The following is a 57671-nucleotide window of genomic DNA, read 5'->3' as shown; positions in this document are numbered from 1 at the left end:
CACGCATTACCATGCCACTTGTTGCCGGTGTTTTACGGTTAAAGAGACGAAATCAGTATAGCCGATTACGGTGATTTTGTGTGAAATTTGACCAATCAGCCCACGAGCCAACAAATCTTCTTTCAGTGCGTAAACAGAGATGGGGGCGCGCAACACGGAGTCAAGGGCCGTACTGCCATTGACTCCCGCCAGAACCCCATCCTGCATGAGCAGGAGATCGTCCCCTTCACCAATCAATCGAAGCAAAGCAGACAAATCACAATGGTAAGGTGATGTTGCAAGGGTATAAAGCATTGGGCTATCCAGATTAAAATGTCATAACGGCATCATAGCCAGCCAGACATTGGCGAAGCTCGTCAGGATCCAATCTCTCTACAGGCAGAACCCAGTCATTGAGATGACCAAGCCCACGTGCCAACAACGAGGCATTGCAGATATAGCATCGCTCGACATCATAAAGCTGCAGTACGCCAAACGTAGCGATATAATTCCTTGCCAGGATTGCATCAGGTTGCTGGCCCGGTAGCAGTTGAAAAACGCCGTCACCAATAAAAAACACCCCAATGTCCTCCGTCAGTGCAGAAGTTGCAAGAAGAGCATCCAACCCCTCCCGTCCGGAGGATGAGCCGTGTGGTGGTGTCGTAAACAGGAAAGCAACACGCTTCATTGAACACCCCATCAGAACTGAACCATCCGATCGCAACTCAGTGAGGCCTGCGCCAGTTCACCTAGGCCGCTCAATGTAAACCCGGATTGAAGATTCGCCGACCCCAGCGCCAATTGGTCAGCCTCACGCTCATCGGTTACACCACGCCGCAAGGCGGCCGCGACGCACACGTTCAGCACCACGCCCTTTTCAAGCGCCAGGCGCTGCCACGCACGCACCAGATCGAACTCATCACTGGCCGGTGCGGTTAACTGATTGGCATTCAAAACGCCTTCACGGTAGAAAAAAACCGAATCAAGCTGCTGGCCTGATTCTATCAGTGCCAATGCAAACTGATAGGCGGCACTGGCTTGCTGAGTGCCGTATGCCGGCCCCGTCACCAGTAAAGAATAACGCAGCATATTACCGGTCAGTTCCCACAAGATCGCCGCTTTTGAATTGACGGATATACAGATAGACGGTGTGTTTGGATATATTCAACCGCTCAGCAACCTGATTGATCGCATCTTTAATATCGAAGATGCCTTTTTCATAAAGATTCAACACAACCTGACGATTCTTGGCGTTATTGGAGACATTGCGATCGGCATTCACCTCTTCAATAGTGAATTCCAACGTTTGTGCAACGAGGTCATCCACGGAGGAGGCAAAGTTGACAGACGGCGCCACTTCTTGCGTTTCAGGAGGCATAAAAGTCTGAATGATTTGCGAGAAAGGCACATCCAGGTTCATGTTGATGCATAAAAGCCCAATGACACGCTGATCGCGATTGCGAATGGCGATAGTCACAGACTTCATCAGCACACCGCTCTTGGCACGGGTAAAATAGGCGCGGGATACGCTGCTGTCAGCCCCGTTCATATCATGCAACATGCGCAGCGCCAAATCCGTAATTGGCGATCCTATTTTCCTGCCAGTATGTTCACCATTGGCGATACGCACTGCAGAGCACTTCAAATCTTCCAGGGAGTGCAAAACGATTTCACAATGCTCGCCAATTAGCATGGCCAGCCCATCCACAACGACTTCATAAGATTTCAGAATCTCATGATCCGTTTGGCTGAAAGGACGTTGATCCAGTAAATCAAGTTCACCGGGTTCGCTGGTTAAAAGCGAATTAGACATCGAAGATACCACCCTCTGCATAGATAGAGCCTGTCTGTATATCTATGGCCAGACTCGTCGCTCAATATCTTAAGGCCGCCAGTCTGGCAAAACCACCAGAATAACGTCCTTGCAATAACACATGTTACTGACGTTATGCCCAGCGGAGACTAGCGTCAAGTTTTCAAAATGAGTAGTCGGATAATTTCAGCCATTATTATGGGAATGGACCGATAAAAAAACCGCCGCGCAGAGTGCGGCGGCGGTCATATTTAATTCAGAACAAACCGTCAGCTTAGTTGGCTTTAGCTTTGGTATCCGCTGCTGCCGGATCTGCAGCAGCGGCTGGATTCGCTTCTGCATCTGCAGGTTTTTCAGCATTGGCGTCAGCTTTTGGTGCCGCTTTCACATCCAACAGTTCTACATCAAATACCAGCGTGGAGTTAGCTGGGATCCCTGGGACGCCAGTTTTGCCATAAGCCAGTTCTGGTGGGATGACCAACTTGATTTTCCCGCCTTTCTTGATGTGTTTCAACCCTTCGGTCCAACCTGGGATCACACCGTCCAGACGGAAAGAGAGCGGCTCACCACGGGTGTAAGAGTTATCAAACTCTGTACCGTCAGCCAGAGTGCCTTTGTAGTTAACTACAACGGTATCACTGTCTTTCGGTGCTTCACCGGTACCGACTTTCTCTACCTGATACAGCAAACCTGATTCCGTCTTCTTCACGCCTTTTTCTTTGGCGAAGGTATCACGGAATTGCTGGCCTTTCTCGGCATTGGCTTTGGCATCCTGCTCCATTTTCGCCTGGGCAGAGGCTTTCACACGGGCTTCAAAACCTTGCAGCGTTTTTTCGATCTCTTCGTCAGACAATTTGCTCTTGTTAGCAAATGCATCCTGAACACCAGAAATCAGTTGATCCTTATCCAGCGAGATCCCCAGTTTCTCTTGTTCTTTCAGAGAGTTCTCCATGTAACGGCCTAAAGACGCACCCAGCGCATACGCAGCCTGCTGGTCGTCATTCTTGAACTTGCTAGCAGTAGCTGCAGGGGCAGCAGTTGGTGCGGCAGCAGCATCCGTCGCTGGTGCAGCATCGGCAGCCATTGCCTGGGACGCATTCAGGGTCAGTGCCATCGTCGTTGCTAACAGTGTTACTTTAAAAAGTGATTTCATCCATTTCTCCCAAGGCTTAGGGCCTCTCACCCCAAACAACGATTATGTAAGTTCGCCGGGTACTATAACTGTCTGCGCGAAGACAAAACAATCTCTATACTAACCAAATCAGTTATATTCCGACCTTTTTTACGACAAGAAGTTTCGCATTGCCTGCAATCTGTTTCTCAATGATAGTTAATAAAGGGAAGTAACGGCTGGCTAAACGAAGTAATTGCACCATTTTACAGGTAGAATCGCGCAATTGACCGTGAATTCCTGGCAAAGATGGCGTTTTTAATCCGCAAAAGTTGAACGTCTTATCCTGACGCCGGGAAAGAAATCAAGAGGAATTGACCATGAACCAGAGCACACTCGAACAGAGGCTTGAGATGCTGGAAAGCCGTTTGGCTTTTCAGGAAGTGACGATCGATGAACTGAATTTGATTGTCACGGAACATCAGCTTGAAATGAGTAAGCTACGCGAGCACTTGCACTTGTTGACGGATAAATTGCGCGCCTCGCAGACCTCGATCATTGCCTCACAGGCTGAAGAGACCCCACCGCCCCACTACTGATATTTCCTTCAGTGAGTGCAACTACAGACACAAAAAAGGCGGCCAGGCCGCCTTTTTTGTCGTCAATGAATTGTGGTGAAACAATCACTGAGTCGGTGCGATTAGTGACAACCGCAACCACCGCCATTACCACAACCGCCTTTACCGTGCTCGTGATCGCCGTGACCATGACCACCACAGCAACCGTCGCCATGTTCGTGATCGTGGTGATGATCGTGCTCACCGTGAACGTGGCCATGAGCCAGTTCTTCTTCGGTTGCTTCACGAATTGCGACCACTTCAACGTTGAAATTCAGGCTCTGACCAGCCAGCATGTGGTTACCATCAACCACAACATGGTCGTCTTCAACTTCGGTGATTTCAACAGGTACCGGCCCCTGATCGGTGTCAGCCAGGAAACGCATACCTACCTGCAATTCATCAACGCCCATGAATACATCTTTGGGGACGCGTTGAACCAGGTTTTCGTCATAATCGCCGTAAGCTTCATTCGCGCCAACATGCACATCAAAACGGTCGCCCGCTTCGTGGCCTTCCAGCGCGTTTTCCAGACCTGCGATCAGAGAACCATGTCCATGCAGATAGTCCATCGGTGCACTCACCGGAGACTCATCAACCAAAACACCGTCTTCTGTACGTACTTGGTAGGCCAGGCTGACCACCGAGTCTTTTGCTACTTTCATGATATCTCCTACCGTTGGAAAGTAAATTGGCGCAGATTGTAGCGGAAATCTTTGCCGCTGTACCCTTCAGGATAAAAAATCGCGACGCATTACGCTACTCTGGATGGAAAATACCAATAACTTGCTCTTGCGGGCGGACATGCTGACTCACCTGTTCGTCGGTCTGGCGCTGATGGTGCCCACACTTGACGCACTCCACGACTTCGACCTGATCTTCACGCCATAATGCCAGCGTATCCAGTGCCTTACATTTAGGACATACGGCACCGGCGATGAAACGTTTTCGCGTTGCAGACATTGATATCACTCTCCAAAAAGAACCGCTCTGCCGGCATTTTTTTAACGTTAAAATGATCTGCCCGCACGATGAAGGTTACATTCTGTCACGCTCTTTCCAGTGAAGGAAGCGGGTCGCAACGTTGTACGGACGGTTCCGGATGAGACGTGACGACAGGCAACTCGTGTACTGGGGACAAAGGATGAGCCTCAACCTGAACGGGAGTGAATGCGTAAGCACGGATCCATTCACTATAACCTTTGACTAAAAACCCCTGACTGCGTAACTGATATTGCTCACGCTCCGCAAGGTACACCCTCCGCAAACCATACCAGGGAACACCGGGCAAATCGTGGTGAACCAAATGGTAGTTCAGATTCAAGAATAGCAGACGCCACGCCCAACCGGCTTCATTGATTGTTGAGCGCGCCTGCGGGGACTCCTCCGCCCGATGCTCGAAAAAAGAACGGACTTTGGTCAGACTCAATGAAGGATAACCAATCGCCAGCACGAAATAGAGGGGTGAAAGCCCAAAATTGACCATCCAATGTAATAGCAGCGCCAGCAGGATGATATGCGTGCCCCACATCAACATCACCCTGACTTTACGCTGCCATACTGCGCGCAGTGCATCTGCCAACGTACCCAGGATATCGAGCACGGGGCCAAGGGTCAGGCGGCCAATGAAGGTATTACGCAATCGGATAACGCGTTTCATCAGCGGAGGAAAACGTTGCCACTGCTGGGGAGTAAAATAGTAGCCTTCAGGATCTTCGCCCGGTACGGTCAGATGTTCATTGCGATGATGCTGAAGATGGCTGTCGCGGTAGAGTCCGTAGGGGTACCACACCGCCAGCGGTAACAGTCCAAAAAGCTGATTGACTCGTCGCCAGCGGGTGGGATGCCCATGAATCAGCTCGTGTTGCAGTGACATATACCAGGTAGTAAAAAGAATCAGCAAAGGCGTACCCAACCACAGTCCCAAATTATGCCAATTCATCACGACACCAAACCACCCGCTGTAAACGGTGGCTATCAACAGCCACGTAGGAAGTTCAAGGCGCCATCGCCACGAACGACGTAATTGCGCAATCCAGGCGCGTTGAGCGGGATGCAAATAGAATGAGGATGTTGTGTGAGAAGTCGGAGGCGTCATGGTTCATGATTCACACCATATAGTCGTTCTCCAGTATGTTTCAGCCCCTGCCACCCGCCAAATAACTAAAATCGCAATCGATTGATGCCAAATAGATAATGCCGCCCCTGACTGATGAGGAAGTCGCGGGCAGCACCGTGATTATTCGTATTCGTCCCAACCATCAAACTGACGGCGTTCATTGTGCATCTCGCGTTCAAAAATATCTTCCAATTCACGCCGCGCCTCTTTAACACGGGAAATCTGCGCTACGTCACCTTGATGTTGTGGCATCAATTCACGCAGCATACGCATATCCAACCGGCGAAAATGTTGCTGCGCACGGAACGCCTGATGCGGATGCATCCCCAATGATGTGAGCGCCTTACGCCCTAACTCCAACGCACTGGAGAACGTTTCACGCGAAAACTGGGTCACTCCCGCCTGCAATAATTCATGTGCCTCGACACGCCCACGTGCCCGCGCCAGAATCTGTAGGTTAGGGAAATGCTGCTGACAAAGATGCACCACTTTCAGGGTATCTTCCGGCTCGTTACAGGTAATGACGATGGATTTTGCTTTTTCGGCCCCGGCAGCACGCAATAACTCCAACTCCGTTGCATCGCCGTAATACACTTTGTGACCATATGCCCGCATCAGGCTCACTGCGCTGATATCACGTTCGAGAATAGTAATGCGCATTTTATTGGCAATCAGCAAACGGCCAATAACCTGGCCAAAACGACCGAAACCCACCACGATCACCTGCGGATCATCATCTTCCACATAGGGCTTTTCGTCATTTTCGTCGGATGCGTTATAACGTCGAGTGAGAATCTTATCGACGCCCTGCATCAGCAATGGCGTTGTCATCATCGACAGGGTCACCACCACCAGCAGCAGTGCCAACTGATCGCCAGAGATCACTTTCTGTGCCGCAGCTGCCGAGAAAAGCACAAACGCAAACTCACCGCCCTGACTGAGCACACCGGAAAATTGCAGTCGCATCGAACGACGCAACCCAAAGATTCGCGCCAACCCGTAAAGCACCGAACCCTTAACCGCCACCAGCACAATCACCCCAATCAGCACTCCGAGCACATGCGTATATAGCACGCCAAGGTTTAGCGCCATCCCCACTGAAATGAAGAACAGCCCTAGCAGCAGCCCTTTGAACGGTTCAATGGCAATTTCAAGTTCATGCTGATATTCACTTTCTGCCAGCAGAACGCCTGCGATAAAGGTACCCAGCGCCATGGAGAAACCCAGGGCATCCATAAACAGTGCTGCACCGAGAACCACCAACAATGCCGCCGCGGTGAATACTTCGCGTACACCAGATGTGACAATCATGCGAAACAGGGGCCGCAGCAAAAACCGTCCGCCAATCAACATGCCCGCGAAGGCAGCAATTTTCAGCGCGATTCTCTCCCAATCATTCCCGCCCTCACCGCCACCGGCGAGCAAAGGAATAATGGCTAACGCCGGGATAACCGCCATATCCTGAAATAGCAGGACTGAAAAACCGAGCTGACCGCCTTCATTGCGGATCATTCCCTTGTCTCTCATCAGTTGCAGCGCCATCGCGGTTGAAGACATTGCCAACCCAATTCCACCGATCACAGCCGCCTGCCAGGAAAAGTGCGACAAATACAATAAAGCGCAAAGCACCAGCGCGGTGATGGTCACCTGACCCGCACCCACGCCAAATATCGAACGCCGCAGTTGCCACAACTTGCCGGGATTCAGTTCCAGCCCGATGATGAACATCAGGAAAACCACGCCCAGCTCGGAGAAATGCAGTATTTCGTCCACATCCCGGATAAAACCCAGCCCCCACGGGCCAATGGCGATACCGGCCAGCAAATAGCCCAGAACAGCGCCAATACCCAAACGTTGGGCAATAGGGACAGCCACTACGGCGGCAAACAGGAACAGCAGAATCGCTGTTAACAACCCTGAACTCTCCATAATCAGCGCCCTCCACTTGGCAACGGTGACTGCAACCACTCGCCATACGCCTGCGCATGGCTTCTGAGAACATCAGGTTTTTGGCGGCGCGCCCAATAAATCACGAACGGCGACATCCAGTGCATATGGCACATACCCGCCGTCAGCTCGAAGGGACGCAGAATCTCGCTCATTGCATAGCGGTTATAGCCATTGGTACCGTAAGCCGCTTCCGGTTCGCCAGTGGTCACTACGGAGCGCCAATACTTGCCAGTAAGCGCATTACCGCCCACACCGCTGGCAAAACCGCGTGAGAGCACGCGATCGAGCCATTCCTTTAGCAGCGCCGGACAACTGTAGGTGTAAAGCGGGTGTTGAAACACGATAACTTTATGCTCACGCAACAGTTGCTGTTCGTAATGAATGTCGATGAAGAAATCCGGGTAGTGCGCGTAGAGATCGTGCACGGTGACATGCTCAAGCTGATGAGCCGGCTGAAGCAAAACCCGGTTCGCAACCGAATCTTGTGATTCCGGATGGGCATACAGCAGCAAAACCTTGGGTGGCTGCGACATCATTCCCTCCAAAGCGTCGTCAGGGTGCGGTTTTTCCGTTACCATGCTCCGCAAAGATTAAAAATAGGACGCTTTGCGTCTTGTAAACTTAATTTCAAATCAATTTAACATACTCTGAACATACGGCGCTTTATGATTGTTTTCTCCTCGCTACAAATTCGACGCGGTACTCGTGTCTTGCTGGATAACGCTTCAGCGACGGTTAATCCAGGGCAAAAAGTCGGTCTGGTAGGTAAAAATGGCTGTGGCAAATCTACCCTGCTGTCATTACTGAAAAATGAAATAAGCGCGGATGCTGGCAGCGTAACATTTCCCGGCAATTGGTCACTCGCCTGGGTAAACCAGGAGACCCCTGCGCTGGATATTCCAGCGATTGAGTATGTTATCGACGGCGATCGCGAATTCCGCCAGCTTGAATCCGAATTATCGGTCGCCAATGAAAAAAATGACGGCCATGCCATCGCGACTGTGCACGGTAAACTGGACGCAATCCAGGCGTGGACGATACGTTCCCGCGCCTCCAGTCTGCTGCATGGGCTTGGATTTTCGCAGAGTCAGTTGGGACAACCGGTGAAGGATTTTTCCGGGGGTTGGCGTATGCGTCTCAACCTCGCGCAGGCATTGGTCTGTCGCTCCGATCTTTTGCTGCTTGATGAACCCACCAACCACCTCGATCTGGACGCAGTAATCTGGCTTGAGCGATGGCTGAAGAGTTATCCGGGCACGTTGATCCTGATCTCGCACGATCGTGATTTTCTCGATCCGATCATTGATAAGATCCTGCATATCGAACAAATGACGTTAAACGAATACACGGGCAACTACTCGTCATTCGAACGTCAGCGTGCCACCAAACTGGCGCAGCAGCAGTCGCTCTATCAAAGCCAGCAGGAAAAAGTGTCACACCTGCAAAGTTACATTGACCGTTTCCGCGCCAAGGCCAGCAAGGCCAAGCAGGCACAGAGCCGGATAAAAATGCTGGAGCGCATGGAGCTGATTGCCCCTGCGCACGTGGATAATCCGTTCCATTTCAGCTTCCGGGAACCTGAAAGCCTGCCGACCCCTCTGTTGCAAATGGAAAAGGTCAGCGCGGGTTATGCTGACCGCATCATTCTGGACTCCATCAAACTGAATCTGGTTCCTGGATCGCGTATCGGCCTGCTGGGTCGTAACGGGGCGGGCAAGTCCACGCTAATCAAGTTATTGGCGGGAACGCTGGATCCCCTGAGCGGTAAAATTGGTCTGGCGAAAGGCATCAAACTGGGATATTTCGCCCAGCATCAGTTGGAATTTCTGCGGGCCGACGAATCCCCGTTGCAACACCTCAGTCGCATTGCGCCAAAAGAGTTGGAACAACAGTTACGTGACTATCTCGGCGGCTTCGGCTTCCGGGGCGATAAAGTCACTGAGGTGACGGAACGTTTTTCCGGCGGTGAGAAAGCGCGTTTGGTGTTGGCGCTGGTCGTTTGGCAACGGCCAAACCTGCTGTTGCTCGATGAACCGACCAACCACCTCGATCTGGATATGCGTCAGGCACTGACTGAAGCGCTGATCGATTTTGAAGGCGCATTGGTTGTGGTTTCGCACGATCGTCATCTGTTGCGTTCAACCACCGACGATCTCTATCTGGTGCACGATGGCAAAGTCGAGCCGTTCGATGGCGATCTGGAAGATTATCAACAGTGGATGGTCGATCTGCAACGGCAAGAAAGTCAGCAGGATGCCCCGCAGAAAGAGTTGACCGGGAATAGCGCGCAGGCGCGTAAAGACCAGAAGCGTCGCGAGGCGGAATTCCGCACGCAAACGCAGCCCCTGCGTAAGCAGATCGCCAAGTACGAACTGCAGATGGAAAAGGCGAGCGCCGAGTTGGCCGACGTTGAAAAACGATTGTCCGATTCTGATCTGTACGACATCAGCCGCAAGGCGGAGCTGAACGACTGCCTGCAACGGCAAACCAAAGCCAAAAATGCCCTGGAAGAGAGCGAAATGCACTGGCTTGAGGCGCACGAACAGTTGGAACAACTCACGCTGGCATTTAACGCTGACGAATAAAGAAACGGAGGCGCTGATTCAGCGCCTCCGCTTTCTATAAAAATCCCGCCTTCCCTAACAAAAATATTACTCCCGATAAAAAGGCGCATCACCCAGAATGGTGGCGCGATGCATAATGCGTCGTTGCGGCAAATAATCCGCATTGGCGTAGTGTTGCGTTACCCGGTTATCCCAGATCGCCACATCATTCTCCTGCCAGCGCCAGCGCACCTGAAACTCGGGTTTTGTGATATGGCTGAACAAGAACGACAGCAGCGCCGCACTCTCCTTCTCGGTCACATCCACGATCCGCGTAGTAAAACCTTCATTTACAAACAACGCCTGACGACCGCTTACCGGATGCGTTCGCACCACCGGATGGAGCAACGGCGGATTTTTCTCTTTCGCCAACAGCCAACGCTGATGATCTTCCGGCGTTTGACGATGCTTATACTCCTGGAATGACTTGGTGAAATCATGCTCCGCCTGCAAACCGCTCAGCAGATGGCGAAAAGGTTCTGACAGCGCCTCATAAGCAGCAATACCGCTGGCCCACAGTGTATCTCCGCCGGTAGCAGGCAGTTTTTTTGCAGCCAAAATGGCACCCAGCGGCGGCGTCTGAATGAACGTCACATCCGTATGCCAGTTATCATTGTCCGGCGGATTATTGTCATGGGTATCCAGAACGATAATTTCTTTACATTCAGCCGCATGCGGATAAACCGGATGAATATGCAAGTCACCGAAGCGACCGGCCAAATCACGCTGTTGCAACGGAGTGATGGGCTGATCGCGGAAAAACAGTACCTGATGCTTCAGCAATGCGTGATAAAGCTGTTCGAACTGGCTATCGCCCAATGGACGCGCCAGAGAAACATTCTCGACCTGAGCACCGATATGCGGCCCCAACGGGGTCACCTTCAAACGTTCGTTCATTGTTGTACTCCATGCCAAGGGGTTAGCCGGCGTTGCAGCGCGCGCAGACCCAACTCAAGACCAAAAGCGATTATCGCTATCACGCTGATCCCCGCGATGACCACGTCAGTGGCGAGAAACTCACCCGCCGATTGCACCATGAATCCCAAACCCTGGGTGGCAGCGATCAGCTCAGCCGCCACCAGCGTCGACCAGCCAACACCCAATCCAATGCGGATACCAGTCAGGATTTCGGGCAGCGCGCTGGGCAAAACCACATAACGCAATACCTGCCAGCGACTGGCACCCAATGCCCGCGCAGCACGAACCCGCACCTGTGCGACACTGCGTACACCTGCCACCGCCGATAACGTAACCGGCGCAAAAATCGCCAGATAGATCAGTAATATTTTTGACGTTTCCCCAATGCCAAACCAGATCACCATCAGGGGCAGATAGGCTAACGGCGGCACCGGGCGATAAATTTCAATCAACGGATCGAGAATGCCGCGCACGGTATCGTTCAGCCCCATCGCAATGCCGACCGGAATACCGATGATCACCGCCGCCAGCAGCGCAATCACAATCCGCGCCAGACTGGCGGTCAGATGCTGCCACAGCGTGGCATCCATAAAACCTTGTGGACTGGCGATGACCAGCAGTTGGTGCAAAACCTGCTGTGGTGCGGGGAGGAACAGCGGCGCAATCAGTTTCAGTTCCGTCACGCCCCACCAGATAAACAGCAGCGTCAGCAAGGTTGTGACGCTGAGCCAAACATTGCGCGGCAGGCGGAGGTTATTTTTTTTGCTGACATCAGGCGGTGACAGCGTGGCCGTTTTTATCGTCGAATGCAGGCTCATGTCAGCGCCTCACGTTGTTGGAAGACTTTGCTCAGAACATATTCGCGCTGGGCGATAAATTCCGGATCGGATTTGATTGCGCGACAGGGTTCTCCGTTGGCATAACGTTGACCAAAATTAAGCGACAGCCGCTCCACAATCTCACCCGGCCCCGGCGACAGCAGCAACAATTCACTGGCGAGAAATACGGCCTCCTCAATATCGTGAGTGATGAGCAAAATCTGTTTGCCCGTGTCACGCCAGATATTCAGCAACAGCTCCTGCATCTGTTCACGGGTAAAAGCATCAAGCGCACCGAAAGGCTCATCGAGCAGTAGCAGCCGCGGATCGGCAGCCAACGCGCGGGCGATACCGACACGCTGTCGCATACCCCCCGAAAGTTGCCAAATGAAATGCTGATCGTAGCCTTCCAGCCCCACGCGTTTCAGCATGCGCAGGGCCGTATTTCTGCGGGACTCCCGCGCCACGCCAGCCAGTTGCAGACCAAACTCAACGTTACTCACCACATCGCGCCACGGCAGCAAACCCTCATGCTGGAAAACGACCCCGCGATCGGCACCCGGTCCTTTCACAGGCTGGTCATCGAGCGTAATACTCCCCGACGACGGCTCGACAAATCCGGCAATCAGATTAAGCAGCGTCGTTTTACCGCAGCCTGACGGACCCAGAACGACCATCAGTTGTCCGGCAGCGATCTGTAACGAGATATCCTTCAACGCCGTTTTGCCGTCATATTGGGCAGTGAGATGAGAAACCTTGAGCATCAGCGATCTCCTCAGGACTGGGGTTCAGCCTGAACCTGTTTAACGAACTTGTCGGTCACGTAGTCGCTATAATCGCTGTCGACCTGGGGGATTTTGCCCTGCTGTTTCAGGAACTGGGCAGTATCCTGAATGGCTTGGTTAACGGGCTGACCCAACTGGGTAATCTGTTCAGCTACCGGGAGATAGCGGTTTCCCTTGACCAGTACGGGTACCTGCTCTGTCGGGACGCCGCTCAGTCGGGACAACGTACTCAGATTGCCGTTATCAGCCAGCCATTGCTCAGGCTGTTGCAGATATTTGCCTTGAGCCTGCAACGCGCTGCGGGCAAATGCGGTGACAACTTCAGGATGGGCCTGGGCAAAATCTTTTCTCACGACCCACACATCCAGCGTCGGTGCGCCCCATTTCCCTACCTGCTCCGAGTCGGTCAATACCTTGCCTTGTTTTTCCAGCTCATTTACAACAGGAGCCCAGACATAGGCGCCGTCAATGTCACCACGTTGCCAGGCCGCTGCAATGGCCGGTGGCTGCAAGTTAAGGATAGTGACCTGATCGGGACGGATACCCCAATGCTTGAGTGACGCCAGAAGACTGTAGTGCGTTGTGGAAATGAAAGGGACTGCGATGCGTTTCCCGATCAGATCTTTCGGGGAATTGATCTCTTTTTTCACCACCAGCGCTTCGGAACTGCCAAGCTCAGAGGCGATAAGAAAGACTTCGATAGGGAGTTTTTGACTGGCCGCCACCGCCAATGGGCTGGAGCCGATATTTCCGATTTGCACATCACCAGATGCCAGTGCACGCAAGACGCTGGAGCCACTGTCGAATTTTCGCCAGTCAACCTTCGCACCTGACGACTGTGCGAAGGTATTTTCAGCCTGTGCCACTTTTGCTGGCTCAGCAGAGGTCTGATACGCCACGATTACATCCACCGCGTGCGCACTCAGCGCGGTTACCGACAGCACCAATAATGCCAAACCGCGTATAGAGAAAGATTTGCTCGCCATAGTGTGCTCCAGAATAAAATTGTTTTTGTCAGGGGACGCGATTCGTCCTGATCACAGTTTTATCTGAGCAAAGCCACGGCAAGAAGTAATTAAAAATTATTCTTTATTCCATTTGGAAGTAAAGAGGCTATTTTCTTTCTACATTGCAGCACAAATGTTGCTAAATTGTTGATTCGCCTAAGCTGCACTAAAATCGACCCACTTTCCATCCGCCATACTGCTGTGCCGAACGGCATCAATAAATTTCATTCCGGCGACGCCATCGTCAATGCCGGGCAAAAGAGAACCGCTAAAAGGCTGACCGTCTATCGCTGCCCAAATTTGATCGGCGGCCTCGCGATAGATTTGTCCAAAGCCTTCCAGATAACCTTCGGGATGTCCGGCAGGAACACGCCCCATCGTCCGCACTTCGTCGCTTAACACCCCGCTGCCACGCGTCAGGCAATAAGCGGGCGCATTTCTCGGCCTGATCCACAGTTGATTCGGATTCTCTTGCTGAAACTCAAGGCTGGCCTCACTGCCATAGATCCGCAGCCGCAAACTGTTCTCGTGGCCGCTGGCGACCTGACTTGCCCAAAGACGGCCACGCGCACCGTTGGCGTAGCGCAGGGTCACACGGACATCGTCATCCAACGCTCTGCCTGCAACAACGGTTGCGAGTTCTGCGCTGAGGCTCTGCGGCAGCATGCCACTGACAAACGACGCCAATTGCCACGCATGAGTACCCACATCCCCAATGCAGCCCGCCCCCGCTTTCGCCGGTTCCCCGCGCCAGCTTGCCTGCTTATTGTCGGTCTGCTCAACCAATTCACTCATCCAGTCTTGCAGATACTCCACCTCGACAAAGCGAATCTCCCCAAGCTCACCGCTCAATACGCGTTGACGTGCTTCCCTAATGAGCGGATAGGCACTGTAATTATGGGTCAGGATAAACTGGCACTGGCTTTGTTTGACCACCGCCGCCAACTGGCTCGCCTGTTGCGCGTTTAGGCACAGCGGTTTATCGCAGATAACGTGGATACCCGCCTGTAAAAATGCCGTCGCCACGGGCGCATGCAAAAAGTTTGGCGTCACAATTGCCACAACATCAATGCCATCCGCCTCTTGTGCCGCCATCTTTTGGTAACTGGCGTAACAGCGGGCAGGATCGAGCCACAACGCTGCGCCAGTACGCTGGCAATTCTCCAGCGAAGAGGAAAAAGCCCCCGCGACCAATTCATAGCGGTCATCCATTCGGGCTGCCAGCCGATGTACAGCACCAATGAATGCGCCTTCACCTCCGCCAACCATGCCGAGGCGTAAACGCCGTTGTGGTTTCATTATTCCCTCTCCAATCCAAGCATGCGCCGGGCGTGTTGCAGGCCGTCAGCGGTAACGGCGAAATCATCAAAAGCGCGATCTGCCACCGGAATAATATGCTGTGTGATAAATGCAGCGCCTTCACGCGCACCTGTTTCACCGTCTTTCAGGCAGCATTCCCATTCCAGCGTTGCCCAGCCGGGAAAGTCATATTGCGCCAATTTGCTGAAAATAGCCGAAAAGTCGATTTGCCCATCCCCAGGAGAACGAAAACGCCCGGCACGATCCTGCCATGATTGATAACCGCCGTAGACGCCGCTGCGCCCTGACAATCGATACTCCGCATCTTTCACATGAAACGCCCGGATGCGGGAATGGTAGTGGTCGATAAACGCCAGGTAGTCCATCTGCTGTAAATGCAGATGGCTCGGATCGAAGAGAATATGGCAGCGAGGATGGTTATCCACCCCGGCAAGAAAACGTTCAAAGGTCACGCCATCATGCAGATCTTCGCCAGGATGCAACTCATAGCAAAGATCGACACCCGCCTCATCAAAGGCATCAAGAATCGGCCGCCAGCGGAGAGCCAACTCAGCGAAAGCCTCATCCAGCATAATGGCATTGCGCGGCGGCCAGGGGTAAAAATAGGGCCAGGCCAGTGAACCAGAAAACGTGGCATGTGCCGTCAATCCCAGTCTCTGCGAGGCCTGCGCCGCATTCTTGAGTTCGGAGACTGCCCAGGAATAGCGCCCTGCGGGATTCCCGCGCAGCGCTGGTGGGGCAAATCCATCGAAAGCCAAATCATACGCTGGGTGTACGGCGATCAACTGCCCTTGCAGATGGGTTGAAAGCTCGGAAATACACACGCCATGACCCGCTAGAATACCCTGAATATCATCACAATAGGTTTGGCTACTGGCTGCGAGTGTCAAATCAAAAATAGCGGGATTGCCCGTCGGCAGTTGTATCGCCTTGAATCCCAATCCGGCGGCCCACCCCGCCAGCCCGTCCAGCGTATTGAACGGTGCATCTTCTCCAATAAACTGAGCCAGAAAAATCGATGGCCCCTTGAGGGTTCTCATTGGTGTCTCCCGAATTATCTTATTGATTAAATCAAAAATTAACCGTCCGTTGGCTCTGAATCGACTCTTCGGCAGCCAACACAATGCGCAAACTATTTATCGCGTCTGTCAGATGTTGGCTGAGATCCTGACGGCTGCGGATAGCGGCAATAAAGAAAACCTGTTCACGCAGACACAGCTCCAGATGATCGGGTTCATCCTGACAGTCTATCCAGCGATCCTCGTGGATGAATTGCTGGTCAGCATCCAACTCTGCCAGATGCAGCCGCAACGACTCGGTTCGCGTATGGGAATCCACATTCGCCGACTGACCGCTCCCCGCCGCCTGCCGGGCGACAATGGATACCGCGCCTTTCGGCCCAATCACATCTTTGACGAAAAACGCCGTCTCACTGATCATCGGCCCCCAACCGGCCTCATACCAGCCGACGGAACCATCATCAAAACGTACCTGCAGTTGACCATAGTTCATTCTGCCCGTCGGTAACACTTCGGTGAGACGCGCGCCGATGGCACTGACACTCACCGGATTGGCTTGCGTCATCTGACACATCACATCCAGATAATGCACACCGCAATCAACGATCGGGGAAAGGGAATCCATCAAATGCCGGTGCACAGTCCACATGTCCCCCACGCTCTGCTGGTTGAGATTCATGCGCATTACCAAGGGCTTACCCAGCCCTTGTGCCAGTGCTATAAACTGTTGCCAGGAGGGATGATGTCGAAGGATGTAACCGACCACAACTTGCCGTCCGGCCTGTTTTGCAGCCTCCACTACCCGCTCTGCGCCAGCAACGCTGGTGGCAAGCGGCTTCTCCAAAAAGACGTGGCACCCTGCCGCCAACGCGGCTAACGCATACGCCTCATGCGTGTCGGGCCACGTCGACAGGCAAACCGCATCCGGTTGGGTGATACACAGCGCCTGCTCGAAATCATCGAATAACGGATACTCGCTTTCCAATAGTGCGTTGAGCTGCTGCTTTGAATCGCCGCGCGCCACCAGCCCACAAATTTCACAATCGGGCATCTGCTGATACGCCTGCGCATGGCTGCGGCCCATATTGCCGCAGCCCACGATCAACACCCGCAGCCTCGCTTCAGCGACCATTCTCTTTGGCCTCCTCTGGCGATTCGCGGTAGTTAAAGGTGAAGAAGAACAGCGTGGCAATCAGTAACGCGGCAATCGCCGGATACCACCAGAAGCTCTGCCACTGTGGTAATGCAGCTTCGCCTTGCGCCGTGACCATGCGGTTGAACAGCGCGCCACTGATCTGCGAACCGACCAGCATACCGATGCCGTAGGTGAACAGAACCAACAGACTTTGTGCCTGACCTTTCACCCGGCTGTCCGCCACTTTATCCGTATAGATGAAACCAATAACAAAGAAGAAGTCATAACATATGCCGTGTAACAGGATGCCTATGTAAACCATCCAACGCAGTTCTTCGTTGATACCAAAAGCAAACATCACATAGCGCAGGAACCAGGCCAGCATACCGATCAACAGCATATACTTGATGCCCAGATGACGGAAAAAGAACGGAATCAACAGCATGAAAAGCAGCTCTGACATCTGTCCCAACGCCATCACACCACCGACGTTTTCAAATCCAACCGCTGCAACGTATGGCGCGGCATAGGCGTAGTAGGCGGCCAGTGGAATAGAAATCAGCGTGGCGCAGATGATGAAAATCAGGAAATGGCGCTGTTTCAGCAAGGCAAAGGCATCGGCGCAGAATAGATCGCGTATCGCCATCGGTTTGCCTTTTTCTGGGGCAGGCGTGTTGGGAAGGGTAAAGCTATAAATCCCCAGCACCACTGACGCCACCGCAGCCAGCGTGAAAATACTGGTACTGTCCGACAGGCCGGTGGTGCCAACAATCAGTCCGGCAACAATCCAGCCGATGGTGCCAAACGCGCGGACGATCGGAAAACTTTTCTCGCTGCTTTTCAGGCTAAAAAAGGCAACATTATTGCTGAGCGCGATCGTCGGCATGTAGCACAGCATATAACCGAAAATCATCCACAAAAGCGCACCGGAATTGGCCGTGAACATCCCCGGTAGAATCCATAACAACACGGCGCCCACCAAATGCATAATGCCGAGCACTTTTTGCGATGCGAAGAAGCGATCGACCACCATACCGAGGAAGAATGGCGACAAAATGGAGGCGATAGGCCCGATGGAATAGGCATCACCGATGATCGCCGACAAACCATATTTCCCCATCACCACGCCCAGAGTGACATACCAGGCACCCCACACAAAAAACTGTAGAAACATCATGAGCGCGAGACGTGGAACTACCCATTTATGCTGGATTTTACTGGCCGACTGAACCACTGTTTGTGATGACATAACTCCCCCGAAGGTTTGTGACAAAGTGGAGAAATTCCATGAACATAGACAACATTGCGGTTTGTAATCGATTTCATTTCTGCTATATCTGAATGTAATCGATTTCTTTTTTTCGGCCACACGGCTACTGTATTAATTAATTATATGTGCTGGTTTTGTAACCAATCTCACACTTCATACAACTCCCAGACAAAAATGGAATCTTATGTCTATCGATGAAGTTGCGAAAAAAGCGGGTGTATCGACGGCTACCGTATCGCGGGTATTGAATGCGCATGCGGGTGTCAGACCAACTACCCGTGAACGGGTATTGGTCGCGATCCGTGAATGCGACTATCAACCAAATCTACTGGCCCGCCAACTACGCACCGCAAGAAGCCGCATGCTGCTGGTACTGGTGTCGAACATCACCAACCCCTTCTGCTCGTTAGTGGTTCGCGGGATCGAAGAAGAAGCTGAAAAGCAGGGTTATCACATCTTGCTGTGTAATTCGGAATCCAAACTGACGCGCGAATCGGCCTACCTTGGGCTGCTGAGTGGTAAGGTCGTGGATGGGGTGATCACCATGGATGCGATCAGTTGTCTGCCGGGTTTAACAACAATGATTGGTGACTTCCCGTGGGTGCAATGCGGTGAAGGCGATCCGGGTATCGATGCATCTTCGGTGACGATTGATAACGCCGAGGCTGCGCGGGCCGGTGTCACGTTCCTGGCGAAAAAAGGCAGAAGCCGCATTGCGCTAATCAACAGTGATATGCGTTATCTCTATGCGGAACAACGGGAACACGGGTATCGGCAGGCGCTGGCTGAATGGGGGCTCGATTACTGTCAGATCGAATACGTGGATAATCTGGATTACAGGGAAGGCGCAAAAGCCATGCGTAATCTGCTGGCACTGCCGCAACCGCCGGATGCGGTTTTCGCTGTATCAGACGTCATTGCCGGTGGCGCGCTTAGCGTAGCGCATCAACTGGGCCTGGCTGTCCCGCAGGATCTGGCGCTGCTCGGCTTTGACGGTGTACCGTTTGGTAACGTGACGTCGCCGCCACTGTCAACCATTCAGCAGCCGATGCATCTTCTCGGCGTACGCAGCGTTCAGTTATTGATTGCCAAAATTAAAGACCACCGACAGCCAGTGGTCAATGAAGTGCTGGGCTGGCAATTAATCGAGCGGGGTTCCGCTTGAGCCCCTAAATCAGAATCTCGCCGCGCAAAAACAGCCGGGCGTAGCCGCCAATCAGCGTCCGCTCACCCTGTTGCTGGCAAAACAATTCCCCGCCACGTGCCGAGATCTGATGGGCTACCGCTGAATCGCGCCCCAGGCGGGACTGCCAATAGGGCATCAACGTGCAGTGTGCCGAGCCGGTAACCGGGTCTTCACTGCGATCCAGACTGAAATAGCGCGAGACAAAATCCACCCTGTCGCCCGGTGCCGTAACGATGACGCCTTGCCCAACATGGTCGATCAACGTCGCAATGGCGGGCTGCAACTCACGTACCTGCCGTTCATTCTCCAGAACGGCCATCAGTGCCTTGGCTTGCCAGACTTCCTGCGGTTTTATTCCCAGCAGCGCAGAGAAACCGGCGGGCGAATCGATGCAAACCGCAGGACGTGACGGGAAATCCAGCCACAACTTATCGCGATCGCTGTCTTGTCGCGTCACCCGCAGAACCCCACTCGCGGACCGGAAACACAACTCATTCCGCTCCGGGCTAACCTCACTGAAAATCACCCTCGCCGCGGCCAGCGTCGCATGCCCACAGAGATCCACTTCCCTGCCCGGCGTAAACCAGCGCAACGCCAACATTTCCCCGTCTTCCCAGACAAAGCAGGTTTCCGGCAGATTGAGTTCTGCGGCGATGCCCTGCAATTGTCGAGTTTCCAGCGGTTTTTCCAGCAAGCACACGCCAGCCGGATTACCGGCCAACCCCTCACCAACAAACGCTGCAACTTGAAAATAACGCATAGTTATCGCCTTGTGTCCTTGGTTCGGTGAAACGCTGTCCTTAAATTCAGTGAAATCCTGCCATCAGTGCCAAATCAGCAGAACGCAGGCTGCGGTCAGAATACCCATGGAAATATTGAAGGTGAACCATGCCCGGCGACTACGCAGCAATTGGCCAATTACCGTTCCAAACCCCAGCCAGATAATCCCGGAAACCAGATTCACCAACATGAGACCGATACTTATCGCCACGACAGAATGATGATATTCCGCCCCCGCCAGGCTAAAACTGGCAACAGCGCCCAACGCCATCAACCAGGCTTTTGGATTTAGAAACTGTAATAACCACCCCTGATAAAAACGAATCGGTCTTGCGGGCGCAGTTCCGGTTTCCAGCTTCTCATAGGCTGAGGTCGCAATTTTCCAGGCCAGCCATAAAAGGTACAAGCTCCCGAGAATTTTGAGAATAAGATGCAGGGAAGGATAAAGCAGAATCAGGCTACCCACGCCGAAAGCGACCAGCAGCAAAATACTCTGCATTCCTAGCATAATACCGATCATCAACCACAATGAACGGACAAAGCCAAAATTGGCACCAGATGTCGTGAGTAGCATGTTGTTGGGTCCGGGAGTAATTGCCGCGACCCAAAGAAATCCTAACATTGAAAGAAAAAGACTCAGTTCCATGAAACGGGTGCTCCTCACCCCAGGGTGTGCGATACCATTGAAACTAACAGTGTGATATTGATCGCACAAGACTCTACCTATAAGAATTTTATTCACATTATGTATGAATCCTTTCACCCGATGCGGGGTGCCACCAATCCGCATCTGCAAACTCTTCTGCCGCGACTCTTTCGCAGGAAGATATTCCTCACCCCCCATTGGCAACGCCTGGAATTGCCAGATGGCGATTTTGTCGATCTGGCCTGGAGTGAGGATCCGCAGAATGCGCGGCATAAACCCCGGGTGATTCTGTTTCACGGCCTGGAAGGTAATTTCAATAGCCCGTATGCCCATGGCTTGCTTACTGCCTGGCAACAGCGCGGTTGGTTGGGCGTGGTGATGCATTTCCGTGGTTGCAGCGGAACACCAAACCGCATGCAGCGCATCTATCATTCAGGTGAAACCGAAGATGCTCGCTATTTTATCAACTGGCTGAATGAGAATTACGGTACAGTGGCAACTGCAGCGGTCGGAGTGTCATTGGGTGGGAATATGCTGGCCTGCTACCTCGGGCAAGAGGGTGAAAAATCCCCCCTTGTGCGCGGCGGTCGTGGTTTCGGCACCTTTGATGCTGGAACCGTGTGCTTACCGGTTGGAAAAGGGATTTTCACGCCTTTATCAGCATTACCTTCTCGGGCAGCTAAAACAGAACGCCTCCCGAAAACTGACGGCTTACCCGGATACGCTGCCAATCAAATTGCCACAGTTGAAAACGATGAGGCGCATCCGCGATTTTGACGATGCCATTACGGCAAAAGCGCACGGTTTCAGCGATGCGATCGACTATTACCGCCGTTGCAGCGCGATGCCGTTGCTGCCGCAGATCAGTACGCCTTTGCTGATTATCCATGCCAAAGACGACCCGTTCATGACAGCGGACGTGATCCCCAATCCCGCCCACTTACCCATCAATGTGGAGTATCAACTCACTCAGCATGGTGGACACGTGGGTTTCGTTGGTGGCACCTTGCAACATCCACAAATGTGGCTGGAACAGCGAATTCCGGCCTGGCTTTCTCAACATCTGGACACCACATTGTGATCATTCCATGGCAGGACATAGAAAGTGAAACGCTGAACAATTTGATTGAGGCGTTTGTATTACGCGAAGGCACCGATTACGGTGAACACGAGCGCAGTCTGGCGCAAAAAGTTGACGATGTACGCCGTCAATTGCAAAGCGGTGACGTGGTTTTGGTGTGGTCTGAACTGCATGAAAGCATTAACTTTATGCCCCGTGGGCAATTCCGTGCAGACGCAGAGGAACAGGAATAGGTCCTGAAAAATCCGCTCGCACACCGCTATACCATGGAGAATAGTTATGGTAACAATATAACTAATTATGCTCTTGGTACCTGAGCAGGTGTCATCAAATCGGAGTGAAAATATTCTATGTCAGCCAAACATCCAGTCATTGCCGTCACCGGATCCAGCGGCGCAGGGACTACTACCACCAGTCTGGCATTTCGTAAAATTTTCCACGAGTTGAACCTGCGTGCCGCTGAACTTGAGGGTGACAGCTTCCATCGTTTTACCCGTCCTGAGATGGATGCCGCGATTCGCAAGGCGCGCGATCTTGGCCGCCACATCAGCTATTTTGGCCCAGAGGCCAATGACTTCAGCCTGCTGGAAAAGAGCTTTATCGAATACGGTAAAAACGGCACAGGACGCTCGCGCAAATATCTGCATACTTACGATGAAGCGGTTCCCTATAATCAAGTGCCGGGGACCTTTACGCCCTGGCATCCGATACCGGACTCTACCGATATCCTCTTCTACGAAGGCCTGCACGGCGGCGTCGTGACCGATCATCATGACGTGGCAAAATATGTCGATCTGCTGGTGGGTGTAGTGCCCATAGTCAATTTGGAATGGATTCAAAAACTGGTGCGCGATACCGGTGAACGCGGTCACTCCCGCGAAGCCGTGATGGACTCGGTTGTCCGCTCGATGGACGACTACATCAACTACATTACTCCGCAGTTTTCACGTACCCATATCAACTTCCAACGTGTTCCTACGGTAGACACCTCGAACCCCTTTGCGGCGAAAGCCATTCCTTCGCTTGATGAAAGCTTCGTGGTAATCCACTTCCGTGGTCTGGATCATATCGATTTCCCCTATCTGCTGGCGATGCTGCAGGGATCGTTTATCTCGCACATTAATACATTGGTGGTACCGGGTGGGAAAATGGGACTGGCGATGGAGCTGATTATGGCACCGCTGGTGGAGAGATTGATGGCAGGCAAAAAAATAGAGTGACTCTTCGGGGCACCCAGCGGGCACCCCGGCCTAACGCTTACTCAACTGCAACAATTTCAAAGCTGTGCGTTACGGACGCCGCCTTGCCAATCATCAGCGACACCGAGCAATATTTCTCAGCCGAAAGATCAACGGCGCGTTCAACCACTTTGTCGGTCAGACCCTTCCCTGTCACAATGAAATGCAGGTGGATATGGGTAAACGTACGTGGTGTCTCCTCACGACGCTCAGACGTCAGGCGCACTTCGCAGTCACGTACATCACTGCGCCCTTTTTGCAGGATCGAGACGACATCGATCGCACTGCAACCACCTACTGACATTAATACCATTTCCATTGGGCTCGGTGCTTTATCACCGGCATTTCCGTCCATCAATACCTGATGTCCCGACGCCGATTCACCTAAAAATGTCAGCCCTTCTACCCACTTCACTCGTGCCTGCATGCGTATAACTCCCGGTTGTTTGCTGGAAACAGACTACCCTTTCATACCAAAACAGGCAACGGAACCCGATCCTCATCATGCTGAAGCGAGACAACAGAAGACACCCGCCTCATCCTGTGCTACAACAAAGCCGAATAAAACTTTCTGGGTATGATGCAAGCGCAGATTTCAGAGAAATGGGCAATGTTCTTTGCTATGCTCAATCTGGCTCACCTCGCGGCATGTTCAGTGAGTTAATATCCTAGAACGACGCGTGTTCATATTAAACGCCGTACAGGGAACTCTGAGCCCTGTGATTTAGGGCAGCGATAACAACAGAGGATAACAGCGAATGGTTCTCGGCAAACCGCAAACAGACCCTACTCTCGAATGGTTCCTGTCTCATTGTCATATACACAAGTACCCATCAAAAAGTACGCTGATTCACCAGGGTGAAAAAGCCGAAACGCTTTACTACATCGTGAAAGGTGCTGTTGCAGTGCTGATCAAAGATGAAGAAGGCAAAGAAATGATCCTCTCCTACCTTAACCAGGGAGATTTCATCGGGGAACTCGGGTTATTTGAAGAAGGTCAGGAACGCAGTGCCTGGGTAAGGGCCAAAACCGCGTGTGAAGTCGCTGAAATTTCTTATAAGAAATTCCGTCAACTGATCCAGGTAAATCCCGATATTTTGATGCGTCTCTCTTCTCAAATGGCGCGTCGCTTGCAAGTAACGTCAGAAAAAGTAGGCAACCTTGCCTTCCTTGATGTGACGGGACGCATTGCTCAAACACTGCTGAACTTAGCAAAACAACCCGATGCCATGACTCATCCTGATGGTATGCAGATCAAAATTACCCGTCAGGAAATTGGCCAGATCGTAGGATGCTCTCGCGAAACGGTTGGCCGAATCCTGAAAATGCTCGAAGATCAAAGTCTGATCTCCGCGCATGGTAAAACGATTGTCGTCTACGGCACCCGTTAATCCGCTAATGAAAAGGCGTGGCTTTATGTCACGCCTTTTTTGCCTCGTGAATATCTGATGTGGCGCAGAATTTTCTACCACCCGGAAGTCAACTACGCCCTGCGACAAACGCTGGTTCTGTGTCTACCTGTCGCGTTGTCCTTACCTTTTGATCAATTGCACCTTGGCTTGATGTTCTCGCTGGCCATCGCCTGCTGCAATATTTCTGGTCTGGATACCCCGCACAAACGCTTTTTCAAACGCATAGCGGTAGGCAGTTCACTGTTTGCCCTCAGCAGTTTTCTGCTGCAATGGTTGCTCTTGACGTGGCATTTGCCTTTACCGCTGATCATGTTTGCAATGGCTCTCTTGCTGGGCGTTACCGGTGAAATCAGTCCCTTGCACGGTCGACTGCTGAATGGTTCATTGATTGCGGCCATTTTTACCCTCAGCATGGTGGGCGTTGTTCCCATCTGGTATGCCCCACTGCTCTTTGCTGCGGGTACCCTCTGGTACGGCCTTTTCACCTGGGTGTGGTTCAGTTTGGCGAAAGAGCAACCCATGCGTGAAAGCCTCAGTTTGCTTTATCGTCAGTTGGCGGACTATTTTGAAGAAAAGTACAGCCTGCTGACCCAACATACCGACCCCGAAACTGCCCTACCGCCGTTATTTAAACGCCAGCAACAGGTGATGGATCAGATCGCGCTGATTTATCAGCAACTGCATATGCTTGCGGCTACGGACAGCAGTCAGCACCGGCGACTGTTCCGCGCATTCCAAGTGGCGCTGGATTTGCAGGAGCACATCACCGTCAGTTTGCACCAACCCGATAAAGTACAAAAACTGGTTGAAGAGAGTCACGCCGAAGCCGTAATACGTCGCAATGCGCAAGTCATCGCTGAACGGTTACGCCTTCTGGCCGACGATATTCTCTATCACCGCAAAGCCGAACGATTCACAATGGATAAAGAACTGTCAGCCCTGGAAAAGATAGCCAGCCGACACAGTGATAATCCCGTCGGCCAGTTCTGCTACTACCACTTCAGCCGCATTGCACGCCTATTGCGTACGCTACGTCCTCTTTATCGTCGCGACTTAATGCAAACGCAAAACCAACTGCCTTTCTGGCGTGCACTGCGCAGCTATATTTCGCTGAAATCCATCGCCCTGCGTAACGCCGCACGCCTCGGTGTGGCACTGGCGGTCGGCAGCAGCCTTGGGCTGTTTTTCAATTTGCCGAAACCTTACTGGATCCTGATGACGCTCATGCTGGTCAGTCAGAACGGTTATAACGCCACCCGGGTTCGAATCCAGCACCGTGCGTTAGGCACGTTGGCCGGTCTGGTGATTGCCGCCGGTCTTCTGCATTTGCAATGGCCGCAGAACACCACGCTGGCTGTCATGCTGCTGATTACGCTCTGCTCATTTCTGGTTTTGCGGAAAAACTATGGGCTGGCCATGATTGGCATGACCGTCACTGCCGTCTATACCTTGCAATTGCTGTCACTGAACGGCGTCAACTTCCTTATCCCGCGCCTTATCGACACGTTGATTGGCTGTGCCCTGGCATTCGGCGCCACGATTTGGCTTTGGCCGCAATGGCAGAGTGGATTGCTGCGCAAGAACGCCCATCAGGCGCTGGAAAAAGATCAGGATGCCATCCGCGTACTGCTGGAAGAGAACCCCGATCCTGCCAAACTCGCGTATGCGCGCATGACCGTCAATCAGGCACATAACACCCTCTTTACATCGCTGAATCAGGCCATGCAGGAGCCGGGATTCAATTCACGTTATCTGTCGGACATGAGATTGTGGGTGACGCACAGCCAGTTTGTTGTCGAGCATATCAACGCCATGACTATTCTGGCGCGCGAGCATTATATGCTGACGCCCAAACTGGCGGCGGAGTATCTGGAATCGTGCGAAATTGCGCTGCAAAGCTGTCAGCAACGGTTGATTTATGATGGGCCAAGCAGTGAAAACAGTATGTTCCGCGCACCGGAATTGCATCCGGATATGCCGATCACGGAAATGGAACGCCATTTACGCCGCATCATTTCACATCTCAGCGTGATGAATACCATTTCGTCCCTTGCCTGGCGTCAGCGCCCACATCATGGCATCTGGTTGAAACGGAGAGTCAAAGAGGGTTGAAAGTGATTGAGCGGGGGCGAGAACTCCCCCGCGGATTACGGTAATACGGTACTATGCCGCATTGACCAGGCGGGCGATGGCTTTCTCAAAACGCGCCATTCCCTGCTCGATATCCTCGAACTCGATAACCAACGATGGCGCAAAACGCACCACATTGGGACCGGCATTGAGGATCATCAGACCATTTTCTGCCGCAGCCATCAGCACATCACGCGCTTTACCGTGGTATTTCTCTACCAGTTCGGCACCAATCAGCAATCCCATGCCGCGTACGGCACTGAAAACCTGATATTTTTGATTAATGGCGTCCAATGCTTTTTCGAAATGCGCACGGCGTTCATTGATGCCTGCCAGCACTTCCGGCGTATTGATGATATCCAATGCGGCTTCGGCCACGGCACACGCCAGCGGATTGCCGCCATAGGTGGTACCGTGAACACCCGGACTCATCACGGATGCAATGGATTCAGTCGTCAGCATGGCACTGATAGGGAATCCGCCACCGAGCGCTTTCGCTGTGGTCAAAATATCCGGCGTTACGCCATAGTTCATATAGCTGAATAACTTGCCGCTACGTCCCATGCCACTCTGTACTTCATCAAAAACCAACAGCGCCTGATGCTGATCGCACAAATCACGCAATCCTTGCAGGAACGCCGGATCGGCTGGCATTACGCCTCCTTCGCCCTGAATTGGCTCAACCACAATTGCACAGGTATGATCGTCGATGACCGCTTTGACCGCGTCGAGGTTATTGAATGGCACATGGACAATGTCCGCAGGCTTGGGGCCAAACCCATCGGAATATTTCGGCTGGCCGCCTACGGAGACAGTAAACAGGGTACGACCGTGGAAAGCGTTATGAAAAGCGATGATTTTGCTTTTGTAGGGGCTATGGCGATGGGAAGCGTAATAACGCGCCAGTTTAAACGCCGCTTCGTTGGCTTCCGCACCTGAATTGGCAAAGAAAACCCGCTCGGCAAAAGTCGCGGCTATCAGCTTTTTCGCTAAACGCAGCGTGGGCTCATTGGTAAACACGTTACTGACATGCCACAGGGTTTCACCTTGCTGATGCAGTGCCGCGACCAACGCCGGATGGCAGTGTCCCAAAGCCGTCACCGCGATCCCACCAGCGAAATCGATATATTCTGCGCCTTGTTGATCCCAGATCCGGCTGCCTTTGCCTTTCACCGGAATGAACTGCGCCGGTGCATAAACAGGCAAAATCACCTGATCGAAGACTTCACGTCCGACTGACTCTTTTTCTTCTGCCATTTCGCTCCCCACCCTAATCGATCGCAACATTAATTACATAGCATGTGAAATTATAATCACAAAATATGCATAAAAAATCAAAATCAAGCAAACAAAAATAGACCTACTACACAATAAAAAACGTAACACACTAATTTTTAAGAAAATTAGCCAACAACTGATGACCTTGTTCGCTCAAGATACTTTCGGGATGGAATTGAACACCTTCCAACGGCAATGTGCGATGGCGGATCCCCATAATCTCATCCCTGCCGGACAAGCCTTCGGTCCAGGCAGTAATTTCAAAACAGTCGGGCAAAGTAGGAGGATCGATTACCAGCGAATGATAGCGGGTAACGGTAAGAGGATTATTCAGGCCGGTAAATACGCCGATTCCGCTATGAACGATGGCCGACGTTTTACCGTGCATCACCTGCCGCGCACGCACAATCGTTGCACCATACGCCTGCGCCAAAGCCTGATGTCCCAGACAAACGCCCAGAATAGGAATCTTTCCGGCAAAATGTTGGATCGCCGCCAGCGAAATACCGGCTTCGTTAGGCGTACAAGGGCCTGGCGAGATAACCAGATGGTCGGGGGCCAATGCGTCTATCTCCGCCAACTGCATCTGGTCGTTACGTTTTACAATAACGTCGGCCCCTAACTGGCAGAAATATTGATAGAGGTTGTAGGTAAAAGAGTCGTAGTTATCGATCAACAGCAGCATGAGTCTTTCCAGAAAAATATCATCGGGTGATTCTACTCATTTTCACTGACTTCACTGACCACTTTGTTGAATATCGCGGTTAACGGTTTGAGATCGCCGAAAGCTGCCGCCTCGTTGGCGCTTTTCCAGGGATCCTGCTCTGTCTTGGACCATTGAATATCGTATCCTGCGTGGATAATCAACTGTTCGAAGAAGATACGCTGCGCGCGGCCATTGCCATCACGAAAAGGATGCAATAAATTGATTTCACAATAGTAATGCGCAAGACGCTCTGCTAACTTATCGATAGGGAGATCGTTGAGATACTCCTCTTCTTCCAGTTGCTGCATCAGGGCATTGCCTTCTTTCTCAATGTAAGCAAAGTGACAAAAACGGGTATCTTGTTTGTAGGTATCCATTTCCCGCAATTCGCCTGCCCACGCGTAGATGTCCTGAAAAAGTTGCCGATGAATGGCACACAAGTAGGGCAATCCACGGACCTCTGGCCCCAGGGTCAATGTCGCTGCCCGCAAAGGGGTCAGCGCCAGTTCTGCTTGTGATAGCCGGTGCGCCTCGCGAATACCCAACTTATTTTTCAATACTTTGAGGCCAGGATAGAAGTACGGATCCGCGCCGTCACCGAATTTATTGTTCATAGTGAGCCCTCAATTCTGCGAGGCGTTGCAGTGCCTGTTCAGCATCCAGGGCGACTTCTTCAACCTCAAAACCATCCAGGGCGGTGCTCGCTTTGAAATTCTGGTTCTGCCGTTGCTGAAAGAGTTTTTCCTTTTGCTTCAGGGTCATTTTCTTTGCCATATTCAGCTCCTTGTTTGCAGCGCACGCAGCAGAGTTACGGGAAAAGCACGTTGGTATCATCAGCTAAGTATAGACACACAGAGGAAGGACACTACGAGGGAAGCAGGCAATGCAATACCGGGCACGACGGCCCGGCATAGGGGGCGAAATCAATCCAAACGTCAATTTCGCCTTGTTATTCTGAAGGTTATGGCAATACTTTCGCAGAAAGCAGCACGATAGGTTTAGAAGGCACGTTCTGGTAAGGACCGACATTCTCGGTTTTGACCTGGGATATTTTGTCGACGACATCCATGCCTTTCACTATTTTGCCAAAGACTGCATAACCGAAGTCACGTTGTCCGTGATCGAGGAATGCGTTGTCAGCAACGTTAAGGAAGAACTGGCTGGTCGCGCTGTCTTTATCGGCAGTACGCGCCATGGAGATAGTGCCACGCAGGTTGCGCAGACCGTTATCCGCCTCATTTTTGATCGGCGCATTGGTAATTTTTTGCTGCATATTCTCGCTAAAACCACCGCCCTGCACCATGAAACCAGGGATCACCCGATGGAAAATGGTGTTGTTGTAGTAACCACTTTGCACATAATCGACGAAATTCTTCACAGAAACCGGTGCCTTCTGCACATCAAGCTCCAGCTCAATATTCCCTGCCGACGTCGTCAGCAAGACGTGAGTTTGGGCTGCGGCGAGCGCGGCGGGTGCCAGCGCGGACAGGGAAAGCAGGGTAGCGAAGGTCACTAAAGTACGTTTAAACATGAACGGTTCCTATATCCAGTATGCAAGCAACGGAAGCGCTCTGATTCTAAAGAGCTACTTCATTGAGCGCCAGACCTTTACTTTTATTTACTTAAACATACCAATTATCCCAAAACGATCCAACACACCTCTTCTTCTATACTTTTTTGCATACGCGATCACATCCTGATCATTGCTTCGCACAACTCCCCATGGTTTTGAGAGCTGGCTCGCGTTTTGCTTCTATAATATCGCTAGTCTATAAAAATGAGAGCGCTCTCATAATGATAAAAAACCACCAGAACTGGATAGGAGAGGAACATGAAGCATATTGTGCTGTGTTGTGCCGCCGGAATGTCTACCAGCATGCTGGTTACCCCCATGCAAGCTGAAGCCGCAAAACGTAATTTGGAGATTTCAATCAAAGCTGTACCGACGGCAGAGTTTGAGCTCGAAATCGAATTTGCCGATGTGGTTTTACTCGGGCCGCAGGTTCGTTATGAATTGGAGCGTTTCAGTAAGATTGCCAAACCGCTAGGGAAGCCGGTTGCGTTAATCAATATGATGGATTACGGCACCATGCGTGGTGACAAGGTTTTGGACACTGCCCTCAGCATGATGGGCTGATAGTCGGAGTCTCTAATGAAACTCTATGCTTCCCTGATGCGCGTGGTTGAGAGCCACGTCGCGCCGCTGGCAGGCCGTATTGGCAGCCAGCGCCATATTATCGCTATTCGTGACGGCTTTATTTCTGCCATGCCGTTTTTGATCATCGGCAGTATTATGCTGATCGTCGCCAATCCCCCTTTTGATGCGCAGACCCACTCCACCATCGGTCAGGCCTGGCTCAACTTTTCAAAAGCCCATTGGAATACCATCACCATGCCGTTCTTCATGACCATGGGTCTGATGAGCGTCTTTGTTTCTGTCGGTACCGCCTTCAGTCTCGCCAAACACTACAAATTGGATACGCTAACCGCCTCGTTATTGTCTTTGATGGCGTTTCTTTTGGCTACGGCTCCGCAGGTAGAAAACAAAATGGCGCTGGATTTCCTTGGCGGCCAAGGCGTTTTTACCGCATTGATTTGCGCCATCTGGTCGGTGGAACTGATCAGGTTGCTAAAAAAATACAATATTACTGTCCGCATGCCGGCGCAGGTGCCAGAAGCGATAGCCCGTTCTTTCGAACTGCTCTATCCGGTGATTGGGATCCTGCTTACCGTTTACCCGCTCAGTGTTTTTATCCAAAGCGAGTACAGCATGCTGATCCCTGCGGTGATCATGCAGGTTTTTCAACCACTGATTACCGTTGGCGATACGCTTCCCGCCATTCTTATCGCGTTACTGCTGGCTAATTTACTGTGGTTTGCCGGAATCCATGGCGACAATATTGTCACCGGTTTGCTCAACCCGATTTTCATGGCCAATCTGGCGACCAATGCCGCCCTGATGACCCATGGTGTAGCAACAACGCAGGTGCTGACCGCTCCGTTCTGGTCTTTCTACATTTGTATCGGCGGCTCTGGATCGACGCTGGTTCTGGCCATTCTCTACATTCGCAGCCGCTCAATTCATCTGCGTACCATCGGCAAGCTCAGCGTGGTTCCCGCGCTATTCAATATCAATGAACCCCTGCTGTTTGGCTCACCGGTAGTCATGAACCCGACGCTATTTATTCCGTTGCTGCTTGTACCCATGGTGAATGCCGTTTTGGCCTATTCGGCACTGCATCTCGATTTGGTGCAGAAGATGGTCGCCCTAGCCCCCTGGACTGCGCCTGCGCCACTGGGTGCGATGATTTCAGCCGCCTGAGACTATCGGGCTGCCGTTCTTGTGGTGGCATTGATGGTTATCGACCTTTTCATCTGGTACCCGTTCTTCAAGGTGTACGAAAAACAGTTGCTGAATGAAGAGAAAGATCAGATCGACGCCAATCTGGACGCCGAAGAGAATCCAACGCGTGCCGCAACACAATAGATGCGGGCGTTATATTTCGGAGGAACAAATGAGTGAATTCAAAATAGCCGTCATCGGTGGTGGCAGCAGCTATACCCCGGAATTGGTGGACGGGCTGATACAGCGCATAGATGAATTGCCCGTGACCGAATTAGCCCTGGTTGATGTGGAAGAAGGTCGCGAGAAAGTTACGATTATCGCCGATCTGACGCGCCGCATGCTGGCACGCCACGGTCTGGCGCATATTCATGTCAGCATCCATTTCTCTCTGGATGACGCCATTCGCGGTGCCCGTTTCGTTTTGACCCAACTGCGGGTCGGTCAACTGCCTGCCCGAGCGGCTGATGAACGTCTCGGGCTGAAATATGGTTTGATAGGTCAGGAAACTACCGGTGTTGGTGGATTTGCCAAGGCACTGCGCACAATCCCCGTCTTACTGGAGATTGCGCATAAAGTTGAGACATTGGCACCCGACGCCTGGATTATCAATTTCACCAATCCGGCGGGCATGGTGACCGAAGCGGTGTCTCGTTACACTCATGCCAACATCATCGGTCTCTGTAATGTCCCGATCTCCATGCATCACACCATCGCCAAAATGCTCAACGTGGCATCAGAAGATATTGAACTGCAATTTGCCGGTCTCAACCATATGCTTTGGGTGCATCACGTTTGGCTGCAAGGTAAGGACGTCACGGCACGGGTGATTGGCATGTTGTCAGACGGTGCCATGCTCACCATGAATAATATCAAGGAAGAACCATGGTCTGCGGACTTCCTGCAAGCTCTGGGTGCCATTCCCTGCCCGTATCATCGCTATTTCTATCAGACCCGTGAAATGATTGCGGATGAGCAGATTGCTGCCACCAAAGAGGGTACCCGCGCTGAGCAAGTGATGCAGGTAGAAAAAGAGCTTTTTGCTCTGTATGCCGACCCGCAGCTCGACAGCAAACCCGAGCAGTTGAGTTTCCGTGGCGGGTCATACTATTCAGAGGTCGCTCTGGAACTGATCCGCGCAATCCATAATAATCTGGGTACGCAGATGGTGGTAAATACGTCCAACAACGGCGCCATCTATGGTCTGCCCAATGATGCTGTGGTAGAAACAAACTGTATTATTGATGCACGCGGCGCTCATCCGCTGGTGTTTGGTGAATTGCCGCCAGTGATGCATGCGTTGACGCAGCAGGTAAAAACTTATGAGCGGCTGACGATTGAGGCGGCGGTTCACGGTGATAAACAGAGTGGTTTGCTGGCGCTGGTTGCCAATCCACTCGTCGCCAACGCCGAACTGGCGCAAAAGCTGATTGACGAAGTACTGACACTAAACCGGGACTATTTACCCCAATTCAAATAACTCTTCACCGACAGCACCCTCACACCTGCTGCCGGAAATTGCCGCTTGTCAGGGAGATTTTTATGGCGACATTGGAAGACGTAGCGGCGGTGGCCGGTGTTTCCCGGGCCACCGTTTCGCGCGTGGTCAATGGTGACACCAAGGTGAAAACCGCCACGCGTGAAAAGGTCAATGAGGCAATTGCCGCGCTGGGTTATACGCCGCATCCGGCTGCACGGGCGCTGGCCTCAAGCCAAAGCAACACATTGGGTCTGGTCACAACGTCCTACCGCGGCGGATTTTTCGGCGCGTTGATGGATTTTGTACAAACGGAAGCCGAGTTGCATCAAAAACAGCTGGTGGTCACTCAGGGTCGCAACAGTGAAGAGAAGGAACTGGAGGCTATTCAACGTCTGTTCAGCCTGCGTTGCGACGGCCTGATCTTGCATGTCCGCTATATCAGCGATGAAAAGCTGCGCCAGCTAGCGACCCACTCGCACCCTTTTGTCCTGCTCGATCGTGAGGTCGATAGCCTTGAGCAACGCTGCGTCAGTTTTGATCACCTGCTTGCCAGCCGTCTGGCTACGCAAACATTGATTGATGCCGGACATCGCGCCATCGCCTGCATCAGCGGCCCGCTGATTCGGGCTTCCAGCCACCTGCGTCTGCAAGGTTTCATAGATGCCATGCGTGATGCGCATCTGCAACCCATCGCCAACATGGAAGGTGATTACACTATTGAAGACGGTTACGCCTGTACCGCAAAACTACTGGAGCTCAGCACGCCTCCAACGGCAATTTACTGCTGCAATGAAGAGATGGCGATTGGCGCACTGCTGGCGATTAACGAAAACCACCTACGGGTTCCCGAAGATATTTCTCTTATCTGTTACGACAGCGGTCTGCGCGCACCTTTCGTTCGCCCGGCATTAACCAGCGTCCATTTCCCGATCAGCGAAATGGCACAATATGCCACCCAACTGCTGTTGGATCCTGATTCACCCGCCGTTAATTTTCATCCGCAAGTGATCTTGCGCGACTCGGTAAGCAGCCCCAGATGATCGGCATTTCAAGGGTGCGCAATCCAACTCATGTCTTAAAACTCACAAAAACATTGCATTCATTGCATAAAAATTAAGAACTTCGTCACAAAATATTACGTGGCCTATGATAGCATTCGCCGCCATGAGCTATCCATTAGCTCTTGTTATGCCAGTTTAATTAACCCAGAACGTTATGTTCGACTGACAGGCCTCATCTATGAATAACAGCAACAGAATCAGGCTTACCTGGATCAGCTTTTTCTCTTACGCACTGACCGGTGCGTTGGTTATCGTCACAGGGATGGTGATGGGAAATATTGCAGATTACTTCCAACTGCCTATTTCAAGTATGAGCAATACCTTCACCTTTTTGAATGCCGGTATCCTGGCTGCCATTTTCCTCAATGCCTGGTTGATGGAAATCATCCCGTTGAAACGTCAGTTAATTTTTGGCTTCGTGCTGATGATAATTGCGATCATTGGGCTAATGAACAGCCATAGTCTGATGGTTTTCTCCGGCTGTATGTTCATATTAGGTGTAGTGAGCGGGATCACCATGTCGATCGGGACCTTCCTGATCACCCACATGTACGCTGGCCGCCAGCGCGGTTCACGCCTGCTGTTTACCGACTCATTCTTCAGTATGGCCGGTATGTTGTTCCCGATTATCGCCGCAATGCTGCTGGCACGTCATATCAACTGGTACTGGGTTTACGCCTGTATCGGTGTTCTGTATGTCGCCATCTTCATCCTCACTCTGTGTTCCGAATTTCCGCAACTGGGCAAGAGCGCGGTTAAAGATGACGCACAACCGGTGCAGAAAGAAAAATGGGGCATCGGCGTGCTGTTCCTGTCCATTGCCGCACTCTGCTACATTCTCGGTCAGTTGGGCTTCATTCAGTGGGTACCGGAATACGCAGCGAAACAGTTCCAGATGGATATCGGTCAGGCCGGTACACTGGTCAGTAATTTCTGGACCGCCTATATGATCGGCATGTGGGTATTCAGTTTTGTGCTGCGCTTCTTTGACTTGCAGCGCATTGTCACCGTTCTTGCCGGGCTCTCTACCGGTGTGATGTATCTGTTCGTCAGCTCCGATGATCCAGGTATGCTGCCGTTCTACATTCTGGCACTTGGCTTTGTCTCCAGTGCTATTTACACCACATTGATCACCCTCGGCTCGCAGCAAACGAAAGTCTCTTCACCTAAACTGGTGAACTTCATTCTGACCTGCGGTACCGTTGGTACCATGCTGACCTTCGTGGTGACTGGCCCAATCGTGGCAAGCAGCGGTACCCACGCCGCACTGGCAACGGCTAACGGCCTGTATCTGGTGGTATTCGTGATGTGTCTGCTGCTTGGTTTTGTCACCAAGCACCGTAATCACGGCCATCACGGTGAGTAATTCGTCAGAGTAGAAGTGATGTAAGACTGACAATGTTAAAAAGGGGGTCCCGCACAAGCAGGACACCCTTTTTTATTGCTCCTGATGAAGCTTAAACAATACGCGTAGCCTGTTCGGCCAGATCGCGGCTGTATTGACGGCTGGCATTCACCAGCATGTTGGTATAATCCGTTTTCGGCGTATCCCGCGTCAGATCCGCCGTATTCAACGTTTCCAGAATACGCCCGTGCTGCATCACTGCCACTTTATGGCAGAGGTGTGCAATGACGCCCAAATCATGGGTCACCAGCAGATAGGTCAGTTTTTCACGCTGTTGCAGTTCAGCCAACAGATTCAGAATTTCAGCCTGAACCGAGACATCCAGTGCTGACGTAGGTTCATCGAGCAGCAGCACCCGCGGTTCCAGAATCAATGCCCGGGCAATGGCCACGCGCTGACGCTGTCCACCAGACAGCTGGTGCGGATAGCGGCGACGGAAATTCGCACCCAACCCCACCTTATCGAGCATGGCATCAATGCGTTTACTGCGGTCGCGGAAACGGTGGATCAGCAGCGGTTCCTCAAGAATTGACTCAACAGTGTGACGCGGGTGCAGCGAACCATAGGGATCCTGAAAGACCATCTGCACCTTGCGACAACGGTCGCGATCGATACGATGCGCCAGACGTTGCCCCTCAATGGTTAATTCACCCTGCCAATGGTTGAACAGACCCGCCAGACATTTCAGCACCGTGGTTTTTCCCGATCCCGATTCACCCACCAGCCCGAAAATTTCTCCGTCTTTGACATTCAGATCGACATCAAACAGCACCTGATTTATCGCGCTGCCCTGCCCGAATGAGAGATTAAGATTCTTAATCGCAATCATTGTCGCTTGTAACATAGTCAGCTCCTTATCCATCCAGCCAGGCGGGATCGCGGGTCATCACCGGCAGGCTCGGGCGTGGGCAGGCAATGTCTGGCAACGCATCGAGCAGGCCACGCGTGTAAGGGTGCTGGGCATTGTCCAAATCACGGGCAGCTATCGACTCCACCACTCGTCCAGCGTACATCACCAGCACCCGATCGCAGAAACTGCGCACCAGATTGATATCGTGACTGATGAAAATCAGCCCGAGGCCGCGCTCTTCAACCAGCGAGTCGAGCATCGCCAAAACCTGCAATCGCACCGACACATCCAGCGCCGACGTGGGTTCGTCCGCAATGACGATTTCCGGGTCAGTAATCAGCATCATCGCAATCATGATGCGCTGCCCCTGACCACCCGAAACTTCATGTGGATAGAGGGCGTAAACCCGCTCAGGCTGCCGGATGCGTACCACATCAAGCATTTCCAGCACTTTTTCCCGCGCTTCACGCCGCGATACCCGGTGATGGGCCAGATAAGCCTCAGCAATCTGATCGCCCACGCACACCACAGGATTCAGCGAGTATTTCGGATCCTGCATGATCATCGACATGCGTTTACCGCGCACTTTACGCATCAAGGGCTCGCTGGCATTCAGCAGATCTATTTCAGCGAAACGCATGCAGTCGGCGGTGATCCGCGCACTGCCCGGATGCAACTTCAGTAACGCACGCCCTACCGTCGATTTACCGGATCCGGATTCGCCCACTATCGCCAGTTTTTCGCGACCCAGCGTAAAAGACACGCCGCGCACCGCATCCGTCACGGCTTTACCGTTAACAAAGCTTACGCGCAGGTTACTGACGTCCAGTAACGGCGCACCGGAATTATTCAGTTCTTGGATCGAGGATGTCACGTAGGCCATCTCCTAAGAAATTGAATGCCAGACTGTTGATCAGAATCGCCAGCCCCGGAATCGTGACCAACCACCAGCACTCCATCATGTAACGGCGTCCGGCAGAGATCATCGCACCCCACTCTGGATCTGGCGGCTGTGCGCCAAGACCGAGGAAACCCAACCCTGCGGCAGTCAGGATAATCCCGGCCATATTCATGGTGATACGGATAATTACCGACGGCAGACAGAGTGGAACAATGTGATGAACCAGAATCCGCAGCGAAGATGCCCCTTGTAATTTCACCGCAGACACAAAGTCAGCTTTGCGCAGGGAGAGTGTTTCGGCCCTTGCCAGACGGGCAATAGGTGGCCACGCCGTCAGGGTAATCGCAATGACCACATGCTCCAGACCCGGGCCAAGTGCGGCCACAAAGGCCAGCGCCAGGACCAGACTGGGGAAGGAGATGAAAATATCCGTGATACGCATCAGGATAGAATCCACCACGCCGCCGTAATACCCGGCAACGACGCCCAGCATCAGGCCAATCGGCCCCACGGTGACCGACACCAGCGCCACGATATACAACGTAATGCGTGAACCGTAGACCAGACGGCTGAAGACATCACGGCCAAACTCGTCAGTCCCGAACCAGTGGGCGGCACCCGGTGCCTGCAAAGCATTGGCCAGATCCTGGGTTAACGGGTCGTGTGTGGCGATCCATGGGGCGAACATCGCGACTACAATTAACAGTAAAATAATCACCAGACCGATCGCCGTCAGCGGGTTCTTCATCATCAGCCAAAGAAATCCACCGATGCGTCGGCACGCATTGACGAGCGATGCGGCTCCACCTTCCGACGTTCCAGGGCGCGTATCCGGTTCCGTTGAAATACTCATGATGCGTTAGTCCTTGGGTCAAAGATCTGATACAGCATGTCGGACAGCAGGTTGAGCGTAACGAAGATCAATCCCACCAGCAGCACACACCCCATCACCGCATTCATATCACCCAGCAGAAGACTGCCGGTGAGATACGAGCCGAAACCCGGCCACGAGAAAACGGTCTCGATTAACACGGCACCTTCAAGCAATGAGCCATACGCCAGCGCCACCACGGTCAGCAACTGCACCAGAATATTCCTGAAGGCATGCCCCCACACCACACGAACCTCAGACAGACCTTTCACCCGGGCGGTGATGATGTATTCCTGCGACAACTGCGCCAGCATGAAACTGCGGGTCATACGGCTGATGTAGGCCAGGGAGTGAAAACCCAGCAAGGTTGCCGGAAGAACCAGATGATTCAACGCGCTGCGAAAAACATCCCAATCACCTGCCAACAGAGAATCCACCAGCAATAAACCGGTACGGCTCTCCACAATGCCGTCATAGGCCATGTCCACACGACCTGCACCGCCGACCCAGTTCAACCAGGCATAGAACACCAGCAACCCCATCATCCCGACCCAGAAGATGGGCGTTGAATAACCTGCCAGACTGATAAAACGGACAATGTAGTCAGCCGTTTTGCCACGGCGGGCAGCAGCCAGTACACCAAGCGGAACGCCCAGACCGGCACCGACGATAATCGCCATCGTCGCCAGTTCGATGGTGGCAGGGAACACGCGGATAATGTCATCCACTACCGGACGGCCAGTGAGCAGGGCATTGCCCAAATCGCCGTGCAGCAGGGCATTGAAATAGATAAAGAATTGCGTCCATAGCGGCTTATCCAGCCCTAGCTGCTGATAAACCTGTTGGTAAGTACTCTGATCGGCATCCTGACCCACTATCGCCAGAACCGGATCGATTGGCATGACCCGGCCGATGATAAAAGTGAGGATTAACAGGCCAAATAGCGTTATCGCTACCTGAAATAACCGCTTGGTCAGTCTGTGGGCTATACCGCCTGACTGAAACCAGTCTGATACTTTCATGACGTCTCCTCGAGCGATGTCTCCCGACAGGGAAAAAATCCCTTTCCCTGCGGGTGCTGGTGGATCCCGGCAACAAAGCAATGGCTGAAGTGCTGTTGATTCATCATGATGTTGATGAAATCACCCTGCACTTCAACCAGGGCCAGATGCCGCAGGCCGCGGCGTGCAGGCGAATCAACGTTGCTTGTACACCTCGCGCAAATGCGTGGTCGAAGACGGATGCGGAATGTAATCCTTCACATCCTTGCGCAGCACGACAGAGTCAATCATTTGCGAAATAGGCAGGATCGCCGGGTACAATGCGTCATAGCGATTCTGGACATCCGCATACATCTGCTTCTGTTTCTGCGCATCTTTTTCTAACAGGGCGGCGTCAATCATCTCGTTCAACTGCTTGTCGTAGAACGAGGTGCGCCATCCCTGGAAGTTGGTCAGCCGTGCGGCATCACTGTTATCCGGGTTATAGGCAATGGAACGCAGACTGGAGTGCGGATGTGGATCCACACCGCCACCGCCACGACCTACCAGCATGTCGAAATTGCGGTCACGCATGGCACCGTAGACCTGATTACCCGTACCCGAAATGATTTTGGCTTTGATTCCGGCTTGCGCCAGCGTGGACTGCACGGACGTCGCGACGTTGATAAACGGTTGATCGGAGAGCACCCGCAACGTGGTTTCGAAACCGTCCGGATAACCCGCTTCTGCCAGCAATGCTTTCGCTTTCGCCACATCGAGGGTGTAACCCGGATCCGGCAGAGTGGAGTCCATACCTTTTTGAATAGGGCGCTGGTGAGAGAAACCATACCCCGGCATGATGGTCTGGTTGATACCAACGTAATCAATCAGATAGCGCACTGCTTCACGGACTTTCGGGTTTTCGAATTGCTTGTTTTTCAGACTCATCGCCACGTAATACAGCGTGCCTTTGGTCACCTCTTTCACTTCAACGTCTGGATTGCCTTTCAGCGCATTGATATCCGGCACCGACATGCCGCTGGCGATATCGATATCCCCTTTCTCCAGCATCAGACGCAGTGACTGAGATTCCGTCATATGGCGGAAAATCACTCGCTTCAATTTGGCATCACCACGCCAGTAATCATCAACCCGACTGATGCGCAGCACGTCTTTCGCCTGCCAGACATCCAGTTTGAACGGACCTGAACCGGCTTCGTTGGTAGTCAGCCAGGCGTTGCCCCAGTCGTTGTTCTTTTCGTGTTTCATCAGCTCTTTGCTGTCGAGAATCGAACCACTGCCCAGCGTCGCCAGCGAATAGATCATCAGTTTGGGATCGTTGGCTTTCGGCAGCTCAATTTCGATAGTCTGTGGATCTTTGGCGCGGATCATCTGCTGCACGTTATCCGCTGTGAATCCGTAAGACTTCCAGGTCGTGGCCTGCGCCATATTCAAATGCAGCAGACGGTTCATCGACCAGGCAAAATCCTCTGCCGTCATCGGATTACCTGAATGGAACTTGATGCCTTTGCGCAAATTGAACGTAATGACGTTACCGTCATCGCTGACGCTCCAGCTTTCCGCTGCGGCAGGCAACACCTTGGTCAAATCGTTAGGATCCAGCTCCACCAGTGAATCGTAGATATTGGCGATAATCCCAACCACTTCATTACCCGTCATTGCGGCAGGATCGAGAGAGAGCAAATTGTTCATATTCATACCGATGATCAGTTGATCATCAGGTGTTTTGGCATACAGCGCTGCCGGGGTAAGGCTGAAAAAAAGTAGGGTGAGGATCAGTGTTCTAAACGCTTTCATGTGCCATCTCCAGGTGGGAAGGTATGAAAACCATCATTTTTATTATTTATGGGCTGCATCACGCAGGTCGTTGCCTGTGCTTATTCGTGACTCAGGGTATGTTGTTCAATCCAGGAAAAATTAATGTCTTCGCCGAGTCCAGGGCGCGTTGGCAAATGGACAAAGCCTTCATCATCCATTGGGTCGATAATGCTGTTGAGGTAAGCCGCTGGCTCATCGTAATCAAGGAAGGGATGCAGTAAACCGCGCTCATACCAACGGCAGTTTTTAATCGCTCCCACAACCATCAAGTTGGCCGGACCATTGCCATGAATCTCACAGTCCATACCGAAGGATTCCGCCAGCGCCGCCACTTTCATGCAGGGGCCTATACCGCCAACGCCCTGAACACCGGCGCGCAAGATGTCACAAGCACCCGCTTTGACCCAGTCAGCACGACTGAAATATTTGCCGGACAGGCTTTCAGGCCCGATAACATCGATGTCAAGGTTCTGGGTCAGCCAGCGGTAAGAGTCCATGCTCTGCTCTTCCATCGGTTCTTCAAACCAGGCGAAGTTGAGCTTCTGCAATTCACGTCCGATATACAGTGCATCACTGCGGCTGTACCAATGATAACCATCCAGCATCAGCGCCACATCGGGGCCAACGGCTTCGCGCACGGCGGCACAGGCTTTGACGTCCATCTTCGGGCTCGGTGCAAAAGAAACGGGGGGCATCCAGGTGTGCAACTTGATCGCCTGATAACCGCGCTGGACCAGTTTCTCAGCGAAACGGCCATACTCTTCCGGGGTTGATAACCCACCTTCCAGCTCATCACCGCACATCGTGCTGCCATAAGCCGGTACCTTTTCACGATAACCGCCGAGCAGTTTGTGAACAGGTACGTTAAGCGAACGCCCAATCAAATCCCAAATCGCCTGCTCGGCCACCGCCAGGGCGCGGTCGGTCAACTGATTGGCACTGCCACGCTGCCAGTGCACCAAATCCTGCCACAGGCGTTCGCGATCAAAGGGGTTCTGTCCAATCAGGACCTTGCGTAGGAATGCATTGACAATATGTGGGCGGATAATTTCTGCAGGAGAAAATGCGTAACCTTTCTGACCGTCATCGGCAGTAATGGTCATCATTGCCATTTTTGCCTGTGACTCTTTCCCAGGGTGCGAATGTCCGGCGCTGTCAGACTCGCGGCGGGTTGGATAAGTAAATACGGTGACGTCTATTGCATCTATTTTCACGTGCTACCTGCCTTGATATTCAACACGGTTAGTCCATCCAGAGTAGTACCGTCTTATCGAGCTATGAGAGGCTATTGACTGAAAGAGAACACAACCCCTTCGATGCGTTTCTCATGACTAAATAAAACGTCCGATCCAGTTAATCAAAATAGTGTTTTATTTTCTAAAAGTATTGAGGATTGCCAGTGATTAGTCATTAGGCAATTAAAGGCAAATGAAGAGATTATCACCGCTTTAGTTGTGCATTCGCACAAGGTCTTGTGAGCAATATCACCAGTATCCGCGGCGAATGTGATGGTCATCACTTTCTGCATTTTTACTCCCTTCACAAGGCATCATCCACAAAGGCCTGCAAACCCGTCTTTCGGGAAATTTATCAACACATCTCATGGTTTTTTCCCTGAACAGGAAAAAGTTCGGTTTTTGACACGATTCAGCTAAAGTTGAAGGAAAACCGAAACTTATCTAATTTTCAACAAAATCAATCATATACCACCTTGTGGGTATATGGGGACTGGTTTGATTTGTATCAAAGAAAGCCTGTGGCGGAAGGCTATGTTAGGCGCAGGAAATTCAAATTTGAGGCAAAAATGAGCAAAGTCAAACTCGCGATTATCGGTAACGGCATGGTGGGTCATCGCTTTATCGAGGACTTGCTGGATAAGGCAGAAAAGGACCAATTCGATATCACGGTTTTTTGTGAAGAGCCTCGAATCGCTTACGATCGTGTTCATCTCTCTTCCTACTTCTCGCACCACACGGCTGAAGAGCTTTCCCTCGTACGCGAAGGCTACTACCAAAAGCATGGCGTGAAAGTCCTGATCGGCGAGCGTGCTATCACCATTAACCGCGTCGAAAAAGTCATACACTCCAATACGGGCCGCACCGTCTATTACGACAAATTGATCATGGCCACCGGTTCATATCCCTGGATCCCGCCTATCAAGGGAGCGGATACCCAGGACTGTTTCGTCTACCGGACAATTGAAGATCTGAACGCCATCGAAGCCTGCGCCCGGCGCAGTAAAAGCGGTGCCGTGGTGGGTGGCGGTCTGTTGGGCCTCGAAGCGGCGGGTGCCCTGAAAAATCTCGGCCTAGAAACGCACGTTATCGAATTCGCACCGGTGTTGATGGCCGAGCAGTTAGACCCGATGGGTGGCTATCAGTTACGCCAGAAAATTGAGCGGATGGGGGTAAAGGTCCATACCGGCAAGAATACCCAGGAAATTACCAATAGCGGCCATGAAGCACGCAAAAGCATGATCTTTGCCGATGGCACAGCGCTTGACGTCGACTTCGTGGTCTTTTCGACCGGTATACGCGCGCAGGACAAGCTGGCGCTGCAATGTGGTCTGGCAACCGGTCGTCGTGGTGGCATAGCCATCAACGACCTTTGCCAAACCTCTGATCCTGATGTTTATGCCATTGGCGAATGCGCGGCGTGGAATGACCGCACCTTCGGTCTGGTCGCACCCGGTTATAAAATGGCGCAGGTTACCGCCGATCATTTGCTGGCCCGCGAAAACCGTTTTCAAGGCGCAGATATGAGCGCCAAGCTGAAACTTCTGGGTGTTGACGTCGGTGGTATCGGCGATGCACATGCACGGACAGAAGGAGCGCGGAGCTACGTTTATCTCGATGAAAGCAAAGAGGTGTACAAGCGTCTGGTGGTCAGCGCTGACAATAAAACCCTGCTCGGTGCGGTACTGGTGGGTGATACTTCAGATTACGGTAATCTTCTGCAATTGGCGCTCAACGCCATCGAACTCCCGGAAAACCCCGACAGTCTGATTTTACCTGCGCACGCAGGCAGCGGTAAACCGGCACTGGGTGTGGAATCATTACCCGACAGCGCACAAATTTGCTCCTGCTTTGACGTTTCCAAGGGAGATATTATTGCGGCGGTCAATATGGGATGCCATACCGTTGCCGCGATCAAATCAGAAACCAAGGCCGGAACCGGCTGCGGTGGTTGTATACCCCTGATTACCCAAGTGATGAATGCAGAACTGAGCAAGCAAGGCATTGAAGTCAATCATCATCTTTGCGAGCACTTCGCCTATTCGCGGCAAGAGTTGTACCACCTGATTCGGGTCGATGGCATTAAATCATTCGAAGAACTTCTGACAAAATACGGCAAGGGCTATGGTTGTGAAGTGTGTAAACCGACCGTTGGTTCACTGCTGGCTTCGTGCTGGAACGACTTTGTGCTGAAACCCCAGCATACGCCTTTGCAGGATACCAACGACATTTTCCTGGCCAATATGCAGAAAGATGGCACCTACTCGGTCATTCCGCGCTCACCGGGCGGGGAGATTACGCCAGAAGGGCTGATTGCCGTCGGGAAGATCGCCAGAGAGTACAATCTGTATACCAAGATGACCGGTTCACAACGCATCGGGATGTTTGGTGCGCAAAAAGACGACCTGCCTGCTATCTGGGCAAAACTGATTGCCGCAGGATTCGAAACCGGCCAGGCCTATGCCAAAGCATTACGCATGGCAAAAACCTGCGTCGGCAGTACCTGGTGTCGTTATGGCGTTGGTGACAGCGTGGGCTTTGGCGTGGAATTGGAGCATCGGTTCAAAGGCATACGCACGCCGCATAAAATGAAGTTCGGTGTTTCCGGCTGTACCCGCGAATGTGCTGAAGCACAGGGTAAGGACGTGGGTATCATCGCCACCGAAAACGGTTGGAATCTCTACGTTTGCGGTAATGGCGGGATGAAACCACGCCACGCCGATCTGTTGGCAGCCGATCTCGATCGCGACACCCTCGTCCGCTATCTTGATCGCTTCATGATGTTTTATATCCGCACCGCAGACAAGTTGCAGCGCACCTCCGTATGGCTGGAGAGTCTGGAAGGCGGCATCGACTATCTGCGCGCAGTGATTGTTGACGACAAACTCGGCCTGAACGAACAACTGGAGGCGGAATTGGCACGCCTGCGGGCACTGGTGAGTTGCGAATGGCAGGACACCCTGCAAGACCCGGCGGCACAAGCGCGTTTCGCCCATTTCATCAACAGTAATCAGCGCGATCCCAATGTGCAGATGGTGAATGAACGTGAGCAGCATCGCCCTGCCCGTCCGGAAGAACGCATTGCCGTTACTGTTGTGGAAACCGAGGAGAATCACGCATGAGCCAGTGGAATACCGTTTGCCCATTAGAGGATATTTTACCTGCCACCGGCGTTTGTGCATTGGTTGGCGATCGTCAAATAGCCTTGTTTCGTCCGTATCAGGACCAACAGATTTTTGCACTGAGCAATATCGATCCGTTCGCGCAGGCCAGCGTGCTGTCACGCGGATTGATTGCTGAACATCAAGGCGATCTGTGGATCACCAGCCCCTTGAAAAAACAGCATTTCAGGCTGCATGATGGCTATTGTCTGGAGGATGGGGGCCGTTCAATTCCCCGCTTCGATACCCGGGTCGTTGACGGCATTATTCAGGTAAAATCTCACGCGTAATCATTCCCCTCGCCCGCGTTAAACCGCGGGCCTATTTTCACTCCACCGAGAGCATGCATGGATTACTTACCTATTTTCTGTCAGTTACAACAAAAGGCTTGCCTGCTGGTGGGGGCGGGTGAGGTGGCCGAACGTAAAGCGCGTCTGCTATTGAACGCCGGAGCGGAACTGACTGTCAATGCCACCGCTTTTTCAGCGCAATTTGAGCATTGGGCGGAAAACGGTGATCTGACGCTGGTGCGTGGCCCATTTGCTACGAATCTGCTGGCAGAAAAGTGGCTGGTTATTGCCGCTACCGATCGGGTGGAAGTTAATGCGCTGGTTTACCAAACTGCCAACCAAATGCGGGTGTTCTGCAATGTGGTTGATGATCCCAAACGGGCGAGTTTTATCATGCCCTCCATCATTGATCGCTCCCCGATTATGGTCGCCGTCTCGTCAGGCGGCAAAGCGCCAGTATTGGCGCGGTTGTTGCGTGAAAAACTTGAAGCCACGCTGCCGCAGCATCTGGGGAAATTGGCGCAGATTGCTGGCAGTTTGCGCCAAAGGGTCAAACAGCAATTTTCGCTCGGGTCATCACGGCGTCGCTTCTGGGAAGCTCTATTTAATCACGACCGTTTGGCTCAATCGCTGGCTAACCATGACAAACACCAGTCTGAACAACATATCGAGCGCCTATTCTCTCAACCGCTCACCCAGCAGGGAGAAGTCGTATTGGTCGGCGCTGGGCCGGGTGACGCGGGCTTACTGACGCTCAAAGGTCTACAGCAGATTCAGCAGGCCGATGTTGTGGTGTATGACCGATTGGTATCAGACGAGATAATGAATCTGGTTCGGCGCGATGCAGAGCGCATTTTTGTCGGGAAACGAGCCGGACATCATTGTGTGCCGCAGGACGAAATCAACCAGATTCTGGTTCAACAGGCGCAGCAAGGAAAGCGCGTTGTCCGCTTGAAAGGCGGTGATCCCTTTATCTTTGGCCGCGGCGGTGAAGAGTTGGAAACACTGGCGCTGGCCGGTATTCCCTTCTCGGTGGTTCCAGGTATTACCGCAGCATCGGGCTGTTCAGCATACAGCGGTATTCCTCTGACGCACCGCGACCATGCCCAGAGCGTGAGGCTGGTTACCGGACATGCGAAAACAGAGGGTTGTCTTGACTGGGATAATCTGGCGTGCGGGAAACAGACGCTGGTGTTTTACATGGGCCTGTCACAGGCTGGGGAAATACAGCGCCAATTGATCGACCACGGCATGGCCGCCACTATGCCAGTAGCATTGGTAGAAAACGGCACAACTTCGCGGCAAAAAGTAGTGACGGGTGAGTTATCGCAGTTGGCGCTGCTTTCGCAGCAGGTGGTCAGTCCCAGCCTGATTATCGTCGGTAGCGTGGTGTCACTCAGGGAAAAACTGAATTGGTTTGCTTCGCTGAATCAGGTTAATGATGCCCCAGATCAGACTTGTCAGGCTGGAGTCCGCACGCTTTTGCCATAAAAAAACCACCGTTTAGCGCGGTGGTTTTCGAACAGAAATACCTATCCCATACACAGGACGGTTTTAAGACTTAAGGCTGAGAGACGAACCCAACAGCCTGATAAACCTTGCTCAACGTTTCCTGCGCACGCGCACGGGCTTTTTGCGCGCCATCACGCATAACCTGTTGCAGCAAAGCCTCGTCGTTACGGAAACGGTGATACCGCTCCTGCAATTCACCCAGCATGCCAGAAACGGCATCAGCCACTGCGCCTTTCAAGTGACCGTACATTTGTCCTTCAAACTCGGCTTCCAGTTGCGGGATGGTTTTGCCCGTCACGCCAGAAAGAATATCCAGAAGATTGGAAACACCGGCTTTGTTGGCGATATCGTAGCGAACGACAGGCGGCTCATCGGAGTCAGTCATCGCACGCTTGATCTTTTTGACGATCTCTTTCGGGTCTTCCAGCAGGCCGATAACGTTGTTGCGGTTATCATCCGACTTGGACATTTTCTTGGTCGGCTCTTGCAGTGACATCACCCGCGCACCCGACTTCGGAATGAACGGTTCTGGCACTTTGAACACGTCGCCGTACAGGGCATTAAAGCGCGAAGCGACATCACGGCTGAGTTCCAAATGCTGTTTCTGATCTTCACCCACTGGAACCTGTGTGGTCTGGTACAGCAGGATATCTGCCGCCATCAGCACCGGATAACTGAACAGCCCGGCATTGATGTTTTCTGCGTAGCGGGTAGATTTATCCTTGAACTGCGTCATTCGGCTCAGTTCGCCAAAATAGGTGTAGCAGTTCAGCACCCAGCTCAATTGGGTGTGTTCAGGGACGTGCGACTGGACAAAAATGGTGCTTTTCTGTGGATCTATTCCGCAGGCGAGATAGAGCGCCAGGGTATCCAGCGTGGCTTTTCTCAGTCGATCGGCATCCTGACGAACGGTGATTGCATGCAGATCAACGATACAGTAGATGCAGTCATACTCATCCTGCATCCTCACCCACTGACGCAGCGCACCCATATAGTTGCCAATAGTCAATTCACCCGATGGCTGCGCGCCACTGAATACGATGGGCTTACTCATTTTATGCTTCCTGATTCGTTGAAGTTGACAGCCCAAGAGTGGGCAGCAGATCGGCAAAGCGTTCCAAAACCCGATCGGGCTTGCTCAAGGCAATCGCTTCGCCGTAGTTATAACCGTAGGTCAGACCGATTGAAGGACAACCGGCAGCCTGAGCGGCCTGAATATCGTTACGGGAATCGCCGACGAAAACCATTTCACTGGCGCGCAATCCGAACTTACCCAACATCAGATAGAGCGGGGCCGGATGCGGTTTTTTTTCAGTGACATCATCGCCACCAATGATCAGCGAAAAGTAGTCAGCAATACCCAGTGAGGCAAGCAGTGGAGCAACAAACGGCGTCGGCTTGTTGGTAATCAGTCCCATAGGTAAACGGTGCGCGGCCAATTGTGCCAGCGTTTCCTGAACCTGTGGGAACAAACGGCTGCCGCTTTCGACGGTTTGCGCATAATAGCGATCAAACGCCTGACGCGTTGCACGACACATTTCCGGTGTAATATCGGCTTCAGCCCAGCGCAATGCACGTTCCACCAGCACATCCGCGCCATTGCCGATCCAGGTGCCCACGAGGGCTTCCCCGGCTTGCGGCAGGCCAGCTTTTTCCAATGCCATATCAATGGCCTGCGCCAACCCTGGAGCGCTATCTACCAGCGTGCCATCCAGGTCGAAAGCCAGGCCACGGATATGCGAAAAATCAGCCATACAACACCTTGGACAGTTCACTGCGCATTTTCTCAATCACCGCCTGATAATCCGGCTGATTGAAAATAGCGGAACCGGCCACGAACATATCAGCTCCGGCAGCGGCAATTTCATGAATATTGTCGACTTTCACACCGCCATCCACTTCCAGACGGATATCGAAACCGCTGTCATCGATCAGTTTGCGTACCTGACGTAGTTTATCGAGCGTACCTGGAATGAACGACTGACCACCAAAACCCGGGTTGACCGACATCAGCAGAATGATGTCCAGTTTATCCATCACGTAATCCAGATAGCTCAGCGGCGTTGCCGGATTCAACACCAGACCGGCTTTACAGCCATGATCTTTAATCAGTTGCAGCGTGCGATCGACATGCTCAGACGCTTCAGGGTGAAAGGTGATAAAACTGGCACCCGCAGCGGCAAAATCCGGAATCAAACGGTCAACCGGTTTCACCATCAAATGCACATCGATCGGCGCGGTAATGCCGTAATTACGCAGCGCCTGGCAGACTGCCGGGCCTATCGTCAGGTTAGGGACATAATGGTTATCCATAACATCGAAATGAACCACATCGGCACCGGCAGCTAATACCTTCGCGGTATCTTCACCCAAACGGGCAAAATCAGCCGACAGAATGGACGGGGCAATCAAGTATTGTTTCATCCGTTTCTCCTAACGATAGAGTTTTAACATTGATCCGGACTCGACGCACGACCGGATGTTAGCTGTACAGCGCCAAAAGTTCGTTCACTTTACTACGACCAAGAATATTACGGCTGATCGTTCTGCGCGCCTTTACCACATACAGTGACGATGCCTGAAAATACCAGTCACGCGTCAATTCAGTATCATGGTTGGAAATCAGCACCGGGATTTGGTTCTCAACCGATAACTGAGTTGCCAGCCGTGCCAGATTCTTCTGATCGGTAACGCTGAAATTGTTGGTGTGATACGCAGTAAAGTTGGCGGTTGCCGACAGGGGTGCATAAGGTGGATCACAATATACCACCGAGCCAGCGAGCGCTTTGGTCAGCGTGTCCTGGTAGTGCTCACAGACAAAAGTGGCCTTGCTGGCTTTTTCAGCAAACCAATAGAGTTCGTCTTCCGGGAAATAGGGCTTCTTATAGCGTCCAAAAGGAACGTTGAACTCCCCACTCAGGTTATAACGGCACAGACCGTTGTAACAGTGGCGGTTCAAGTAGAGAAAAAGAATTGCCCGGCGATAGGCGTCGCTGCTGCTGTTGAACTCTTCCCGCATGGCATAGAAACATTCGGATTGATTGAATTCACTGGCGAAAAGCACGCGGGAATCGCGCACAAAATCGTCGGTTCGCAGCTTTACGATGTTGTAAAGATTGATTAAATCACTGTTGATGTCGGCCAGAATATAATTTTCATAGTCGGTATTCAAAAACACCGAGCCCGCACCTACAAAGGGTTCAATCAAGCAGTTACCCTCTGGGAGATAGCGTTTAATCTCTTCTACCAGAGGGTATTTACCACCAGCCCATTTTAAAAAAGCGCGGTTTTTCTTCATGCCGTCAGTTAGCTACTTATACAATTCAGAGCGGCGGATTGTACTCTGTTTCAGACAGCACATCTGCGCACAACTAAGGTTTATTTCTTCAGGTCTTGCTGTACTTGCCGTACAGGTTTAACCCACGGTTTTTTTGCTTGAACTTCAGCAGGTAAACTGGAAATTGCGCGCTTGGCATCAGCCGATGTGGGGTACGTTCCGCTAACCAACACATACCAGGGTTTCCCATCACGGCTTGTTTCATAGACCAGATAATGCTGTAGATTCTGCTGGCGTGCGAAGGCGTTCAGCGAGTCAGAACGGGATGCACTGCTAAGCTGCAAAGTAAAATGATTTGCTGGCGCAGTGTTGATTGCCCCACCGCTGCTGGCAGTCGCTGCAGGTTTTGCGGGAGTCGCCGGGGTAGAAGACTTCACCGTCTCTTTTGCCGTTGATTTGGCCGCTGTCGTTGGTTTAGTCGTCGCCGTGACCGGATGCTGCTTGGTTCCCTGCGTTGTTGCCGCAGGCTTGGCCTGTGCCGCACGCGTCGCTTCTTTCGATGTCGGTGCCACAGTCGCTGGTGCTGTCGGCAATGTGGATGTCGGCTGGTTGGCTGACATTCCCTGCGACATGGAATCTACCTGACCTTGCTGCTGCGAAAGTGCATCGGTCATATTGCCGGGCAATTCTATGCGCTGCTGGTTTGGATTTGGCGTAAGGGGAGGCGCTTGTGTCGGTGTATCAGATATCGGCGGCACACTGATATCTTGTGGTTGCTGACCAACCGGCGCTTGAGAATTAGCGCCATTTTGCGTTGCGGGTGCGTTTGTGTCACCACCCGACAAATTAATCTCTTTGGCACCGTTGTTATTCTGCTGCGCAGTTTCATGCTGGGTTGGTGCCTTGAGAGCCGATCCAATCCCAATGATCAACAACAGCAATACCAGGATACCGATACCAATCATCATGTGCTGACGCGATATCGCAAACTTGGGTGTGGATGACGCAGGGCGACGGCGCGTAGGGCGGCGATCGCTGGTGTCTGGTTTAAGATCGTCTTCGGGTTTTAAATCGTCCATCTCAATCCTCCAACTCAGAGGTAAAAGTCGACACAGAAAGTACTGCGCGTCGACTTGTTCACCTGACATCTATAATTCATAGTGATCCGTCACTTACTACATAAAAAGTGGCGGTAATTGACAAATATTAGGCACTTTGGCAGTCAACAATGGATGCCAGAACCATCTCATGGGGCACGCCACCGCGAACTTCAGACTGACCGATCGCCGTCGGCAGCACCAGACGCAGTTCACCCGCCAAGACTTTTTTATCACGCATCATATGCGGCAAATAAGCCTGTGGCGCCATTTGCTGCGGACCACTGATTGGCAAACCGGCACGTTGCAGTAAGCGTTTAACCCGTGCGATATCATCCAGACTGAACTGCCCAAGACGGTGCGCCGTGTAAGCCGCCATCATCATACCTGCGGCAACAGCCTCACCGTGCAGCCAGACACCGTAGCCCATTTCAGCTTCAATGGCATGACCGTAAGTATGGCCCAGATTCAGTAAAGCACGCTGTCCGCTTTCGCGCTCATCAGCCGCCACGACCTCAGCCTTGAGTTCACAGCAACGGCGAATGCAGTACGCCAGCGCAGACATGTCCAACGCCATCAGTGCATCAATATTCTCTTCCAGCCAGACAAAGAAAGCTGCATCGAGAATGATGCCGTATTTGATCACTTCAGCCAGACCCGAAGAGAGTTCGCGGGGAGGCAACGTGCGCAGACAATCGAGATCAATGACAACCGACGCAGGTTGATAAAACGCGCCGATCATGTTTTTCCCGAGAGGATGATTGACGGCAGTTTTGCCGCCAACAGAAGAGTCAACCTGAGCCAGAAGCGTGGTCGGCACCTGGATGAAACGCACACCACGCTGATAACACGCAGCGGCAAAGCCGGTCAGATCACCGACCACTCCGCCACCCAGTGCAATCAGCGTGGTATCACGGCCATGGGGTTTTTCAAGCAGCGCAGAAAAAACCTGGTCAAGGACAGTCAGGGATTTGAACTGTTCACCATCAGGCAGAATCACCTGATCAACACGAACCCCCGCCTGTTCAAGCACAGACCGCACTTTGTCGAGATAAAGCGGAGCCAGTGTCTGGTTGGTCACCAGCATCACCTGCTCTCCCGCTTTTAACGGCATAAAAGAAGCCGGATCGTTAAACAATCCGGCGGCAATCGTAATGGGATAACTGCGATCCCCTAACGTTACGGTAATCCTCTCCATGACGCGCTCAGTGACCTTTTTAGCTTGCACCCTCAGGCATTATCATCTACCAAACTTAATTGCTTTCCAGCATGTTAATAATCTGGTTAGCAACAACTTTAGCACTTTGATCGTCGGTGCGGATGGTGACATCTGCAATTTCTTCGTACAACGGATTACGTTCTCTTGCCAGTGCTTCCAACACTTCGCGTGGCGGCGCGTCAACCTGTAACAGCGGACGCTTTTTATCGCGCTGAGTACGGGCCAACTGTTTTTCAATGGTGGTTTCTAAATAAACGACAACGCCTCGCGCCGACAGACGATTGCGGGTCTCCCGTGATTTCACAGAACCCCCACCCGTAGCCAGCACAATGCCCTGTTTTTCAGTCAGTTCATTTATCACTTTTTCTTCGCGATCGCGGAAGCCTTCTTCGCCTTCCACGTCGAATACCCAGCCCACGTCAGCTCCGGTACGTCGCTCAATTTCTTGATCGGAGTCGAAAAACTCCATATTGAGTTGCTGAGCTAACTGACGGCCAATAGTGCTTTTGCCGGCACCCATAGGCCCAACCAGAAAGATATTGCGTTTCTCTGCCATGTTTTTCGGTATTACTAAGACAATTCGTTAATGATAACCCGCCCCGCCAATCAAATTAGCGACGGGACCTAAACTGAAACCTCATGAGCTTGAATGCGAGATCAGACAAAAAATTATCTCAACACTTCTGGTAGTTTGGCAACCGAATAAATCGATGAAGGACGCCGCGGGAGGGAAACCATACGTTTTTATCGGCGTATCAACGTTAATTAAAAACCTCGGTGCTCAATTCGGTAACCCTTGTAAGCTAAATCGAGCGCAGCGTCAAACGCAGATGCCTTTCCCGACACAAAAAGTTGCATAACATCATCGCCATTACACCAGATTAGCGCGCGATTTGTTATTGTTATCCTTCATTAATCAGTGTTGGTGTGACAAAAATCACCAGTTCACGCCGCTGTTCCTGTTTAGACTGTCTTTTGAACAGCGAGCCAACCCACGGAATATCGCCGAGTCCAGGAACTTTATCTTCACCATCGACGTTTTTTTTCTGAAAGATACCACCCAGAACAATGGTATCACCGTTCGCGACCGTAACCTGGGTTTTGATTTCCTGTTTATCGATCGCCAGCGCTTCACCTTCGCCCTGCTTGATCGTCCGCCCCGGCATGTTCTGGCTGATTTGTAACGCCAGATTAATCTTGCCGTTGCGTAGAATTCTCGGCGTTACCTCCATGCCCAGCACCGCTTCCTTGAATTCAATCGATGTGGAGCCACTTGCCCCGCTGGACACTTCATACGGGATCTCGGTGCCTTGCTTGATGCTGGCCGTTTGCATATGGGCGGTGAATAACTGCGGACTGGCAATAATTTCGACGCGATCTTCCTGTTCCATAGCACTGAGTTCAAGATCCAGCAGGCGGCCATTTATCCGCGCCAGACGAAATCCGGCATTCACCATGCTGCTTTCGACGGGCAACCCAACGTTAAAGTTATTCATGCGCAGCGCTTTGCCGCTTTCAAGCGGATCGGAGAGCGCCCAGCGAACCCCTATTTCGCGCAGACTTTCACTGTTCATGGTGACGATATGCGCCGTCAACTGGATTTGCTGTAAAGGTAAATCCAACTCGCCGATCCACGGCTCAAGGGCGGAAAGCGCCTCTTCGGTATCGCGGATGAGCAGCGAGTTGGTGCGGATATCGGTAATGATGTGACCACGCGGCGTGAGCAACGTCCCCCGTTGTGCATTCAGACTCTTCGCGACTTCACTGGCATCAGCGTAATGCAAGGCAACGTTTAGCGTGCCTAACGGTTGCTCACTCTTTTGCTGTTCTTCAATAAGCTTCTGTTGCAGACGTTCTGCCTGCTCATCGCGTTGTGGGGAGATTATCAACACATTGTCTTGCAACTCTTGTGATAACTTGCCCATCTGCAAAATAATCGACAGGGCTTTTTGCCAGGGAACCTCTTTGAGGCGCAAGGTCAGCTTGCCTTCAACACTGGCAGACGTCACCAGATTGAGCTTTTGGTGATCGGCCAATGCCTGCAAAATCACGCTGACAGGCACATCCTGAAACTCCATGGACACCGGCAAATTATTGTCCAGCGCAAAGCTGCCGAGGCTCACCAGCAATAACGCACAGCACGCCCCCCGGCAGCAAAGACGAGTCAGAACCATATTCATTTCCTTATATTATCGGTGTTAGGGTAAAAGCAGTGAGACGGAGGGTGGACTGGCCGCGCAAGTGGGATGATCGTTGGAAAAATCAATTTTTCGCGGCGCGATTTGTGCAACGTACCAACCGCTGTCCCCAATTAATCCACCGGGTATCAGCTTGTGCCACTGGCCTGCCGGGTCCACTATCCAGGCAGTCATGCCACGTGCATCACCAATCTGGCCTTTGAAAATGCCGTTACCCAGCAACTCGGGAGCTACGGCACAGGGCAGATGACTTAGCGGACGGAACGGGTCACGGGCTGCCGCTGGCGTCCCTTCCTCATTCTGGATCACACCTGGTGAGGCTGCTGCATAAAGAGGCAGGGCCAATACCATGAGTCCGATAAGAAGCCCATGCTGATCAAGCATATTCATTGCTCCTGCCCAGTGGAAAGATCCAACGTGACATCCAGACCCGACGCCGATGCCTGTAGATTGAGAAGGTCAATCGACAGTCCCGATGAAGCAAGCAGGGATTCCAGCAAGGTCAGTAATCCCTGATAATCCACGTGTAAGGAGATCGACCAGCCAATACGGTTTGTGTCGTCCCCTTCCCTAACAGTCTTACGTTGTAATCGGGTCAAAATACCGCCAGACAGAGCCAGCGGTTCGACGAGTAACTGTGCGATAGCCTTTGCCGGTTTACCCGAAGAATGCAGGGTAGCGAGCGCGGCGATCTTTTGTTCCGTTTCCTCCACAGAAGGAAGCGCCACCAAATTCTGTTGGTACAATTCAGCACTCTGCTTCGCTGCCATAGAAGTGATCGAGATTGCCTCATTCTGCTGCCAGACCGGTCTGAGAAAACAGTACGCGCCACCGCCAATCAGCAAACTAAGGCTGGCGAATAATAGAAGGGCCAACTGCCATCCCGGCCGCCCCAGCAGATGATGAATTGCGTTCAATGCGTCTGTTTTCACTGTTTTCATCCTTGTTCAGCCAATTTGCATTCACCATAAAGCGCAATGTCCTATCGGGTTGCTGATGTACCTCTGACAAACTGACGTTCATTAGATCGACATAGCGGCTCAAAGAGTGTGTCAGGGTGACAATCGCGGCATACTCCTCACTTTGCCCAGTAAACAGTAACCCTTTCTCATGCTCTTCCAATCCCGTCAGCCACGCTTTGGCCGGAACACGCCAGGCCAACTGCTGCAATAACTGCAAGTATCGGCCGCTCCGCAGAGCCCATTGATGTTGCTGCTCAATGCGCTGTTCAAGTTGCTGACGTTTTTCCATTGCCAGTTTTCGACGCTCTGTTTCCACTGCCAAAGCGTGTGCATGGCGCTGCCATCGATCGCGCTCCGCACCATATTTCAGTTGAACGCGATGCAGGTAGAAACCCAGCGAGCTCAATAGCAGCAACGAGAACAGTAGCGCCAACGCACCGCACAGCAGCCAATAACGTTGGCGCTTTTGTTGCCGCTTCTCACGCCATGGCAGAAGATTGACTTGCAGCATCAGAGGTCGTCCGGTCGCACTGCCAACCCTCCCGCCAAGACAAAGGCGGCAGGGTGAGCTGGAAGCGGGAGTTGCATCTGTTTGAATGCAGACAGTGGGGACCAGCCGATCATGCCCTCTGGAACAGGAACCGGCAGCACACTTGAGAAACACAACGTTTGGCCGGAGCCTGCGGATTGCCCGCAATGTTGCCAAACCTTATCTACCCATGCTGTTGGCGGCACATCAGGATTGACCTCAATGACGCCAAATTTGAACGGTTGGGAGCGGGCTGAGACCCAAAGCCACTCGTTCTCAAATTTATGTAACAGCACAGCCTCTGCGTCCAGGCCAGCGGCCATCGCCATGTGCTGCAATGCGCAGGGCGTGATATCAATAACTTCCGGATAGAGGCGGGCCTTGGCAAGAATGCCCATCCACTGGCTGAGTTCACTCTCGCGAGCCGCGGTGACAACCAATTGTTGGCTGTTGATGGGATCACAACGGTAATCGAGCCGTAACTCCTGACAACTGAGCGGCAGCTGTTTACCCGCATTGGCAGTGATATAATCGCTGCGG

General features: G+C 52.3%; 58 protein-coding genes and 2 pseudogenes (1 of these 60 running past the window's edge). 16 read left to right on the top strand and 44 right to left on the bottom strand.

The window, feature by feature from the left end; all coding sequences use genetic code 11:
• Positions 1 to 6: 6 nt before the first annotated feature.
• The 5 genes from tusB to fkpA all read right to left on the bottom strand — a co-directional run bounded on the left by tusB (position 7) and on the right by fkpA (position 2945).
• Positions 7 to 294, bottom strand: a complete 288-nt coding sequence (gene tusB, locus DRI82_RS08575) for a sulfurtransferase complex subunit TusB (protein ID WP_114193081.1) — start codon at positions 292 to 294, stop codon at positions 7 to 9.
• A gap of 13 nt (positions 295 to 307) precedes the next feature.
• Entirely contained in the window at positions 308 to 667 is a 360-nt protein-coding gene (gene tusC / locus DRI82_RS08570) for a sulfurtransferase complex subunit TusC (RefSeq protein WP_114193080.1), read from the bottom strand.
• A gap of 11 nt (positions 668 to 678) precedes the next feature.
• On the bottom strand, positions 679 to 1068 hold the full coding sequence (gene tusD, locus DRI82_RS08565; RefSeq protein WP_114193099.1) for a sulfurtransferase complex subunit TusD: 390 nt from the start codon (positions 1066 to 1068) through the stop codon (positions 679 to 681).
• A 1-nt stretch (position 1069) separates the two neighbouring features.
• Positions 1070 to 1792 carry a helix-turn-helix transcriptional regulator gene (locus tag DRI82_RS08560; protein WP_170138688.1) on the bottom strand — a complete coding sequence of 241 codons (723 nt, stop codon included), beginning with the start codon at positions 1790 to 1792 and terminating at the stop codon, positions 1070 to 1072.
• Positions 1793 to 2066: 274 nt separating this feature from the next.
• Positions 2067 to 2945, bottom strand: a complete 879-nt coding sequence (fkpA, locus tag DRI82_RS08555) for an FKBP-type peptidyl-prolyl cis-trans isomerase (RefSeq protein ID WP_114193079.1) — start codon at positions 2943 to 2945, stop codon at positions 2067 to 2069.
• A gap of 338 nt (positions 2946 to 3283) precedes the next feature.
• Here fkpA and DRI82_RS08550 point away from each other — a divergent pair, with 338 nt between their 5' ends.
• Entirely contained in the window at positions 3284 to 3502 is a 219-nt protein-coding gene (locus DRI82_RS08550; protein ID WP_114193078.1) for a protein SlyX, read from the top strand.
• 101 nt (positions 3503 to 3603) lie between these two features.
• On the opposite strand, the gene slyD is transcribed toward DRI82_RS08550, so the two are convergent.
• From slyD to kefG, 5 genes are all read right to left on the bottom strand, one after another.
• Positions 3604 to 4185, bottom strand: a complete 582-nt coding sequence (gene slyD / locus DRI82_RS08545) for a peptidylprolyl isomerase (RefSeq protein WP_114193077.1) — start codon at positions 4183 to 4185, stop codon at positions 3604 to 3606.
• A gap of 94 nt (positions 4186 to 4279) precedes the next feature.
• Positions 4280 to 4483 carry a YheV family putative zinc ribbon protein gene (locus DRI82_RS08540; RefSeq protein ID WP_114193076.1) on the bottom strand — a complete coding sequence of 68 codons (204 nt, stop codon included), beginning with the start codon at positions 4481 to 4483 and terminating at the stop codon, positions 4280 to 4282.
• Positions 4484 to 4568: 85 nt separating this feature from the next.
• A complete protein-coding gene (locus tag DRI82_RS08535; protein WP_114193075.1) occupies positions 4569 to 5618 on the bottom strand; it encodes a fatty acid desaturase in 1050 nt (349 codons plus the stop codon).
• A gap of 141 nt (positions 5619 to 5759) precedes the next feature.
• Entirely contained in the window at positions 5760 to 7568 is a 1809-nt protein-coding gene (kefB, locus tag DRI82_RS08530; protein WP_114193074.1) for a glutathione-regulated potassium-efflux system protein KefB, read from the bottom strand.
• A gap of 2 nt (positions 7569 to 7570) precedes the next feature.
• Positions 7571 to 8122: a glutathione-regulated potassium-efflux system ancillary protein KefG gene (gene kefG, locus DRI82_RS08525; protein WP_170138690.1), complete on the bottom strand. Its 552-nt coding sequence runs from the start codon at positions 8120 to 8122 to the stop codon at positions 7571 to 7573.
• 132 nt (positions 8123 to 8254) lie between these two features.
• Between kefG and DRI82_RS08520 the strand changes: the two genes are divergently transcribed.
• Positions 8255 to 10174, top strand: coding sequence for an ABC transporter ATP-binding protein (locus DRI82_RS08520; RefSeq protein WP_114193073.1), 1920 nt, complete (start codon positions 8255 to 8257; stop codon positions 10172 to 10174).
• Between the two features lie 66 nt (positions 10175 to 10240).
• Here the strand turns inward: DRI82_RS08520 and tauD are convergent, their stop codons facing one another.
• The 8 genes from tauD to DRI82_RS08480 form a co-directional block, all read right to left on the bottom strand.
• Positions 10241 to 11089 carry a taurine dioxygenase gene (gene tauD / locus DRI82_RS08515; RefSeq protein WP_114193072.1) on the bottom strand — a complete coding sequence of 283 codons (849 nt, stop codon included), beginning with the start codon at positions 11087 to 11089 and terminating at the stop codon, positions 10241 to 10243.
• Positions 11086 to 11928 (bottom strand): taurine ABC transporter permease TauC, encoded by an 843-nt coding sequence (gene tauC, locus DRI82_RS08510; protein WP_114193071.1) that lies wholly within the window; start codon positions 11926 to 11928, stop codon positions 11086 to 11088. The genes tauD and tauC overlap by 4 nt, the downstream gene beginning before the upstream one ends.
• Complete coding sequence (gene tauB, locus DRI82_RS08505) at positions 11925 to 12692, bottom strand: taurine ABC transporter ATP-binding subunit (RefSeq protein ID WP_114193070.1); 768 nt, start codon at positions 12690 to 12692, stop codon at positions 11925 to 11927. The genes tauC and tauB overlap by 4 nt, the downstream gene beginning before the upstream one ends.
• Before the next feature lie 11 nt (positions 12693 to 12703).
• Entirely contained in the window at positions 12704 to 13699 is a 996-nt protein-coding gene (gene tauA, locus DRI82_RS08500; RefSeq protein WP_114193069.1) for a taurine ABC transporter substrate-binding protein, read from the bottom strand.
• A gap of 177 nt (positions 13700 to 13876) precedes the next feature.
• Positions 13877 to 15019, bottom strand: coding sequence for a Gfo/Idh/MocA family protein (locus tag DRI82_RS08495; protein WP_114193068.1), 1143 nt, complete (start codon positions 15017 to 15019; stop codon positions 13877 to 13879).
• Positions 15019 to 16080, bottom strand: coding sequence for a sugar phosphate isomerase/epimerase family protein (locus DRI82_RS08490; protein WP_114193067.1), 1062 nt, complete (start codon positions 16078 to 16080; stop codon positions 15019 to 15021). The genes DRI82_RS08495 and DRI82_RS08490 overlap by 1 nt, the downstream gene beginning before the upstream one ends.
• Before the next feature lie 31 nt (positions 16081 to 16111).
• Positions 16112 to 17191 (bottom strand): Gfo/Idh/MocA family protein, encoded by a 1080-nt coding sequence (locus tag DRI82_RS08485; RefSeq protein WP_114193066.1) that lies wholly within the window; start codon positions 17189 to 17191, stop codon positions 16112 to 16114.
• Positions 17181 to 18443, bottom strand: a complete 1263-nt coding sequence (locus tag DRI82_RS08480; RefSeq protein ID WP_114193065.1) for an MFS transporter — start codon at positions 18441 to 18443, stop codon at positions 17181 to 17183. Before DRI82_RS08480 ends, DRI82_RS08485 begins: the two co-directional genes overlap by 11 nt.
• Positions 18444 to 18648: 205 nt before the next feature.
• On the opposite strand from DRI82_RS08480, the gene DRI82_RS08475 reads away from it, so the two are divergent.
• Positions 18649 to 19629: a LacI family DNA-binding transcriptional regulator gene (locus tag DRI82_RS08475; RefSeq protein WP_114193064.1), complete on the top strand. Its 981-nt coding sequence runs from the start codon at positions 18649 to 18651 to the stop codon at positions 19627 to 19629.
• 4 nt (positions 19630 to 19633) lie between these two features.
• Here the strand turns inward: DRI82_RS08475 and DRI82_RS08470 are convergent, their stop codons facing one another.
• Together DRI82_RS08470 and DRI82_RS08465 are read right to left on the bottom strand one after the other, a co-directional pair.
• Complete coding sequence (locus DRI82_RS08470; protein WP_114193063.1) at positions 19634 to 20416, bottom strand: PhzF family phenazine biosynthesis protein; 783 nt, start codon at positions 20414 to 20416, stop codon at positions 19634 to 19636.
• Positions 20417 to 20473: 57 nt separating this feature from the next.
• Entirely contained in the window at positions 20474 to 21076 is a 603-nt protein-coding gene (locus tag DRI82_RS08465) for a LysE family translocator (protein ID WP_114193062.1), read from the bottom strand.
• A 99-nt stretch (positions 21077 to 21175) separates the two neighbouring features.
• On the opposite strand from DRI82_RS08465, the pseudogene DRI82_RS08460 reads away from it, so the two are divergent.
• The 3 genes and pseudogenes from DRI82_RS08460 (at position 21176) to DRI82_RS08450 (ending at position 23377) form a co-directional block, all read left to right on the top strand.
• Positions 21176 to 22157 (top strand): annotated as a pseudogene (locus tag DRI82_RS08460) (hydrolase).
• Positions 22154 to 22390 carry a YheU family protein gene (locus DRI82_RS08455; RefSeq protein ID WP_114193061.1) on the top strand — a complete coding sequence of 79 codons (237 nt, stop codon included), beginning with the start codon at positions 22154 to 22156 and terminating at the stop codon, positions 22388 to 22390. The pseudogene DRI82_RS08460 and the gene DRI82_RS08455 overlap by 4 nt, the downstream one beginning before the upstream one ends.
• 117 nt (positions 22391 to 22507) lie before the next feature.
• The gene (locus DRI82_RS08450; protein ID WP_114193060.1) at positions 22508 to 23377 is read left to right on the top strand and encodes a phosphoribulokinase; all 870 of its coding nucleotides are present in this window, start codon (positions 22508 to 22510) and stop codon (positions 23375 to 23377) included.
• Positions 23378 to 23414: 37 nt separating this feature from the next.
• Here DRI82_RS08450 and DRI82_RS08445 read toward each other — a convergent pair whose 3' ends face one another.
• Entirely contained in the window at positions 23415 to 23822 is a 408-nt protein-coding gene (locus DRI82_RS08445) for an OsmC family protein (RefSeq protein ID WP_114193059.1), read from the bottom strand.
• A 331-nt stretch (positions 23823 to 24153) separates the two neighbouring features.
• On the opposite strand from DRI82_RS08445, the gene crp reads away from it, so the two are divergent.
• On the top strand, positions 24154 to 24786 hold the full coding sequence (crp, locus tag DRI82_RS08440; RefSeq protein WP_114193058.1) for a cAMP-activated global transcriptional regulator CRP: 633 nt from the start codon (positions 24154 to 24156) through the stop codon (positions 24784 to 24786).
• A gap of 57 nt (positions 24787 to 24843) precedes the next feature.
• Complete coding sequence (locus tag DRI82_RS08435) at positions 24844 to 26919, top strand: YccS/YhfK family putative transporter (protein ID WP_114193057.1); 2076 nt, start codon at positions 24844 to 24846, stop codon at positions 26917 to 26919.
• A 51-nt stretch (positions 26920 to 26970) separates the two neighbouring features.
• Here DRI82_RS08435 and argD read toward each other — a convergent pair whose 3' ends face one another.
• The 5 genes from argD to ppiA form a co-directional block, all read right to left on the bottom strand.
• A complete protein-coding gene (gene argD / locus DRI82_RS08430) occupies positions 26971 to 28194 on the bottom strand; it encodes a bifunctional acetylornithine/succinyldiaminopimelate transaminase (RefSeq protein WP_114193056.1) in 1224 nt (407 codons plus the stop codon).
• Positions 28195 to 28324: 130 nt separating this feature from the next.
• On the bottom strand, positions 28325 to 28900 hold the full coding sequence (locus DRI82_RS08425; RefSeq protein WP_114193055.1) for an aminodeoxychorismate synthase component II: 576 nt from the start codon (positions 28898 to 28900) through the stop codon (positions 28325 to 28327).
• Positions 28901 to 28932: 32 nt separating this feature from the next.
• Positions 28933 to 29535: a putative adenosine monophosphate-protein transferase Fic gene (locus DRI82_RS08420; protein ID WP_114193054.1), complete on the bottom strand. Its 603-nt coding sequence runs from the start codon at positions 29533 to 29535 to the stop codon at positions 28933 to 28935.
• On the bottom strand, positions 29525 to 29695 hold the full coding sequence (locus tag DRI82_RS08415) for a YhfG family protein (protein ID WP_114193053.1): 171 nt from the start codon (positions 29693 to 29695) through the stop codon (positions 29525 to 29527). Before DRI82_RS08415 ends, DRI82_RS08420 begins: the two co-directional genes overlap by 11 nt.
• 187 nt (positions 29696 to 29882) lie before the next feature.
• Positions 29883 to 30452: a peptidylprolyl isomerase A gene (gene ppiA / locus DRI82_RS08410; protein WP_114193052.1), complete on the bottom strand. Its 570-nt coding sequence runs from the start codon at positions 30450 to 30452 to the stop codon at positions 29883 to 29885.
• 300 nt (positions 30453 to 30752) lie between these two features.
• Between ppiA and DRI82_RS08405 the strand changes: the two genes are divergently transcribed.
• The 5 genes and pseudogenes from DRI82_RS08405 to tsgA all read left to right on the top strand — a co-directional run bounded on the left by DRI82_RS08405 (position 30753) and on the right by tsgA (position 36171).
• On the top strand, positions 30753 to 31058 hold the full coding sequence (locus DRI82_RS08405; RefSeq protein WP_114193051.1) for a PTS sugar transporter subunit IIB: 306 nt from the start codon (positions 30753 to 30755) through the stop codon (positions 31056 to 31058).
• 15 nt (positions 31059 to 31073) lie between these two features.
• Positions 31074 to 32408, top strand: a pseudogene (locus DRI82_RS08400) (PTS sugar transporter subunit IIC).
• Between the two features lie 28 nt (positions 32409 to 32436).
• Entirely contained in the window at positions 32437 to 33744 is a 1308-nt protein-coding gene (locus DRI82_RS08395) for a 6-phospho-beta-glucosidase (protein WP_114193050.1), read from the top strand.
• 62 nt (positions 33745 to 33806) lie between these two features.
• Entirely contained in the window at positions 33807 to 34784 is a 978-nt protein-coding gene (locus tag DRI82_RS08390) for a LacI family DNA-binding transcriptional regulator (RefSeq protein ID WP_114193049.1), read from the top strand.
• 199 nt (positions 34785 to 34983) lie between these two features.
• Complete coding sequence (gene tsgA / locus DRI82_RS08385) at positions 34984 to 36171, top strand: MFS transporter TsgA (RefSeq protein ID WP_114193048.1); 1188 nt, start codon at positions 34984 to 34986, stop codon at positions 36169 to 36171.
• Between the two features lie 91 nt (positions 36172 to 36262).
• On the opposite strand, the gene DRI82_RS08380 is transcribed toward tsgA, so the two are convergent.
• The 6 genes from DRI82_RS08380 to DRI82_RS08355 all read right to left on the bottom strand — a co-directional run bounded on the left by DRI82_RS08380 (position 36263) and on the right by DRI82_RS08355 (position 42865).
• Positions 36263 to 37039 (bottom strand): ABC transporter ATP-binding protein, encoded by a 777-nt coding sequence (locus tag DRI82_RS08380; protein WP_114193097.1) that lies wholly within the window; start codon positions 37037 to 37039, stop codon positions 36263 to 36265.
• 25 nt (positions 37040 to 37064) lie between these two features.
• On the bottom strand, positions 37065 to 37943 hold the full coding sequence (locus DRI82_RS08375) for an ABC transporter ATP-binding protein (RefSeq protein WP_114193096.1): 879 nt from the start codon (positions 37941 to 37943) through the stop codon (positions 37065 to 37067).
• The gene (locus DRI82_RS08370; protein ID WP_114193047.1) at positions 37906 to 38814 is read right to left on the bottom strand and encodes an ABC transporter permease; all 909 of its coding nucleotides are present in this window, start codon (positions 38812 to 38814) and stop codon (positions 37906 to 37908) included. The genes DRI82_RS08375 and DRI82_RS08370 overlap by 38 nt, the downstream gene beginning before the upstream one ends.
• On the bottom strand, positions 38811 to 39854 hold the full coding sequence (locus tag DRI82_RS08365; protein WP_114193046.1) for an ABC transporter permease: 1044 nt from the start codon (positions 39852 to 39854) through the stop codon (positions 38811 to 38813). Before DRI82_RS08365 ends, DRI82_RS08370 begins: the two co-directional genes overlap by 4 nt.
• A gap of 174 nt (positions 39855 to 40028) precedes the next feature.
• A complete protein-coding gene (locus tag DRI82_RS08360) occupies positions 40029 to 41630 on the bottom strand; it encodes an ABC transporter substrate-binding protein (RefSeq protein ID WP_114193045.1) in 1602 nt (533 codons plus the stop codon).
• Positions 41631 to 41710: 80 nt separating this feature from the next.
• Positions 41711 to 42865 (bottom strand): mandelate racemase family protein, encoded by a 1155-nt coding sequence (locus tag DRI82_RS08355; RefSeq protein WP_114193044.1) that lies wholly within the window; start codon positions 42863 to 42865, stop codon positions 41711 to 41713.
• Between the two features lie 590 nt (positions 42866 to 43455).
• Here DRI82_RS08355 and nirB point away from each other — a divergent pair.
• The 3 genes from nirB to cysG are packed head-to-tail and all read left to right on the top strand — an operon-like array spanning position 43456 to position 47828.
• Positions 43456 to 46008 carry a nitrite reductase large subunit NirB gene (gene nirB / locus DRI82_RS08350; RefSeq protein ID WP_114193043.1) on the top strand — a complete coding sequence of 851 codons (2553 nt, stop codon included), beginning with the start codon at positions 43456 to 43458 and terminating at the stop codon, positions 46006 to 46008.
• Positions 46005 to 46337 (top strand): nitrite reductase small subunit NirD, encoded by a 333-nt coding sequence (gene nirD, locus DRI82_RS08345; protein WP_114193042.1) that lies wholly within the window; start codon positions 46005 to 46007, stop codon positions 46335 to 46337. The genes nirB and nirD overlap by 4 nt, the downstream gene beginning before the upstream one ends.
• Positions 46338 to 46394: 57 nt before the next feature.
• Positions 46395 to 47828: a siroheme synthase CysG gene (gene cysG, locus DRI82_RS08340; protein ID WP_114193041.1), complete on the top strand. Its 1434-nt coding sequence runs from the start codon at positions 46395 to 46397 to the stop codon at positions 47826 to 47828.
• Between the two features lie 70 nt (positions 47829 to 47898).
• Here the strand turns inward: cysG and trpS are convergent, their stop codons facing one another.
• From trpS to pilM, 12 genes are all read right to left on the bottom strand, one after another.
• Positions 47899 to 48903: a tryptophan--tRNA ligase gene (trpS, locus tag DRI82_RS08335; RefSeq protein WP_114193040.1), complete on the bottom strand. Its 1005-nt coding sequence runs from the start codon at positions 48901 to 48903 to the stop codon at positions 47899 to 47901.
• A gap of 1 nt (position 48904) precedes the next feature.
• Entirely contained in the window at positions 48905 to 49603 is a 699-nt protein-coding gene (locus tag DRI82_RS08330; protein WP_114193039.1) for a phosphoglycolate phosphatase, read from the bottom strand.
• Positions 49596 to 50273, bottom strand: a complete 678-nt coding sequence (rpe, locus tag DRI82_RS08325) for a ribulose-phosphate 3-epimerase (RefSeq protein ID WP_114193038.1) — start codon at positions 50271 to 50273, stop codon at positions 49596 to 49598. Before rpe ends, DRI82_RS08330 begins: the two co-directional genes overlap by 8 nt.
• 58 nt (positions 50274 to 50331) lie before the next feature.
• Positions 50332 to 51147, bottom strand: coding sequence for an adenine-specific DNA-methyltransferase (dam, locus tag DRI82_RS08320; RefSeq protein ID WP_114193037.1), 816 nt, complete (start codon positions 51145 to 51147; stop codon positions 50332 to 50334).
• A gap of 80 nt (positions 51148 to 51227) precedes the next feature.
• Positions 51228 to 52205 (bottom strand): SPOR domain-containing protein, encoded by a 978-nt coding sequence (locus DRI82_RS08315; RefSeq protein ID WP_114193036.1) that lies wholly within the window; start codon positions 52203 to 52205, stop codon positions 51228 to 51230.
• A 127-nt stretch (positions 52206 to 52332) separates the two neighbouring features.
• Positions 52333 to 53421 carry a 3-dehydroquinate synthase gene (gene aroB / locus DRI82_RS08310; RefSeq protein ID WP_114193035.1) on the bottom strand — a complete coding sequence of 363 codons (1089 nt, stop codon included), beginning with the start codon at positions 53419 to 53421 and terminating at the stop codon, positions 52333 to 52335.
• Between the two features lie 55 nt (positions 53422 to 53476).
• Positions 53477 to 53998, bottom strand: a complete 522-nt coding sequence (gene aroK, locus DRI82_RS08305; RefSeq protein WP_114193034.1) for a shikimate kinase AroK — start codon at positions 53996 to 53998, stop codon at positions 53477 to 53479.
• Positions 53999 to 54344: 346 nt separating this feature from the next.
• Entirely contained in the window at positions 54345 to 55622 is a 1278-nt protein-coding gene (gene hofQ / locus DRI82_RS08300) for a DNA uptake porin HofQ (protein ID WP_114193033.1), read from the bottom strand.
• An 18-nt stretch (positions 55623 to 55640) separates the two neighbouring features.
• Positions 55641 to 56030, bottom strand: coding sequence for a hypothetical protein (locus DRI82_RS08295; protein ID WP_170138687.1), 390 nt, complete (start codon positions 56028 to 56030; stop codon positions 55641 to 55643).
• On the bottom strand, positions 56027 to 56515 hold the full coding sequence (locus DRI82_RS08290) for a hypothetical protein (protein WP_157968032.1): 489 nt from the start codon (positions 56513 to 56515) through the stop codon (positions 56027 to 56029). The genes DRI82_RS08295 and DRI82_RS08290 overlap by 4 nt, the downstream gene beginning before the upstream one ends.
• Positions 56487 to 57113 carry a PilN domain-containing protein gene (locus DRI82_RS08285; protein WP_114193030.1) on the bottom strand — a complete coding sequence of 209 codons (627 nt, stop codon included), beginning with the start codon at positions 57111 to 57113 and terminating at the stop codon, positions 56487 to 56489. The genes DRI82_RS08290 and DRI82_RS08285 overlap by 29 nt, the downstream gene beginning before the upstream one ends.
• Positions 57113 to 57671 carry the 3' portion of a pilus assembly protein PilM gene (gene pilM / locus DRI82_RS08280; RefSeq protein ID WP_114193029.1) on the bottom strand. Its footprint extends 290 nt past the window's final position, so only the last 559 of its 849 coding nucleotides appear in the window; the start codon falls outside the window, past its right edge — the gene reads right to left on this strand; its stop codon occupies positions 57113 to 57115. Before pilM ends, DRI82_RS08285 begins: the two co-directional genes overlap by 1 nt.

Source organism: Edaphovirga cremea (assembly GCF_003332275.1).
Lineage (GTDB): Bacteria > Pseudomonadota > Gammaproteobacteria > Enterobacterales > Enterobacteriaceae > Edaphovirga > Edaphovirga cremea.
This window is presented reverse-complemented; position numbering and strand designations above follow the sequence as displayed.

Bases quoted from the DNA above. Each gene is read 5' to 3' on its own strand.
- tusB (WP_114193081.1), bottom strand. From the start codon at position 294: ATGCTTTATACCCTTGCAACATCACCTTACCATTGTGATTTGTCTGCT.
- tusC (WP_114193080.1), bottom strand. From the start codon at position 667: ATGAAGCGTGTTGCTTTCCTGTTTACGACACCACCACACGGCTCATCC.
- tusD (WP_114193099.1), bottom strand. From the start codon at position 1,068: ATGCTGCGTTATTCTTTACTGGTGACGGGGCCGGCATACGGCACTCAG.
- DRI82_RS08560 (WP_170138688.1), bottom strand. From the start codon at position 1,792: ATGTCTAATTCGCTTTTAACCAGCGAACCCGGTGAACTTGATTTACTG.
- fkpA (WP_114193079.1), bottom strand. From the start codon at position 2,945: ATGAAATCACTTTTTAAAGTAACACTGTTAGCAACGACGATGGCACTG.
- DRI82_RS08550 (WP_114193078.1), top strand. From the start codon at position 3,284: ATGAACCAGAGCACACTCGAACAGAGGCTTGAGATGCTGGAAAGCCGT.
- slyD (WP_114193077.1), bottom strand. From the start codon at position 4,185: ATGAAAGTAGCAAAAGACTCGGTGGTCAGCCTGGCCTACCAAGTACGT.
- DRI82_RS08540 (WP_114193076.1), bottom strand. From the start codon at position 4,483: ATGTCTGCAACGCGAAAACGTTTCATCGCCGGTGCCGTATGTCCTAAA.
- DRI82_RS08535 (WP_114193075.1), bottom strand. From the start codon at position 5,618: ATGACGCCTCCGACTTCTCACACAACATCCTCATTCTATTTGCATCCC.
- kefB (WP_114193074.1), bottom strand. From the start codon at position 7,568: ATGGAGAGTTCAGGGTTGTTAACAGCGATTCTGCTGTTCCTGTTTGCC.
- kefG (WP_170138690.1), bottom strand. From the start codon at position 8,122: ATGTCGCAGCCACCCAAGGTTTTGCTGCTGTATGCCCATCCGGAATCA.
- DRI82_RS08520 (WP_114193073.1), top strand. From the start codon at position 8,255: ATGATTGTTTTCTCCTCGCTACAAATTCGACGCGGTACTCGTGTCTTG.
- tauD (WP_114193072.1), bottom strand. From the start codon at position 11,089: ATGAACGAACGTTTGAAGGTGACCCCGTTGGGGCCGCATATCGGTGCT.
- tauC (WP_114193071.1), bottom strand. From the start codon at position 11,928: ATGAGCCTGCATTCGACGATAAAAACGGCCACGCTGTCACCGCCTGAT.
- tauB (WP_114193070.1), bottom strand. From the start codon at position 12,692: ATGCTCAAGGTTTCTCATCTCACTGCCCAATATGACGGCAAAACGGCG.
- tauA (WP_114193069.1), bottom strand. From the start codon at position 13,699: ATGGCGAGCAAATCTTTCTCTATACGCGGTTTGGCATTATTGGTGCTG.
- DRI82_RS08495 (WP_114193068.1), bottom strand. From the start codon at position 15,019: ATGAAACCACAACGGCGTTTACGCCTCGGCATGGTTGGCGGAGGTGAA.
- DRI82_RS08490 (WP_114193067.1), bottom strand. From the start codon at position 16,080: ATGAGAACCCTCAAGGGGCCATCGATTTTTCTGGCTCAGTTTATTGGA.
- DRI82_RS08485 (WP_114193066.1), bottom strand. From the start codon at position 17,191: ATGGTCGCTGAAGCGAGGCTGCGGGTGTTGATCGTGGGCTGCGGCAAT.
- DRI82_RS08480 (WP_114193065.1), bottom strand. From the start codon at position 18,443: ATGTCATCACAAACAGTGGTTCAGTCGGCCAGTAAAATCCAGCATAAA.
- DRI82_RS08475 (WP_114193064.1), top strand. From the start codon at position 18,649: ATGTCTATCGATGAAGTTGCGAAAAAAGCGGGTGTATCGACGGCTACC.
- DRI82_RS08465 (WP_114193062.1), bottom strand. From the start codon at position 21,076: ATGGAACTGAGTCTTTTTCTTTCAATGTTAGGATTTCTTTGGGTCGCG.
- DRI82_RS08450 (WP_114193060.1), top strand. From the start codon at position 22,508: ATGTCAGCCAAACATCCAGTCATTGCCGTCACCGGATCCAGCGGCGCA.
- DRI82_RS08445 (WP_114193059.1), bottom strand. From the start codon at position 23,822: ATGCAGGCACGAGTGAAGTGGGTAGAAGGGCTGACATTTTTAGGTGAA.
- crp (WP_114193058.1), top strand. From the start codon at position 24,154: ATGGTTCTCGGCAAACCGCAAACAGACCCTACTCTCGAATGGTTCCTG.
- DRI82_RS08435 (WP_114193057.1), top strand. From the start codon at position 24,844: ATGTGGCGCAGAATTTTCTACCACCCGGAAGTCAACTACGCCCTGCGA.
- argD (WP_114193056.1), bottom strand. From the start codon at position 28,194: ATGGCAGAAGAAAAAGAGTCAGTCGGACGTGAAGTCTTCGATCAGGTG.
- DRI82_RS08425 (WP_114193055.1), bottom strand. From the start codon at position 28,900: ATGCTGCTGTTGATCGATAACTACGACTCTTTTACCTACAACCTCTAT.
- DRI82_RS08420 (WP_114193054.1), bottom strand. From the start codon at position 29,535: ATGAACAATAAATTCGGTGACGGCGCGGATCCGTACTTCTATCCTGGC.
- DRI82_RS08415 (WP_114193053.1), bottom strand. From the start codon at position 29,695: ATGGCAAAGAAAATGACCCTGAAGCAAAAGGAAAAACTCTTTCAGCAA.
- ppiA (WP_114193052.1), bottom strand. From the start codon at position 30,452: ATGTTTAAACGTACTTTAGTGACCTTCGCTACCCTGCTTTCCCTGTCC.
- DRI82_RS08405 (WP_114193051.1), top strand. From the start codon at position 30,753: ATGAAGCATATTGTGCTGTGTTGTGCCGCCGGAATGTCTACCAGCATG.
- DRI82_RS08395 (WP_114193050.1), top strand. From the start codon at position 32,437: ATGAGTGAATTCAAAATAGCCGTCATCGGTGGTGGCAGCAGCTATACC.
- DRI82_RS08390 (WP_114193049.1), top strand. From the start codon at position 33,807: ATGGCGACATTGGAAGACGTAGCGGCGGTGGCCGGTGTTTCCCGGGCC.
- tsgA (WP_114193048.1), top strand. From the start codon at position 34,984: ATGAATAACAGCAACAGAATCAGGCTTACCTGGATCAGCTTTTTCTCT.
- DRI82_RS08380 (WP_114193097.1), bottom strand. From the start codon at position 37,039: ATGATTGCGATTAAGAATCTTAATCTCTCATTCGGGCAGGGCAGCGCG.
- DRI82_RS08375 (WP_114193096.1), bottom strand. From the start codon at position 37,943: ATGGCCTACGTGACATCCTCGATCCAAGAACTGAATAATTCCGGTGCG.
- DRI82_RS08370 (WP_114193047.1), bottom strand. From the start codon at position 38,814: ATGAGTATTTCAACGGAACCGGATACGCGCCCTGGAACGTCGGAAGGT.
- DRI82_RS08365 (WP_114193046.1), bottom strand. From the start codon at position 39,854: ATGAAAGTATCAGACTGGTTTCAGTCAGGCGGTATAGCCCACAGACTG.
- DRI82_RS08360 (WP_114193045.1), bottom strand. From the start codon at position 41,630: ATGAAAGCGTTTAGAACACTGATCCTCACCCTACTTTTTTTCAGCCTT.
- nirB (WP_114193043.1), top strand. From the start codon at position 43,456: ATGAGCAAAGTCAAACTCGCGATTATCGGTAACGGCATGGTGGGTCAT.
- nirD (WP_114193042.1), top strand. From the start codon at position 46,005: ATGAGCCAGTGGAATACCGTTTGCCCATTAGAGGATATTTTACCTGCC.
- cysG (WP_114193041.1), top strand. From the start codon at position 46,395: ATGGATTACTTACCTATTTTCTGTCAGTTACAACAAAAGGCTTGCCTG.
- trpS (WP_114193040.1), bottom strand. From the start codon at position 48,903: ATGAGTAAGCCCATCGTATTCAGTGGCGCGCAGCCATCGGGTGAATTG.
- DRI82_RS08330 (WP_114193039.1), bottom strand. From the start codon at position 49,603: ATGGCTGATTTTTCGCATATCCGTGGCCTGGCTTTCGACCTGGATGGC.
- rpe (WP_114193038.1), bottom strand. From the start codon at position 50,273: ATGAAACAATACTTGATTGCCCCGTCCATTCTGTCGGCTGATTTTGCC.
- dam (WP_114193037.1), bottom strand. From the start codon at position 51,147: ATGAAGAAAAACCGCGCTTTTTTAAAATGGGCTGGTGGTAAATACCCT.
- DRI82_RS08315 (WP_114193036.1), bottom strand. From the start codon at position 52,205: ATGGACGATTTAAAACCCGAAGACGATCTTAAACCAGACACCAGCGAT.
- aroB (WP_114193035.1), bottom strand. From the start codon at position 53,421: ATGGAGAGGATTACCGTAACGTTAGGGGATCGCAGTTATCCCATTACG.
- aroK (WP_114193034.1), bottom strand. From the start codon at position 53,998: ATGGCAGAGAAACGCAATATCTTTCTGGTTGGGCCTATGGGTGCCGGC.
- hofQ (WP_114193033.1), bottom strand. From the start codon at position 55,622: ATGAATATGGTTCTGACTCGTCTTTGCTGCCGGGGGGCGTGCTGTGCG.
- DRI82_RS08295 (WP_170138687.1), bottom strand. From the start codon at position 56,030: ATGAATATGCTTGATCAGCATGGGCTTCTTATCGGACTCATGGTATTG.
- DRI82_RS08285 (WP_114193030.1), bottom strand. From the start codon at position 57,113: ATGCTGCAAGTCAATCTTCTGCCATGGCGTGAGAAGCGGCAACAAAAG.